Genomic DNA, 57,671 nt, shown 5'->3' with positions numbered 1-57,671 from the left:
GATCGTCGGACAGCGAGAACGTCAGGAAGGTGTGGGCCTGCACGCCGCTGGAGGGGAAGCTCACCACCTGCATGTATGAGTTGCCATGCGGCTGCCCGTCCATGCTGTAGCCGCCCGCCGTGATGTCGTTCTCGGAACAGGTGATGGTGAAGTAGCCCACGCCGCCACAGCCGCCGTACAGCGGCAATTTGGCACCGCCCTTCGTGGCAAACAGCACTTCGCCGCGCGGTGCATCCAGCGCAAACCCGCTCTGCCCCACGCGGCTGATGGCCGTGGCCATGGCCTGGCGCAGCGCGGTCACGGCCGCCACGTTGATCCCGCGCGGGGTATTCAGCGGGTCGGCCGCGTCAAAGGGCACCGAATACAGCCCCGTGGTGGGCACGCGGGTCCAGAACTCGTCCCACAGATGGGAGCCCCGGGACTCCTTGTTCCCGCGGTTGTCCCACGCACGCAGCGTGGCGCAGGCCTGCGTGGCGTCCACCGTGGCACCGTTCACCATCCATTGCGAGGGCGTGCAGATCAGCGTCAGGATCTCGTCCTTGAACCGCTCGGCCGAGAACACGCGGCTGTTCAGCACCATGTCGCGCACGATGGCGGCGCTGGCCTTGTTGCCGGCGTAGCCGTCGGTGCCGGCCAGCCGCTCCAGGGCCATGGTGTGGCCCAGGCGCGTGCGCAACGTCAACGCCGCCGTGCCCGCGGGACCGAAGATGGCCGGGTATCCCGTGATCGGCGCATTCGCGTTGGACAGCCAGTAGCTGTCGTTCATGTTGCCCACATAGTCCTCGCGCAACAGGCTGGGCATGCGCGACGGGCCGATGGCGCCCTTTTGCTTGGAGTCCGCATCGGTCTGCCAGTCGCAGGCGCTGCGCGAGCCGTCGAAGAACGGCACGTTGGGCAGCGCCGCACCCACGGCCGCGCCGAACGGCGTGGTGCACGCGGCCACCTGCTCGGACGACACGTTGGGCACCGCGCCGATGTCCGCGTACCAGACCCGCGCGCTGCCACGCCCTACGGCCACCGTGTTGACCCATGGAATCGCGGACTCTTCCTTCTGGATGGCCATGAACTCCTCCAGCGAACGCGCCTGGTTCCAGCGCATCCAGTTGCGGAAGGTGCGGAAGTTCTCGCCGTTGATGTCACGGATGGCGAAGGCCGTACTCTGGCTCCAGGCCAGAGCGGGGTTGAGCCCCGCCAGGTTGACCAACGGCCCGTACTCGGAGGTGTACAGCGTGCGCGTCACATCGCTCAGCGTGCCGTCGGCATTGCGGCTGGACACGGTGATGCTGCGCGGCGCCATCTTGACCGGCTGGCCGTCACGCAGGTAGGTGGTGGGGTCGCCCGACTGCAGCTGCAGCTGGAAGAAGCCGAAGCGCCGCGCCGTGGAGACCGTGTGGCTCCAGGCGACGTTGTCGTTGAAACCGATCAGCACCAGCGGCACGCCCAGGAATCCGACGCCGCTGACGTTCACCTGATTGTCGATCGTGACCTGGGCCTGGTAGAACCGGTCCGGCCCCTTCCAGTACCAGTGGGGGTTGCCGAACATCAGGCCGCTGGACTCGCCCGTGGCCGCTGGCGCAAAGCCATACATGTTGCTGCCGATGCCCGCGTCACCGCCCACCTGCAGGGCGGGAGGTGTGGTCAGGCGCTGGTCCAGGGACGGGGCGGTCTGCGCGTCTTGCGCCGCGCCGGCCTTGGCTGCGGCAGGGGCGACGGCATTGGCGATGGCCTCCACGAAATTGCTGTACCCACCCGCCAAGTTGGCCGCGTACATGCGGCGCCAGACGTCCTCCTGCGTGATGGGCTGCACCCATGCCTCGCTGCGGCAGGCCGCGTGGGCCGTCCCTTTCTTGGCAACGTCCACGTACTGGTTGTAGCCGGCCACGAAGCCCTCGACCATCTGCCGCAGATTCTCGGGCTGCGCCGCGGCCATCTTCTGCACCACGTCGGCGGAGATCACATGGCGGTGGAAGAAGTCCGAGTCGATGTTGCGCGGGCGTCCGATGGTGCTGTTGTAGACCAGCTGTGCGCTGCCGCCAAAGTAGCGCGAGCGCTCGCCCCGGTAGGTGAGGAAGGCATCCGCCAGCGTGCACAGGTTGTCCTGCGCCTGGACATACCCCATACCGAAGCCCCCGCCGGCCCAGTTGGAGGCCTTGATGTGCGGCACGCCCATCGCGGTGCGGCGGATCTCCGCCTGGTACGCCAGCGGCGCGTCGTCCGCGTCGTCGTTGCCCCCGCAGCCGGCCAGCAGGGCCAGGACCGCCGTCGCCAACAGCGCGCATGGCGCCGCAGCACGAGTCACTCTCTCTTGCATGCGTTGTCTCCTTTGTTGTGGTGCACCCCTGCCGGTCCCCGGCCCGGGCCAACGCAGGATAGACGCAACGCAGCGGAATGCCTAGCACCCGGCTGCGTGCGAGCGACACGCCCCGCGGTGCCTCAGTCGTTCTCCGTGAACTGCTCGAAGCACTCCTTGAGCCGGTGGTGCCATGCGCGCTTGTCGGCTTCGGCGGCAAAGCTGGCCTCGAAGCTGTTCCAGGCCAACTGGTAGGCATGGCGCGCCGTGAGCGCCGGCACCGCCGCGAAGAGCTGCGTGAAGTTGTCGTTGACGTAACCGCCGAAGTACGCGGGATCGTCGGAGTTCACGGTCACCGCCAGCCCCGCCTCCAGCAGCTGCAGCAGGTTGTGATCGGCCAGGCGCGGGAACACGCACAGCTTCAGGTTGGACAAGGGGCACACGGTGAGCGGTATGCGCTCATCGGCCAGTCGGCGCATCAGCGCCGGGTCGTGAACGGCCTGCACGCCGTGGTCGATGCGCTCGGCCTGCAGCACGTCCAGCGCGCTCCAGATATAGGCCGGCGGCCCCTCTTCACCCGCATGGGCCACCACGTGCAGGCCCAGGGCGCGGCAGCGCTCGAACACGCGGGCGAACTTCTCGGGCGGGTGGCCGCGCTCGCTACTGTCCAGCCCCACGCCGACGATGCGGTCCAGCAGCGGCAGGGCCTGCTCCAGCGTGGCGAGGGCATCCTCCTCGCTCAGGTGCCGCAGAAAGCACAGGATGAGCGACGCAGACAGGCCGTGGCTGCTGCGCGCGTCCGCGCAGGCACGGTGCAGCCCGTTGATCACGGTCTCGATGTGCACGCCCCGCGCGGTGTGCGTCTGCGGGTCGAAGAAGATTTCCGCATGCGCTACGTTATCCATAGCTGCTCGCGCAAGATAGGCGCGGGCCATGTCGTAAAAATCCTGCTCATGCAGCAGCACGCTGGCGCCTGCGTAATAGATGTCCAGGAAGCTCTGCAGATCGGTGAAGGCGTAGGCACGGCGCAGTTCTTCCACGCTGGCGTAGGGCAGCGGCACACCGTTGCGTTGCGCCAGCGCGAAGATCATCTCGGGCTCGAGCGAGCCCTCGATGTGGATGTGCAGTTCGGCCTTGGGCATGGCCCTCAGCAGGCCGGGCAGGCGTTCGGCGGGAATGGGCGGGACCTTGAACATCGGCAGGCTCCAAAAAATGAGGCCGCAACCTACGGGACGTCGCGGCGGTAGGCCGATGATGCCTTGTCGGCGCGCATGTGCAACACCTCCCGGCCCGCAACGGCGGGCATGGCCATACCGACAAAAAAGCCACCCCGAAGGGTGGCTCGTTGTACCGGGCGGACGATCTCCGCAAAGAAAGCCGCCTGGTGCGGCAATGGCCGCTTATTTCTTGTCGCCGCCGGGCACCTGGCCCTCCACGCCCTTGACGTAGAAGCTGATGCTGGTGAGGAACTTGTCATCAGCCACTGCGCCCTGGTCGAGGACGGTCTTGCCCGCGTTGTCCACGATGGGGCCCTTCCAGATCACGAAGCTGCCATCCTTCAGGCCGTTCTTGGCCGCATCGACCTTGGCCTTGGCCTCGGCGGGCACGTCCTCGGCGATGGAGACGAGGTCGATCGCGCCTTCCTTCACACCCCACCAGTGCTGACCGGTGGTCCAGGTGCCTTCCAGCACGTCCTTGGTGGCCTTGGTGTAGTACGGAGCCCAGTTGATGATGGCCGACGCCAGGTGGGCCTTGGGGCCGTACGCCGTCATGTCGCTGTCCCAGCCGAAGGCGCGCTTGCCCTTTTCCTGGGCGGTCTTGAGAACGGCGGGCGAGTCGGTGTTCTGGAACAGCACGTCGGCGCCGCCATTGATCAGCGAAGTGGCGGCTTCGGTCTCCTTCGGCGGGCTGAACCACTCGTTGACCCAGACCACCTTGGTCTTGATCTGCGGGTTCACGCTCTGCGCGCCCAGCGTGAAGCTGTTGATGTTGCGGATCACCTCGGGAATCGGCACCGAGCCCACCACGCCCAGCGTATTGGTCTTGGTCATGGCGCCAGCGATGATGCCCGCGAGGTACGCGCCCTCATAGGTGCGGCTGTCGTAGATGCGCGTGTTGTCGCTGGTTTTGTAGCCTGTGGCGTGCTCGAACTTCACGTCCTTGAACTCGGCGCCCAGCTTCTGGATCACGTCCATGTAGCCGAACGTGGTGCCGAAGATCAGCTTGTTGCCCTGCGTGACCATGTCGCGCAGCACGCGCTCGGCGTCTGGGCCTTCGGGCACGCTTTCCACGTACGACGTCTGGATCTTGTCGCCGAACTCGGCCTCCAGCTTCTTGCGCGCCTGGTCATGCGCGTAGGACCAGCCGCCATCGCCCACCGGCCCCACGTAGGCGAAGGCGATCTTCAGCGGGCCGGCCGCAGCCGCTGGTGCCGCAGCCGGCGCGGGGGCCGCCGGAGCCGGCTCCTCCTTCTTGCCGCAGGCCACCAAAGCAGTGGCGGCGACGGCCGTCAGTGCAGCCATCTGGAACAGGGAACGTTTGCGCAGATCAGTCATGGTTTTTCTTTCGTCGGAATGTGAAAGCGGACCCAGGTTTCAAAGCAAAAGGCGCGCCCATCTTGAGGGGCGCGCCCGTGTTTGTCACTTGCCGTCGGTGCCGGGCACCTTGCCCTCCACGCCGGCCACGTAGAAATTGATGCCGGAGAGGAACTTCAGGTCGCCCACCGTGCCGGCGGCCAGCACTTCCTTGCCAGCGTTGTCCTTGATGGGACCGGTCCAGACGGCAAAGCTGCCGTCCTGCATGCCTGCCTTGGCCTTGGCCACGCGGTCCTTGATCTCCTGCGGCACGTCGTCAGCAATCTTCAAGAGGTCGATCGCCCCCTCCTTCACACCCCACCAGTGCGCGCCGCCCTGCCACTTGCCGGCCAGCGTGTCCTCGACCACCTTGGTGTAGTAGGGCGTCCAGTCGATCACGGCCGAGCCCAGGTGCGCCTTGGGCGCATAGGCGCTCATGTCGCCGTCCTTGCCGAAGGCGCGCGCGCCGCGCTCCTCCGCCGCCTTGAGCACTGCCGGCGAGTTGGTGTTCTGGTACATCACGTCCACGCCGCCGTTGAGCAGCGATGCGGCGGCCTCGGCCTCCTTGGGCGGGCTGAACCATTCATTGACCCACACCACCTTGGCCTTGATCGACGGGTCCACGCTCTGCGCGCCCAGCACGAAGCTGTTGATGTTGCGCACCACTTCGGGGATCGGCACCGAGGCCACCACCCCCACGGTCTTGGTCTTGCTCATGCCGCCCGCAACGATGCCCGCGAGGTACGCGCCTTCAAAGGTCTTGGTGTCGTAGGTGGCCACGTTGTCGGCCTGTTTGTAGCCAGTGGCGTGCTCGAACTTCACGTCTTTCAGGTCGGCCGCAACTTTCTGCACGAACTCCTGGTAGCCGAAGCTCGTGGCAAAGATCAGCTTGTTGCCCTGGCCTGCCATGTCGCGCATCACGCGCTCGGCGTCGGCGCTCTCGGGCACGCTCTCGACGAACGAGGTCTCGATGCGGTCGCCGAACTTCTCCTGGATCGCCTTGCGGCCCAGCTCATGCTGGTAGGTCCAGCCGCCATCGCCGATGGGGCTCACGTACATGAAACCGATCTTCAGCTTGTCGGCCGCGGGGGCGGCGGCCGGTGCCGGTGCGGCGGCAGGCGCCTCTTCCTTCTTACCGCAGGCCGCCAGCGTGGCGAGGGCCACAGCCGACAGGGCCACAGCCTTTAAAAGGGATCGTTTGTTCAGTACGTTCATTGCGATGGGTTTTATGGATGGAAAACGGGGTCAGCTGCCCGGATGGAACGGCTTTCCGAGCGCGGCCGGCATGTTCGCACGAATCCAGGCCGGGTTGCGCGAAATGAGGACCAGCACCACGATGGTCGCCACGTAGGGCAGCATGGACAGCAACTGACTGGCCACCTGCACGCCCGTGGCCTGCAGATGGAACTGCAGCATGGTCACGCCGCCGAACAGGTAGGCGCCCAGCAGCACGCGCGCGGGCCGCCAGGTGGCGAAAGTGGTCAGCGCCAGTGCGATCCAGCCGCGCCCGGCCACCATGCCCTCCACCCACAGCGGCGTGTACACGGTGGAGATGTAGGCGCCCGCCAGCCCGCACAGCGCACCGCCCGCCGCCACGGCTCCCAGGCGAATGCCGCGCACGGGATAGCCCAGAGCATGGGCGGATTCGGGCGACTCGCCCACTGAGCGCAGCACCAGGCCGGCGCGCGTGCGGTAAAGGAACCACACCAGGAGCGCCACCAGCACCACGGTCAGATAGACCAGCGGGTGCAACCTGAACAGCGCCTGGCCCACCACCGGCAGATCGCCCAACACCGGCCAGGCGAACTTGGGCGTGTCCGGCAGCTTGGCCTGCACATAGCCGATGCCCACGAAGGCCGAGAAGCCCACGCCAAACAGGCTCAGGGCCAGGCCGGTGGCGTACTGGTTGGTGTTGAACCAGATCACCAGCACGCCGAACAGCGCCGCCAGCACCGCGCCGGCCGCCATGCCCGCGAGCAGCCCCAGCGTGAAGCTGCCCGTGTGCACCACGGTGGCAAACGCGGCGATGGCCGCGCACAGCATCATGCCCTCGGCCCCCAGGTTGACGATGCCAGCCTTCTCGTTGATCAGCAGGCCCAGCGCGGCGATGGCCAGCACCGTGCCGGCGCTCAGCGTGCTGCCCAGCAGCAATGCGTACGATTCCATCACGCGCGCCCTCCCCTGGCACCCACCCACCGCACGCGGTAGGCAATCAAGGTGTCACATGCCAGCAGCGTGAACAGCAGCAGGCCCTGGAACACGCCCGTGAGCGACTTCGGCAATCCCATGCGCGACTGCGCCAGTTCGCCGCCGATGTAGAACATGCTCATCAGCAGCGCCGACAGCACCATGCCCACCGGATGCAGCCGCCCTACGAAGGCCACGATGATGGCCGCAAAACCATAGCCCGCCGGTACATACGGCGTGAGCTGGCCGATGGGTCCGGCCACTTCCAGCGCCCCCGCCAGGCCCGCCAGGCCGCCGGAGATCAGCAGCGCCGTCCACAGCGCGCGCCGCGACGAAAAGCCCGCGTAGCGCGCCGCCGCCGGCGCCAGCCCGCCCACCTGCAGCGCGAAGCCCGCGCGCATGCGGAACAGAAACACCCACAGCAGCGCCGCGCCCAGCAGCGCCAGCGGTAGCCCGATGGTCACACGCGAGCCCGTGAACAGCTTGGGCATCTGCGTGACAGGCTCGAACATCTTGGTCTGCGGGAAGTTGAAGCCCATCGGGTCCTTCCAGGGGCCGTACACCAGATAGCCCAGCACCAGCGTGGCCACGTACACCAGCATCAGGCTGACCAGGATTTCGTTGGCATTGAAGCGGTCGCGCAGCAGCGCCGTGATGCCCGCCCACGCCATGCCCCCCAGCACTCCGGCAACCAGGATGGCCGGCACGATCCACGGACCGGTGGCCTTGTCGGCCAGCAGTGCCACGCCGCCCGCAGCCACGGCGCCGATCACGAACTGCCCCTCCGCGCCAATGTTCCAGACATTGGAGCGAAAACACACTGCCAGTCCCAGCGCGATGAGCAGCAACGGTGTGGCTTTCACGGCCAATTCGCCCAACGCATAGGGCGACTTGATCGGCTCCCAGAAGAACACCTGCAGCCCGCGCACCGGGTCCTTGCCCAGGGCCGCAAACAGCAGTACGCCGATCAGCACCGTGATCGCCAGCGCAAGCAGCGGAGAGCCAAAAACGAACAGGCGCGACGCCTCGGGGCGCGCCTCAAGCTTGAGCATGGCCGGCCTCCTCGGGTGCGCTGGTCGCGCGCAGGTGCGCCTGCACCTCGGCATGCCACAGGCCGCTCATCCATTCGCCGATGCGCTCCACCGTCGCCTCGGCGCGTGGCACGGACGGCGACAGATGCCCCTTGGCCAGCACGTGCAGCCGGTCACAGATTTCGAACAATTCGTCCAACTCCTCGCTGAGCACCAGCACGGCACAGCCCTGGTCGCGCAGTTTCAATATCTCGCCGCGGATCTGCGCGGCAGCGCCCACGTCCACGCCCCAGGTGGGTTGCGAGACGATGAGCAGACGCGGGCCGGCGTCGATCTCGCGCCCCACGATGAATTTCTGCAGGTTGCCGCCCGACAGCGACTTGGCCGCCGCATTCGGCCCGCCCGCCTTGACCTGAAAGCGCGCGATGATGGCGCGCGCCTGCGCCTGCAGTTGCCCCATGCGCAGCCAGCCGAAAGCGCCCACCGCATCGGTGCGGGTCAGCAGGAGGTTGTGCGCCAGCCCCATGCTGGGCACGGCGCCGCGGCCCAGGCGCTCTTCGGGCACGAAGTGCAGGCCCAGCGCGCGGCGCTGGCGCGGGTTCATGCGGCCGACGGGCACCAGCCCCTGCGGCCCCGCCACCTGCACCATGGCGGGCGCGGCGCGCTGGTCCTCGCCCGACAGGGCGTAGAGCAACTCTTTCTGCCCATTGCCCGAGATGCCGGCAATGCCCACCACCTCGCCCGCACGCACCTCCAGGTCGATGTCGATGAGCGGCACGCCGAAGGGGTCGGCCGCCGGCAGGCTCAAGGAACTGGCGCGCAGCACCACCCCGCCCGTGGTCACCTCACGGTGCGCCAGGGCCGGCGGCTCGGCGCCGATCATCATGCGCGACAGCGACGCGTTGGACTCCTGCGAAGGATCGCACACGCCGGTGACCACCCCGCCGCGCATCACCGTGCAGGCCGTGCACAGCGCGCGGATTTCATGCAGCTTGTGGCTGATGTAGAGAATGCTGCAGCCCTCGCTGGCCAATTGCTTGAGTACCACGAAGAGCTTGTCCACCGCCTGCGGCGTGAGCACCGAGGTGGGTTCGTCCAGGATCAGCAGCTTGGGCTGCGTGAGCAGCGCGCGGATGATCTCCACGCGCTGCATCTCGCCCACGGAGAGCGTGTGCACGGGCCGCAGTGGGTCGATACCCAGGCCGTACTCGGAGGCCGTGGCGCGGATGCGGCGCTCCACCTCGGCCAGCGGCACGCTCTTGTCCTGGCCCAGCCAGACGTTCTCGGCCACGGTCAGGGTGTCGAACAGGCTGAAATGCTGGAACACCATGGCAATGCCCAGCTGGCGCGCCTCCTGCGGATTGCGCACCTGCACCGGGCGGCCGTCGAACAGCATCTGGCCCTCGTCGGGCTTCACGGCGCCGTAGATGATCTTCATCAGCGTGGACTTGCCGGCGCCGTTCTCGCCCAGCACCGCATGCACCTCGCCGGGCTGCACCGTGAGCGATACGCCATCGTTGGCCACCACGGCCGGGTATCGCTTGGTGATGCCCGTCAGCTGCAGCCGCGGCGCGCCGTTGGCGGGGGCAGAAGGGGGTGAGGGATTCATCCTGCGATTGTCTCCTAGTTTTTTGGACGGCTGCCTGGAATCAAAACAGCATGCGGCGCCGACCCACCGGGCGCCAGCAGCTACTTTTTTTATAGCAAACCGTCGGCCACCAACCACGCCGGCGGGGTTATGTGTACCGCCCTATGGTCAAGCCGGCGCCTGCGGCATACCCTTGTGCACATGACAACGCCCCGCCCCTTACGCTTCATCCGCCGCGGCCGAGCCGTGCAGCTGCACGGCATCGCGCCCGACCGCACCCTGCTGGAGATTCTGCGCGAGGACCTGGGCGCCACCGGCACCAAGGAGGGCTGCGGCGAAGGCGACTGCGGCGCCTGCACCGTGGTGCTGGGCGAGGCGCGCCAGGGCCGCATGCACTACCAGGCCGTCAACAGCTGCATCCGCCTGGCCCATTCCATCGACGGCATGGCGCTGTGGACGGTGGAGGACCTGGCGCACGACCCGCTGATCCGGCCCGCGTCCGACCCAAAGGGCAGCGCACTGCACCCCGTGCAGGAGGCGCTGGTCCAATGCCACGGCTCGCAGTGCGGGTTTTGCACGCCGGGTTTTGCCATGAGCCTGTTCGGCCTGTACCAGAACGAGGTCTGCCAGAACCGAGGCATCACGCGCACACAGGCGGCCGAGGCGCTGTCGGGCAACCTGTGCCGCTGCACGGGCTACCGCCCCATCCTGGATGCCGCGCAGCAGATGCAGCAACTGCCGCGCGTGCAGGTGGATGAAACCGCATTGCTACAACAATTGGAGCTACTCGCGCTTACCCCGCAAGCGCTAGAGGCCGATTTCTCTTATATCTCGCCCGCCACGCTCCCTGATCTGCTGGCCGCGCGCGCCGCCCACCCCGACGCGCAACTGGTGGCCGGCGCCACCGACCTGGGCCTGTGGATCACCAAGCAGCACCGCCGCTTCCCGCGCCTGTTGGACGTGACGCGCGCCGCGGAACTGACCGGCGTGGCCGAGCACGACGGCCTGCTCACGCTGGGCGCGGCCGTATCGCTCACCGATGCCTTCTCTGCGCTGCAGGCCCGCTGGCCGCAACTGCACCGCTTTGCCGCGCGCTTTGCGGGCCTGCCGGTGCGCAACAGCGGCACGCTGGGGGGCAACGTGGCCAACGGCTCGCCCATTGGCGACTCGATGCCGCTGCTGATCGCGCTGGGGGCGCAGGTGGAGCTGGCCAGCACGCGCGGCAGCCGGCGCATGCCCCTGGAGGATTTCTACACCGGCTACCGGCAGAACCAGTTGGCGGCAGACGAGCTGCTCACCTTCATCCACCTACCTCTGCCCGCGCCGGACCAGCGGCTGGCGGACCAGCGGCGGGCGGACCAGCGGCTGGCGGCCTACAAGGTTTCCAAGCGCTTCGACGACGACATCTCTGCCGTGTGCCTGGCCATCCAGCTGCACCTCGAACGGCAGACCATCACCCAGGCGCGCATCGGCGCGGGCGGCGTGGCCGCCACCCCGGCACGCGCCCGCCAGACCGAGGCTGCGCTGACCGGCCAGCCCTGGACCGCCGCAACGGCGGAGCGCGCCGCCGCCGTGCTGCAGGCGGAGTTCAACCCCATCAGCGACATGCGCGCCAGCGGCGCCTATCGCCGTGAAGTGCTAGGCGCGCTGGTGCGCCGCTTTTGGCGCGAGACCCGCGGCGGTGCGGAGACCCCAGCGCTGGAGCGCCTGCAACCCCTGACGCTGGAGGCCACGCCATGAAGCGCGATGACGACCACGCTCCCACTGCGCGCACGACCTCTGGCCGCGCGGCCGCTGGCAACCCACCGGCCATGACCCAGCCCGCCATGGGCCAGCCCCACGCGCACGAGAGCGCACGCGCACAGGTGGCGGGCAGCGCCCACTACATCGACGACCTGCCCGAGGTAAAGGGCACGCTCTACGCCGCCCCCATCCTCAGCACCGTGGCGCACGGGCGGCTGGAAAGCGTGGACACGCAAGCCGCGCTGCAGCTCGCGGGCGTGCACGGCGTGGTGCTGGCACAGGACATTCCGGGCGATCCGGTACTGGCGGCGTTCGCCCATGATGAGCCGGTGTTCGCGCAGGCTACGGTGCAACACATCGGCCAGGTGATCGGCCTGGTGGTGGCCGAGTCGGTGATGCAGGCGCGGCGCGCGGCGCGGCAGGTGAAGCTGAGCATCACCGCCCTGCCCGCCATCCTCACCGTACAGGACGCCTTGGCCGCCGAGAGCTATGTTCTACCGCCCGTGCACGTGCGCCGGGGCGACGCGGCCCAGGCGCTGGCGCAGGCGCCGCACCGCCTGCAGGGGCATCTGGAAGTCGGCGGGCAGGAGCATTTCTATCTGGAGGGTCAGATCGCCTATGCCCTGCCGCAGGAACAGGGGGAGTGGCTGATCCACTCCAGCACCCAGCACCCCGGCGAGGTGCAGCACTGGGTGGCGCATGCGCTGGGCATCGACAGCCACGCGGTGCGCGTGGAGTGCCGGCGCATGGGCGGCGGCTTTGGCGGCAAGGAAACGCAGGCCGGCCACCTGGCCGTGTGGGCGGCGCTGGCGGCGCACAAGTTCGGCCGGCCCGTCAAGCTGCGCCTGGACCGCGACGACGACTTCATGGTCACCGGCAAGCGCCACCCCTTCGCCTACGAATGGGACGTGGGTTTTGACGACGCCGGGCGCATCACCGGCCTCAAACTGATGATGGCCGCCAACTGCGGCTTCAGCGCCGATCTGTCCGGCCCCGTGGCCGACCGCGCGGTGTTCCACTGCGACAACGCGTACTTCCTGGAACATGTGGAGATCGCCTCGTACCGCTGCAAGACGCACACCCAGAGCCATACCGCGTTCCGCGGCTTTGGCGGGCCGCAGGGGGTGATCGCCATCGAGACCATCCTGGGCGACATCGCCCGCGCCCTGGGCCGGGACGCGCTGGACGTGCGCCTGGCCAACCTCTACGGGCTGCACGAACGCAACGTGACCCACTACCAGATGACCGTGGAGGACAACATCCTGCACGATTTGCTACCGCAATTGGAGCAGTCTGCGCTCTACAGGCAACGGCAGGAGGCCGTTTCGGCATGGAATGCCGCGAACCCCGTGCTCAAGCGCGGCTTGGGCCTGACGCCGGTGAAGTTCGGCATCAGCTTCACGGCCACGCTGTTCAACCAGGCCGGGGCGCTGGTGCATGTGTACACCGACGGCAGCGTGCAGGTGAACCACGGTGGCACCGAGATGGGCCAGGGCCTGCACACCAAGGTGGCGCAGATCGTGGCCGATGAGCTGGGCGTGCCCCTCTCCCGCGTGCTGGTCACCGCAAGCGACACCGCCAAGGTGCCCAACGCCAGCGCCACCGCCGCCAGCAGCGGCACCGACCTGAACGGCCGCGCCGCGCAGTTCGCGGCGCGCCATGTGCGCGACAACCTGGCGGCGTTCGTCTGCGGGCTGGACGGCTGCGGCGCGGGCGCCATCCGCTTCGCGGGTGGGCAGGTCATATCCCCCAAGCGCACGCGGCGCTGGGAGGACGTGGTGAAGGACGCCTACGCCAACCGCATCCAGCTGTGGAGCGACGGCTTTTACCGCACGCCCAAGATCCACTACGACAAGACCACGCTCACCGGCCGGCCCTTCTACTACTTCGCCTATGGTGCCGCCTGCACCGAGGTGGCCATCGACACCCACACCGGCGAGAGCCGCGTGCTGGCCGTGGACATCCTGCACGACGTGGGCCACAGCATCAACCCGGCCATCGACCTCGGCCAGATCGAGGGCGGTTTCGTGCAGGGCATGGGGTGGCTTACCACCGAGCAACTGGTGTGGAACGACGAAGGACGCCTGGCCACGCACGCCCCCAGCACCTACAAGATCCCCGCCACGGGCGACGTGCCCGAGCACCTGCGCGTGCAGCTGTGGCACCAGCCCAACCGCGAGGACAACGTGGGCGGCAGCAAGGCCGTGGGCGAGCCCCCGTTCATGCTGGCCATCAGCGTGTACGAAGCACTGCGCAATGCAGTCGCTGCGGCCCGGGGGGACGGCGGCGCCGATGCGCGCGCACCCGTGCAACTGACCGCGCCCGCCACGGCAGAGAACGTGCTGCGCGCGATCGGGCGGCTGGAGTAACCCGCCGCCGTGTGCGGCCATGCCAGCCGAGCCGTTCAGGCCGGTACCTGCACGCTGCCTACGGCGATGCGGTTGCGCCCAGCGCGCTTGGCCTGGTAGCAGGCCATGTCGGCGGCGTAGAGCAGCGCCGCCACACCGTGCGCACCAGGTGCCAGCGGGACCAGCCCCACGCTCAGGCCCAGGGTGAAGCTGCGCCCGCCATATGCGGGCTCCCACGCCTGCACGGCGGCGCGCAACTGCTCGGCTACGGCCTGCCCGCGCGCCAAGGAGCTGCCCGGCAGCACGATGGCGAACTCGTCGCCGCCCACGCGCGCAGCCCAGCCGTTGTGCCGCACTTCCGATTCGAGCAGACGTGCCAGATGGCGCAGTACGTCATCGCCCGCATCATGGCCGGCAACGTCGTTGACCACGGTGAAATGGTCCAGGTCCATGAACAGCAGCACCCCGCCGTCTTCCTCCGGCACACCCCGCGGGCCCCGCGCAGCACGCGCGTCCAGCAGCATCTGCAGGCGCAACTCAAACTCCGCGCGGTTGAGCAGTTGGGTCAAGGGGTCGTGGGCGCGCTCCCAGGACTGCTGCTGGCGCGCTGCACGCTCCGCAGTGAAGTCTTCCAGCGACCACACCAGGCCGCTAGCCGGCACGCCGGGCTCCACCAGTTGCCCCTGCGCCCGCACCCACAGCGTGCTGCTGTCCTTGCGCAGCAGCGGCAGTTCGCCATCGAAGCTGCCGTGGGCCGCAAACCGCGCACGCACCTGCTGGGCCACATCCGCTGCGCCGGGCAGCGAGGCCAGCAGATCCGTCAGCCGGCGCCCCTGGAGCTGCGCCGGCGCATAGCCCAGCATGCGGCCGGCCTGCTGGCTCACGACCTCCACCTGCTCGTAGCGGCTGACGACGATGCCCAGCGGCACGTGCGCCAGCACCGCACGCAGCTGGCGCGCCGACGCTTCCGACCCGCGCTGTTGCAGCCGCCGGTGTTCCAGCAGCCGGGTGCAGACGCGCACCACATCGTCCACCTCGCCAGGGCTGTGCGGCCATGGGCCGTCATGCCCGGCGGACCCGCTCGCCGGCGCACCAGCGGCCTCTGCGTCCATCAGCGCTCGGGCACGCTGGCGCAGCAGGATCAGCGGGCGCGCGATCCACAGCATGGCGCCCAGCGCCAACAGGGCCACCAGCGCCGTGGCCGTGGCCGCGAGCGCCCAGGCCCGGCGCTGGACGCCCTGCATTGGCGCCAGCACGGCCTGCGAAGCGCTCACCCGGGCCACCACCCATTGCGGCATGGGCACGCTGGCCAAGCTCACCACGTGGTCCGCCTGCACGGTGGTTTGCGCGCGTCCGGCCAGCGGCGCATCGTCCGCGTGGCGCCAGCGCGCATAGGCCTCGCCCAGGCCTGGCTCATCGGCCACCTGGCCCAGCACGCGCTCCATATTGGGGTGCGCCAGGATCACCCCGTCGCGCGTGAACACCACCAGCTGCGAATCGCTGCGTGCGGGCAGCGCCAGGGAATGTGGCAGCAGTCCCTGCGATTGCAGCCGCAGCACGCCCGCCACGGCCCCGATGACGCGGCCCTCCCCCCGCAGCAGCGGCATGGTGAACATCACGCGCGCCTCGGCCGGCGTGGCGCCGATGAGGCCCGACACCAGCGGCTTGCCGTCCAGCAGCGTGCGCACGAGGTAATCGCGCTCGCCCGGGTCCAGACCCGAGGCCTTTTCCAGCTTGCCATAGCGCAGGTTGATGGCGAGGTTGCCGTCCTTGCGCGCAACCTGGATGGCGTCGAAGAAGCGCACGGCCGGCAGACCCTGCTGCAGCAGCCACTCCAGCGACGCGGGAGACTCCAACAGCTCGGGGGTAATGCCCTCGGCCACGGTGGCAAGCACCTTCTGGCTCTGCTCGATCTTGCTGGCCAGCAACCGCGCCACCAGTTCCACCTCGTCGTTCTGCTGGCTGACCAGGCGCTGCATGACCTCCTGGCCCGCGGCGCGCGACAGCACCCACACGGTGAGCATTGCGGAGAGCACGATGGCCAGCGCCGCCACCGCCAGCAGCTTGCCCACCAGCGGACCGGGCAGCCATGCGAAGCCTTCAGGCTCCCGCTCGGGCGCCACGTCTTCCCACGCGGCAACATGCTCGGGCGGTGTCATGGGCGCTCCGCGTTCGAAGCGCCCGAAACGAGAGGATCGAGGAAGGCGCGAACCATGGTCGTAGGGTGACTGCCTCACCAGAGGCTCGAACCAATATACGCAGGCACCCCCGGCTCCAGACTGGGTGGAACCCTGTGACGGCGCGGGAAAAACCCTGACGCCTCAGGCCTTCAGGTAGAGAGTGGTAACAACTGGATGCAAAAGGGCCGCCGCAGCGGCCCCATCGGGCGGAGTGCTCAGCGTGTGCTCAGGCGCCGGCCACCAGCTGCAGCGCGCGGGGCTGCGGCAGGCTCAGCACGTTGCCCGTGCCAGCGATCAGGCCGTGCTCGCGCAGATGGCGCAGCACACGCGAGAGCGTCTCGGGCGCAATGCCCAACTGCGCCGCAATCAGGCGCTTGCGCTGGTGCAGCGTAACGCGCAAGCCGCCGTCTTCACTGTTTTGCGCATGGCGCAGCAGCCACTGGGCGCAGCGGGCTTCTGCGTCCTGGGCCAGGCGGCTCACGGCCAGTTCTGTCTGTTGGCAGTAACCGGTAGCCATGTCGCGCAGCAGCGCCTGTGCGCCCACGGGCAACTCATCAAAGGTGCGCTTGAAGTCCTCCAGCGGTAGCCGGCGCAACTGCACGCGGGTGTCCGCCACCATGTCCACGGCGCAGGGCTGCTCCAGCAGCGCGGTGGCGGCGTCGAGCCAGAACGGCCCTTCGACCACACCAAGCTGGTGGCGCATCACGCCGTCCTCGCGCACGCCCAGCAGCACGCGGCCACTGTCAAGGTAGAGCACGGACGCAGGTTGTTGGTGGCGCTCACGCAGCACCTCGCCCGCGGTGGCCACCTCGATCTGTGCGGACTGGTCGGAGGACGGTAGGGGGAACATGACCGCCACTGTGCCGGCGCACCGCCCGTCCTGCTTTGAGCGAAATCAAAAGTGGACGTGCAACCGCCGGCGTGCCGGGCCGCCTCACGCGCCGTTCCGGCGGGTCCGGGCGCAACAACTTGCGTTCGCAGTGTTGCAAAAACACGAAAAAGGCTGGCGGCATGATGTTTGCTTGACCACAATCGCTGCCTGACACGAAACCGTCATAACAACCCCTGCGCCAGCCGCGCATCCCCGCCCTACAGAGGAGAACCCATGTACCGCCATTTGATCGCCCTTGCCGCCGCCACGCTGTGCGCGGCCACGGCACACGCCCAAACCTCCGTCACGCTTTCGGGTCTGACCGACGTCTACGTCGGCTCCATGAAGATGGCCGGTGACGCCGACCGCCGCTCGGTGGTCAATAGCGGTGGCATGACTACCTCGTGGTTCGGCTTCACCGGATCCGAAGACCTGGGCGGCGGCTTGAAGGCCAACTTCCAGCTCACCTCGTTCATCCAGGTGGATACCGGCACGCAGGGCCGCTTTCCGGGCGACACGTTTTTCTCGCGCGACGCCAACGTGAGCCTGTCGGGCAGTTTTGGCTCCGTGCTGCTGGGCCGCTGGATGGCACCCAACTTCCTGCCGTCCGTGGTGGGCAACCCGCTGGGCGACTCGTTCACGTTCTCGCCGCTGATCCTGCACAAGAACGTGCCGCTGTTCAACGCCTCCGGCTGGCAGGCCACCACCCCGTCCGACACAGGCTGGAGCAACCAGATCGCCTACAGCACGCCCGACATCGGCGGCTTCAAGGCCAACCTGCAGTACCAATTCGGCGAACTGCCGGGCGATAACGGCAAGAAGAACGTCGGCGCTAATTTCTTCTACTTCGGCGGCCCGCTGACGCTGACTGGCTACTACGAGCGCGACCAGATCAGCAACCCCGGCCAGGGCACCTACCTGGGCACGACCAAGAAGGACTGGATGCTGGCCGCGGCCTACGATTTCAACGTTGTGAAGCCCTACCTGAGCTACGGCCAGACCAAGGCCGACAACAGCCCGGGTAAGGCCAAGACGATGCAGGTCGGCGCATCGGCCCCGCTGGGCGGCGGCAGCCTGTTGGCTTCCTGGGTCAAGACCGAGCTGACGGACTCGGACCTGGACCGCAAGACCTTCACGCTGGGCTATGACTACAACCTGTCCAAGCGCACGGACGTGTACGCGATGTACATGAACGACAAGATCACCAACCAGTCCACGGGCAACAGCTTCGGCGTGGGTATCCGCCACCGGTTCTGACGAAGCAGGCCCTGTCGGCCACTGCACGGCACGCGGCGCCATGCGCCGCGTGCTTTTTTTCGCCTGCAAATACCAATGAAAAGTAGCCCTGATGCTTACGGACAAAGCGCCAGCAGCTATCAACTCAATACCAGCCATCGCCCTTGCCAGGCGCATGCGCGTCACGGGCCTGTCACCCGGAAGGCCTACGCTCCCCTTTTAACAGTTACCAATTGCTACCGATGCCTGATGCTCCGCGGCTGTCTCTGCGCGCACTGCTGCCTTCGCTGTCACCCAGGGTGCGGCGGGGCGAAGGGCCGCTGGCGCGGCTGCTGCGCGCGGGTGGGCTGCACTGCGTATTCCAGCCCCTGGCCGACCTGCGCGAGGGGAACATCTATTCACACGAGGCCCTGATCCGCGGCCCGGAAAACTCGCCGCTGCAGTCGCCCGACGCCTTGCTGGCCCAGGCACGCGCCGAAGACCTGCTGCACGACTTCGAACTGCTGTGCGTCGCGCAGGCACTCACCCAATGGGGCCAGCAGGCCACGCCGGGCCGGCTGTTCGTGAACATCAGCGCCGACGCGCTGGTCTGGGGCGTCGGGCTGTGCGGCGCGGAGCCTCTGGCCCACGTGGTCCGCCGGCTGGGCGTGTCCCCGCACATGGTGGTGCTGGAGATCACCGAGCACGAGCGCGTGCACGACCTGGTGCCGCTGCGCGACGCACTGCGCCAGGTGCACGCCAGTGGCATGCGCCTGGCGCTGGACGACTTCGGCGACGGCCATTCCAGCCTGCGCCTGTGGTCGGAGGTGCGCCCCGACTTCGTGAAGATCGACAAGTACTTCACGCGCGACATCGGCCAGCACCCCGAGAAGCTGCAGATGCTGCAGGCGATCCGCGGCATTGCCGAAGTGTTCGGCACCACGCTGGTGGCCGAAGGCATCGAGACCAGCGACGAGCTGCGCGCGCTGCGCGACCTCGATATTTCCTACGGCCAGGGCTACCTGCTGGGCCGGCCCGCGCATACCGCTCGCCTGGCGATCGAGCCGCCCGCGCTGGCCGTGCTGCGGGACCGCCGCGTGGCCGTGCTGCCGCACGGCGGCCAGCCCATGCGCCCGGGCATCCTGCGCAACCTGCTTATGGCGCAGGCGCCCACCGTCACGCCCTGCACCAGCAACGACGCGGTGGCCGAGCTGTTTCGCACGCATGGCGATCTGCACGCCATTGCGGTGCTGGAGGGCGAACGCCCCGTGGCGCTCATCAACCGCCAGGAGTTCATGAACCACTACGCCACGCTGTACTTTCGCGAGGTGCACGGCCGCAAGCCCTGCATGGCGTTCGCCAGTACGTCGCCGCGCGTGGTGGAGATGGACTGCGACGTGGAGCATCTGGTGGGCATCCTCACCTCGCAGGATCAGCGCTACCTCAACGACGGCTTCATCGTCACCGACAACGGGCGCTACGCGGGCCTGGGCACCGGCGAGCAACTGGTGCGCGGCGTGACCGAAGCGCGCATCGAGGCCGCGCGCCACGCCAACCCCCTCACTTTCCTGCCCGGCAACATCCCCATCAGCCTGCACATGCAGCGCCTGCTGGACCACCGCGCGGCCTTCGTCGCCTGCTACGCCGACCTGAACCACTTCAAGCCCTTCAACGACCACTACGGCTATTGGCGCGGCGACCAGATGATCCGCTTGGTGGCGCGGCTGGCGCTGACGCACTGCGACCCGCGGGCCGACTTCGTGGGCCATGTGGGCGGTGACGACTTCATGCTGCTGTTCCAGAGCAGCGACTGGCTGGCGCGCTGCCAGCGCATCGTGGACTCGTTCGCGCGCGAGGCCATCGCCCTGTTCGATGAATCTGCGCGCCAGGAAGGCGGCATCTGGGCCGAGGACCGGCATGGCGTGAACCGGTTCTTTCGCTGCACCACGCTGTCGATCGGCGCGGTGCGCGTGCCGCCGGGCAGCATGGAGCATGCCGAAGAGGTGGCCAACCTCGCGGCGCTGGCCAAGCGCGATGCCAAGCAGTCGCACGCGGGCATCGCCTGGCGCGACGCCGGCCCAGGCGGGCTGGTCTGCCTGCAATCGCCCTTGACGACCATCGATGCGGCGCGCGCCGCGCCGCGGGCCCGGGCCGGCGCGCACTAGGTCCTTACACTCCAGCGCGACAGGGTCGCCGCATCCCCATCCGCGGCCAACCTGGATATTCCAACCTACAGGAGAGACCGCCCGTGCCCATGTTCGTTGACACCTCGCCGCCCGGCCAATGCATCTTCTGCCGGCTGGTGGCCGGCGAGATCCCCAGTGCCAAGGTCTATGAGGACGCGCTCACGATCGCCTTCATGGACATCGGCCAGGTCACGCCGGGCCATGTCCTCGTCGCGACCAAACGGCATGCGGCCACCTTGCTCGACACGACCCCCGAAGAGGCCGCGGCGCTGATGCAGACCGCGCGCCGCGTCGCGCTGGCGGTGCGCACCGCCTTCGACCCGCCCGGGCTCACGCTGCTGCAGGCCAATGGCGCGCTGGGCGGGCAGACCGTGGCGCATGTGCACCTGCACGTGGTGCCGCGCCATGAGGACGACGGCATCACCTTCACCTGGCCACGCCAGGAGCCGCCAGCCGCCGTGCTGGCCGGTTATGCCGAGCGCCTGCGCGCGGCGCTGTAGTCCGCGGTCAGATCGGCGAGACCACGCCGCGGCCCGCAAAGTGGCCCTCGGCGTTGGCCAGGAAGCGGTCCACGCTGGCCTGCACGGCCTCGGGCGACCAGCCGGCCACGTGCGGGGTGAGCAGCACGTTGTCCAGGCCCACCAGCTCCTGCGGCGGCGCGGGCTCGCTCTCGTACACATCCAGCCCCGCGCCGGCAATGCGGCGCTCGCGCAGCGCAGCCGCCAGGGCCTGCGTGTCCACCACGCTGCCGCGCGCGATGTTCACCAGGTAGCCCTGCGGGCCCAGCGCCTGCAGCACCTCGGCATTGACGCGGTGGCGCGTGGACGCCCCGCCCGGCGTGGCGCACACCAGCACGTCGCACCAGGCGGCCAGCTCCTGCAGGCTGGGGAAGTAGCGGTGCGGCACCTCCGCGCGCGGGCTGCGGTTGTGGTAGCCGATCTCCATGTCAAAGCCTGCCGCGCGGCGCGCGATCTTGTGGCCGATGGTGCCCAGCCCGAAGATGCCCAGCCGCTTGCGCGAGACATTGGGCGGCAGGCCGATCGCATCGCGCCACACGCCGGCGCGGCACTGCTGGTCCAGGGTGCGCATGCCGCGCACGATGGCAATCAGCAGCCCGAACGCATGGTCGGCTACGCAGTCGTCGTTGGTGCCTGCGCCGTTGGCCAGCGCAATGCCGCGCGCGCGGGCGGCGTCCAGCGCCACGTTCTCGTAGCCCGCGCCCAGGGCACATACCAGCTCCAGCGCGGGCATGGCGGCGATCTCCTGCGCCGTGAGACCGACGGCGCCGATGGTCAGCACCACCCTGAAGCGCGCGCCCTGCTGTGCGATGGCCTGGGCGCGCGCGTCGGGCGTGGGGGCATAGCAGACGTCAAAACGCTGGCCGATCTGGTCCAGGTGCTGCGGCGTCATGCCGTTGAGGATAAGCAAGGGAATGCGGGTGGTGGAGGTCACGGCGTTGCTCGAAGCTGAATGCGTGCAGTGGACTATGTTTTTCATAGCTGCTCGCGCTTGTCTATAGGGCGGTACAGGCCATTTTCGTCCAAATGCGTTGGGCCTGCCCTGCGCACCGCTCCAAGCCCCGGCGGGGGTGCGGGGCCTTGGGTCTGCCGCGCCATCGACTCTGCTACCCTCGCGCGCATCATGTCCGTCCCGTCCGCCGCCATCGGCCCGCAGCAGGCGCCTCCGGTACCCGTGCCTGTGCCTCCCGGCCTGGCCATCCTGGTGCTGGCCCTGCTGCTGAGCATCCAGCCCGTCACCACCGATCTGTACCTGCCCGCCCTGCCCGCGCTCACGCGCAGCCTGAACGCACCCGTGGCCGCAGGCCAACTCACGCTGTCCGCGCTGCTGCTGGCCTTTGGCTGCTCGCAACTGGCATGGGGGCCGCTGTCCGACCGATTCGGCCGCCGGCCGGTGCTGCTCACCGGGCTGGCGATGTACACGCTGGCGGCGGTGGGCGCGGCGCTGGCGCCGTCCATGGCGGTGCTCATCGCCTGGCGCACGGCCCAGGGCGTCGCCATGGGCGCCGTGGTGATGTGCGCGCGCGCCATCGTGCGCGACCTGTACACGCCGCTGGCGGGCGCACGCGCCATGTCCAAGGCGCTGACCGGCTTGGGGCTCGTGGCCTGCCTGTGCGCGCCACTGGGCGGGCTGCTGACCGAATGGTTCAACTGGCGCGCGGCACTGCTGGCGCTCACCGCGTACGCCATGGGCACGTTGGCGCTGGTGGCGCTGCGCATGCCCGAGACGCTGCACCAGCGCAACCCGCACGCCCTGCGCCCCGCCATGCTGGCAGGCACGGCGGCGCAGATATTGCGCACGTCCGCGTTCTGGGCGTTCTCGCTGCTCACCACGGCCAGCTATGGCGGGCTGTTCACCTTCCTGGCTGCTTCGTCCTTCGTCTACCTCGACGTGCTGGGCATTTCGCGCACGCAGTACGGGTTGGCGCTGCTGTCCACGGCCGTGGCGTACCTGCTGGGCACGCTGCTGTGCCGGCGGCTGCTGGCGCGCCAGGGCCTCAAGCGCACGGTCGCCATCGCCGGCGCGCTGTCGGCCAGCGGCGGCCTGCTGATGTTGCTGGCCGCCGCGCTGGGCTGGCACAGCGTGGCCGCGCTGCTGCCGCCGTTCTACCTCTACATGGTGGGCCACGGCATCCACCAGCCCTGCGGGCAGTCGGGCGCGGTGGGACCGTTCCCGCAGGCGGCGGGCATGGCCTCGGCGCTCAATGGTTTCATGATGATGCTGGCGGGCTTCGCCATCGGCCAGTGGCTGGGCGGGGCGCTGGGCGGCAGCGTGTGGCCGCTGGTGCAAGGCGTGGCCCTGTGGTCGCTGCTGCTGGCGGCCATTGCCTGGACGCTGGTGCAGCGCCATGCCCCGCAGGAGGTTGCCCATGCCCGCTGACCACATTCCCGCGCTCGCACTGGCTGGGCCCACGGCCTCGGGCAAGACGGCGGCGGCGTTTGCCATTGCCGACGCGCTCGCGCCCCGCCTGCCGGTGGAGATCATCAGCGTGGACTCGGCACTGGTGTACCGCGGCATGGACATCGGCACCGCCAAGCCCACGCCCGCCGAGCAGGCCCGCGTGCCGCACCACCTGATCGACATCCGCGACCCGCTGCAGGCCTACAGCGCGGCCGAGTTCGTGCAGGACGCCACGCGCCTGATCGGCGAGATCCGCGCGCGCGGCGCGCTACCGCTGCTGGTGGGCGGCACCATGCTGTACTTCAAGGCGCTGTTTGACGGCATCGACGACATGCCGCCCGCCGACGCCGCCGTGCGCGCGCACCTGGAGGCCCAGGCGGCCGCCATCGGCTGGAGCGGCATGCATGCCGAACTGGCGCGCGTGGACCCGCCGACCGCCGCGCGTCTGGCACCCGGCGACAGCCAGCGCATCCAGCGCGCGCTGGAGGTGTGGCACGTCTCGGGCCGGCCGCTGTCGAGCTTTCACACGACCAAAACCGTAGCTGCCAGCGGCCGCCCGATGAGCGCTGCAAGCCTTTTTTCCTTGGAGCCACACGACCGCGCCTGGCTGCATGGGCGCATTGCCGAGCGCTTTCACGCCATGCTGGCCGCCGGCTTTCTGGACGAAGTCCTGCGCCTGCGCGCGCGCGGCGACCTGCACGCCGAGCTGCCCAGCATGCGCTGCGTGGGCTACCGCCAGGCGTGGGAGTCACTGGACGGCCTCTACCCGATGAGCAGCCTGCCGGAGCGGGGCATTGCCGCCACGCGCCAGTTGGCCAAGCGCCAGATCACCTGGCTGCGCAGCATGCCCGAGCGCCATTCGATCGCCTGCGACGCGCCCGACGCCACTGCGCAACTGGTGCAGGCCGTGCGCGCGCGCGTGTGGGGTGGCGGCGCATGAGCCCCCAACCCACGACCCTGCTGCAGGTGCGCGGCCTTGCCAAGCGCTACGGCGGGCAGGCGGTGTTCGAGGGCGTGGATCTGCAGGTGCAGCGCGGAGAGTTCGTCGCCATCGTTGGCGACTCGGGCGTGGGCAAGTCCACGCTGCTCAACTGCCTGGCGGGGCTGGACCATTGGGATGCCGGTCAGGTGCTGCACGAGGGCGTGGATCTGGGGCAGTTGGACGACACGCAGCGCGCCCTGTGGCGCCGCGCCCATGTGGGCTTCGTGTTCCAGGCCTTCCATGTGCTGCCGCATCTGGACGTGGCACAGAACGTGGGCCTGCCGCTGATGCTGCTCAACCGCTCCGATGCGCGGCGCGTGCAGCAGATGCTGGCCGCCGTGGGCCTGGAAGGCCTGGGCGAGCGGCTACCGCAGCAGCTCAGCGGGGGGCAGTTGCAGCGCGTGGCCATTGCCCGCGCGCTGGTGCACCGCCCCGCCCTGCTCCTGGCCGACGAGCCCACGGGCAATCTGGACCCCACCACGGCGGCGCTGGTCATGGATCTGCTCATCGCCCAGACCCGCGAGCACGGCGCCGCGCTGGTGCTGGTGACCCATTCGCAGGCCGCCGCGGCGCGGGCGGACCGGGTGCTGCGCCTCACGGCGCAGGGTATCCGCCCGGCGCAAGCGATTTAGTCGATCGTCAGGCGCTGAGTCTTGTTGCCCTGCTTCTTGGCCAGCGTGAGCGTGAGCACGCCGTTGTCGTACTTGGCCTTGCACTGGGCGGCGTCCACATCCACGGGCAGTTGGAAGCTGCGCGCCACCGAGCCAAAGTAGCGCTCGCTGCGCAGCACCTTCTCGCCTTCTTTCTTCTCGTCGTGCTGGCGCACCTCGGCGCGCAGGCTGACCACGTTGCCATCAATGGAGATATGGATGTCCTCCTTGGGCACGCCGGGCACCTCGGCATGCACGGTGTAGGCGGCGTCGTCCTCCTTCACGTCGATCTTGATCTGCGACGGCGTGGGCAGCCCATCGCCGTGCAACGGGCGGACATAGAAGCCCGGCGCAAAGTCCTTGAAGAAATCGTCAAACAAGCTGCCACGGGTGACCAGTGAATTCATGATGAAACTCCTTCTTTCGAGAACAAGGTGAAGCGGCCCGCACGGGCCATCCGTCCGGCGAGGTCAGCCCCCGCCGTCTTCAGGCTATATAGGCGCTGTCGCGCCGCGGTTCAAGAACCCCCGCACGTTTGAATTTGATGCAGCGCAACTCCACGCGCCGCGGGCCGCACAATCGCGGCATGCTGACCGCCCTGCTGCGCACCTTCTCCTGGCGTGCGCTGCGCCACCACCCCTGGCGCAGCGCGGCCGCCGTGGCCGCCGTCATGCTGGGCGTGGCGCTGGGGTTCGCAGTGCATGTGATCAATGCGTCGGCGCTGGACGAATTCGCCCAGGCCGTGCGCGCGGTGAACGGCCAGCCCGACCTGGAACTGCGCGCCACACGCGGCGCGCTGCCCGAATCGCTCTATGGCGAGGTTGCCCGCCAGCCGCAAGTGCGCCTGGCCAGCCCGTGGCTGGAAGTGCCGGTACGGGCGTCCGCGACCCGCGGCCAGACACCCGTGGCGCTGCGCGTGCTGGGCGCCGATGCGCTGCTGCTGCCCGCCATGGCGCCGGCCCTGGCGCCGCGTGCCTACGACGGCGCCGACCGCCTGGCCATGCTGGCGCCCGCCAGCGTGTTCCTCAACCCTGCGGCGCAACAGGCGCTGGGCCTGGGCACCATCGACGCACAGACCCCCGCCATCACACTGCAGGCAGGCCTGGCGGCGCACCCCGTGCGCGTGGCGGGCACGGTGGCCGCGGGCGGCGCGCCCCTGGCGGTGATGGACATCGGCGCCGCGCAGGATCTGTTCGGCCGCGCGGGGCAGCTCACCCGCATCGACCTGCGACTGCAGCCCGGCAGCACGCCCGCCAGCGTGCAGCAGGAGCTGGCCGCCCTGCCCGGCTGGCCGGCGGGCGTGCAGTTCGCCGCGCCGCGGGACGATGTGCAGCGGGTGGACAGCCTCTCGCGGGCGTACCGCGTCAACCTCACGGTGCTGGCGCTGGTGGCGCTGTTCACCGGGGGCTTCCTGGTGTATTCGGTGCTGGCGCTCAGCGTGGCGCAGCGCGCGCCGCAGTTCGCGCTGCTGGCCGTGCTGGGCACCACGCCGCGTGAGCGCCAGGCGCTGGTGCTGCTGGAATCCTGCGCGCTGGGCCTCATCGGCAGCATGGCCGGCATCGCCCTGGGCACGGCGCTGGCGGCGCTGGCGCTCACCCTGCTGGGTGGCGACCTGGGCGGCGGCTACTTCACCGGCGCACAGCCTGCGCTGCAGTGGAGTACACCGGCGGCGCTCCTCTACGGCCTGCTGGGCGTAGCGGCCGCGCTGATCGGGGGTTGGTGGCCCGCGCGCCATGCACAGCACTTGCCGCCAGCGCAGACCCTCAAGGGCCTGGGTGCGCAGGCCGGGCGCGGCGCGCGCGCCTGGATCGGTCTTGTTTTGATAGCTACTAGCGCTTTACTGGCAAAGCTTCCGCCCATTTTTGGCATACCGCTGGCGGCCTACGTGGCGGTGGGCCTGCTGCTGATCGGCGGCATTGCCCTGCTGCCCTGGCTGGTGCAGGCGCTGCTGGCGCGGCTGCAGCCGCTGGCGGCGGGCCATGCCCTGGCCCTGCTGGCGCTGGAGCGCGCCCGCCGCATGCGCGCCAGCGCCGCCGTGGCCGTGGGCGGCGTGGTGGCGGCGCTGAGCCTGGCCGTGGCGCTGACGGTGATGGTGGGCAGCTTTCGCGGCTCGGTCAGCCAGTGGCTGGACAGCGTGCTGCCCGCGCCGCTGTACCTGCGCGCGGCCGGCGGCGCCAGCGGCGACGAGGCCGCGGTATTCCCCCCGGATTTCGTCCATGCCGTGGCGCGCCTGCCCGCCGTGGCGCGCGTGCAGGCGCTGCGCACCAGCAGCCTGCAACTGGCACCCGACCGCGCCCCCGTCGCGCTGCTGGCCCGGCCGCTGGAGGGCGACCCGGCCCGCGCTCTGCCACTGGTGGACCCTGCGCGCCCCGTGCCGCCAGGGCGCGTCGGCGTGTACGTGAGCGAGGCGGTGGTGGACCTGTACGGCGCACGCCCAGGCGCGGGCTGGCCGCGGCTTTCAGAGGTTTTCAGGCCTCCAGTGCAGTCTGGAAAAGCGCCAGCAGCTACATTTTTCGTAGCTGGTGTGTGGCGCGACTATGTGCGCCAGCACGGCGCCATCGCGCTGGACCTGCAGGACTTCGCGCGCCTGACGGGTGACGCGCGCGCCAGCGACCTGGCGCTGTGGCCTGCGCCGGGCCGCGAGGCCGGCGCGCTGCGCAGCGAGGTGCTGGAGCAGGCCCGCGAGAGTCTGGGCGCCTCGGCGGCGGATGCACTGGAATTCACCTCGGCCGATGCGATCCGCGCACGGTCGCTTGCGATCTTCGACCGCAGCTTCGCCGTCACCTACTGGCTGCAGGCGGTGGCCATCGGCATCGGGCTGTTCGGCGTGGCGGCCAGCTTCAGCGCGCAGGTGCTGGCGCGGCGCAAGGAGTTCGGGCTGCTGGCCCACCTGGGGCTCACGCGGCGGCAGATCCTGGCGGTGGTCGCCGGCGAGGGCGCGGCCTGGACGGCCGTGGGCGCGGTGGCCGGCACGTTGCTGGGCCTGGCCGTGGCGACGGTGCTGGTGCATGTGGTGAACCCGCAGAGCTTTCACTGGACCATGGACCTGGCCGTGCCGTGGCCGCGACTGGGCGCGTTGGCCCTGGCCGTGGTGGCGGTAGGCACGCTGACCGCCTGGCTGGCAGGCCGCCTGGCCGCGGGGCGCGACGCGGTGATGGCGGTCAAGGAAGACTGGTAGTCGCCGACAATGCGGGCCATGTTGTCCCCCTCCTCTCTTTCCGCCCCGGCGGCCGGCAGCGGCTGGCTGCACGAGGCCATCGCTCGCATCGAGGCCGACTACCAGCGCAGCGCCGACACCCACCTGATCCCGCTGCCGCTGCCCGCGTTCGCCAGCGCCGGCATCGACCTGTATTTGAAGGACGAATCCACCCACCCCACGGGCAGCCTCAAGCACCGGTTGGCGCGCTCGCTGTTCCTGTATGCGCTATGCAATGGCTGGGTGCGCGAGGGCTCCACCATCGTGGAGGCATCGAGCGGCTCCACCGCCGTGAGCGAGGCGTATTTCGCGCGGCTGCTGGGGCTGCCCTTCGTGGCGGTGATGCCGCGCAGCACCTCGGCCGAGAAGATCGCGCTGATCGAGTTCTACGGCGGACGCTGCCACTTCGTAGAGCGTGCGGGCGACGTGTACGACGCGGCGCGCGCCATCGCCGCCGACACCGGCGGCCACTACATGGACCAGTTCACCTACGCCGAGCGCGCCACCGACTGGCGCGGCAACAACAACATCGCCGAGAGCATGTTCACCCAGATGCAGCGCGAGCGCCACCCGGTGCCGCGCTGGATCGTGGTGGGTGCGGGCACGGGCGGCACCAGCGCCACCATCGGCCGCTACGTGCGCTACCAGCGGCATGCCACGCAGGTCTGCGTGGCCGACCCGGCGGGCTCGGTATTCAGCGCCTACCACCGCACGGGCGATGCCACGCTCACCGCGCCGGGCTCGCGCATCGAAGGCATTGGCCGCCCGCGCGTGGAGCCGAGCTTCATCCGCACGCTGGTGGACCGCATGGAAGAAGTGGCCGACGACGACTCCGTCGCCGCCATGCGCGCGCTGTCCACCCTGCTGGGGCGGCGCGTCGGCCCGTCCACGGGCACCAACTTCGTCGCCATGCTGCGGCTGGCGCAGGAGATGCGTACGCAGGGGCAGCAGGGGTCGATCCTCTCGCTGCTGTGCGACGCGGGCGAGCGCTACCTGCCGACCTACCACGACGACGCCTGGGTGCAGCGCTGCCTGGGCGACTGCGCGGCCGCGCACGAGCGGCTGCAGGCGCTGCTGGCCTGATGATCGGGCGCCGCGCGCTGCTGGTGCTCGCAGCCCAGAGCACCCTGGGCTGGAGTGCCACCGGCTGGGGCTCTCCTGCATGGGCCCTGGCGCCGCGCACGCTGGCCTTCCCGCGCGACCACGGCAGCCACCCCGATCTGCGCACCGAGTGGTGGTACATCACTGGCCATGCGCAGGCCGACGAGCGGCTGTGGGGCTTTCAGATCACCTTCTTTCGCACGCGCGTGGAGGCCACGCAGGGCATGCAGTCGGCATTCGCCGCGCGCCAGCTCGTGTTTGCGCACGCGGCGTTGACCGACGTGCAAGGCCGTCGCCAATTGCACGACCAGCGCATTGCCCGCGCGGGCTTCGGCATTGTCGAGGCGCTGGAGGGCGACACGCAGGTGCGCCTGCGCGACTGGTCGCTCACGCGCCATGCCAGCAGCGCGCCGGGCGGCAGCCGCTACGAGGTGCGCGCGCAGGCAGAAGGATTTGCGCTGGAGCTGGACTGCGCCAGCACCCAGCCCGTGCTGCTGCAGGGCCAGGCCGGCCTGTCGCGCAAGGGGCCCGACGCGGCGCAGGCCAGCTACTACTACAGCCAGCCCCAGTTGGCCGTGACGGGCGCTATCACCCTCGCGGGCCGGCGCATGCCGGTGCAACCACTGGCCGCGCCCGCCAACCGCGCCTGGATGGACCATGAGTGGAGCGAGGCGCTGATGCACCCCGAGGCCGTGGGCTGGGACTGGATCGGCATGAACCTGCACGACGGCGCCGCACTCACCGCGTTCCGCCTGCGGCGCGCCGACGGCAGCACGCTCTGGACCGGGGGTTCCTGGCGGCCCGCAGGAGCGGACGCCGCGCAGGTGTTCGCGTCCGAGGCCGTGGTGTTCACCCCGCTGCGCCACTGGCACAGCCCGGCCAGCGGCGCGCGCTACCCGGTGCAGTGGCGCGTGGACACGCCCGCGGGCGGCTTCATCGTGCGTGCGCTGCTGGACGCGCAGGAGCTGGACAGCCGCGGCTCCACCGGCGCGATCTACTGGGAAGGGCTGTGCACGCTGCATGCAGCACGGGCGCGGGGCGATGCGGGCGAACCGGCCGGCCCCGAGGTGGGGCGCGGCTATCTGGAAATGACGGGCTATGCGCAGCGCCTGCGGCTGGGCTGACGGCGCGGCCTGTCGCTATGCATGTGATAGCTGCCAGCGCTTTGCTTTTGGGCATTTCCACCCGGTTTGTCTCTAAAACCTAGACACCACAATCGCCGCCAGCTATCAAAAACAAAGCGGCCATGCAGGGCGGTTGCCGCGCATGGCCGAGGGTGCCGCCGGCCTGGGCCTTAGCCCAGCCGGCATGCGGTGACGAGGGCGTCAGTGGCTGCCGCTGCCCCCTGTGCGGCGGCGCTCCAGCCAGGCGATGATCTCGCCCATGATGCCGCGGCGGAAGGCCAGCACGCAGACCACGAAGATCAGGCCCGTGACGATGGTCACCGACTCGCCCAGGGTGTTGAACCAGTCGATGGTCGTGAGCTGCGCGAGCAGCGTGCCCAGCTCGCCGATCTTGTTCTCCAGCAGCACCACCACGGCCGAGCCCACCAGCGGGCCGCTCAGCGTGCCCAGGCCGCCCACCAGCGTCATCAGAACCACGTGGCCGGAGGCGCTCCAGTGCACGTCGGACAGCGTGGCGAAGCCCAGCACCAGGGTCTTGAGCGCGCCGGCCAGGCCCGCAATGGCGGCCGAGATCACGAAGGCCAGCAGCTTGAAGCGGTTGGTGTCGTAGCCCAGCGAGATGGCGCGCGGCTCGTTTTCCTTGATGCCCTTGAGCACCTGCCCGAACGGCGAATGGATGGTGCGCACGATCAGCAGGAAGGCCACCACCACCACGATCAGGCACACGTAGTACATGGTCAGGTCGCTGGACAGGTCGAGCACGCCGAACAGCTTGCCGCGCGGCACGCCCTGCAGGCCGTCCTCGCCGCCCGTGAAGGGCGCCTGCAATGCCGCGAAGAACAGCATCTGCGCCAGCGCCAGCGTGATCATGGTGGCGTAGATGCCCTGGCGGCGAATGGCGAAGAAGCCCATCACCAACCCCAGCAGCGCACCGGCCAGCAGGCCGGCCAGCAGGCCGAGCTCGGGCGTGGCGCCCCACACCTTCACGGCATGGCCCGTCACGTAGGCCGCGCCGCCCAGGAAGGCCGCGTGGCCGAAGGACAGCAGGCCCGTGTAGCCCAGCAGCAGGTTGAAGGCCGAGGCGAACAGCGCGAAGCACAGCAGCTTCATCACGAACACCGGGTAGGCGCCAAGGAAGGGCGCGACGATCAGGCCGAGCAGCAGCAGGCCGTAGCCAATGGGAGCGAATTTATTGACGTTCATGTGGTTCACCCCGTTGGCTTACTTCTCTTTGCCGAACAGGCCGGCGGGGCGGATGAGCAGGACGATGGCCATGATGACGAACACGACGGTGGACGAGGCTTCGGGGTAGAACACCTTGGTGAAGCCCTCGATCACGCCCAGGCCGAGGCCGGTGAGGATGGAGCCCATGATGGAGCCCATGCCGCCGATCACCACCACCGCGAACACGACGATGATGAGGTTCTGGCCCATCAGCGGCGTGACCTGGTACACGGGCGCCGCCAGCACGCCGGCGAAGGCCGCGAGCGCCGCGCCGAAGGCGTAGGTCAGCGTCACCATGACGGGCACGTTGACGCCGAAGGCTTCCACCAGGCGGGGGTTCTCGGTACCGGCGCGCAGGTAGGCGCCCAGCTTGGTCTTCTCGATCACGTACCAGGTGGCGATGCACACCACGATCGAGGCCACCACCACCCAGGCGCGGTAGTTGGGCAGGATCATGAAGCCCAGGTTGGTCGCGCCCTCCAGCAGCTCAGGCGTGTCGTAGCCCAGGCCGGAGACGCCGTAGATCGAGCGGAACACGCCCTCGATCATCAGCGTGAGGCCCAGCGTGAGCAGCAGGCCGTACAGGTGGTCGAGCTTGTAGATCCAGCGCAGCAGGAGCCGCTCGATCACCACACCGATCACCCCTACGATCAGCGGAGCACAGATCAGCATCACCCAGTAGTTGACGCCGAAATAGTTCATGGCCATCCAGGTGATCAGCGCCCCCAGCATGAACAGCGCACCGTGCGCGAAGTTGATCACGTTGAGCAGGCCGAAGATGACGGCCAGCCCCAAACTGAGGATCGCGTAGAACGAACCATTGACCAGCCCCAGGAGGAGCTGACTCAGCATGGCCGGCAATGAAACACCAAAAATTTCCATGGGAACTGAACGCTGATGTAGGGGAGTCGGATCAGGAGAGCAGCGCGATCACTTCCAGAGGGCGCACTTGCTCTCGGCCTTGGTGGTGAACACCTGTTCACCCGGCAGTTTCTTGATGAGCTTGTAGTAGTCCCAGGTGCCCTTGGACTCGGACGGCGACTTCACCTGCATGAGGTACATGTCGTGCACGTAGCGGCCGTCGGCACGCAGGTAGCCGGAACCGAAGAAGTCGTTCATCTTCATGGCGCGCCAGGCCTCCATCACCTTGTCGGCGTCGGTGGTCTTCGCGGCCTCGACGGCCTTCAGGTAGTTCATCGTGGCCGAGTAGTCGGCAGCCTGGATCTCGGTGGGGCGGCGCTTGGTCTTGGCCATGAACTTGTCGGCGAACTTGCGCGTCTCGTCGTTCAGGTCCCAGTACCAGCTGGTGGTGAACTGCAGGCCTTCGGTGTTGCGCAGGCCCAGGCTGTGCACGTCGCTGAAGAAGATCAGCAGGCCGGCCAGCTTCATGCTGTTGCCGATGCCGAATTCCTTGGCCGCCTTGATCGAGTTGATGGTGTCGCCGCCGGCATTGGCCAGGCCCAGGATCTGCGCCTTGGAGTTCTGCGCCTGCAGCAGGAAGGACGAGAAGTCGGACGCATTCAGCGGGTGGCGCACCGCGCCCACCACCGTGCCGCCCTTGTCCTTCACGACCTTGGAGGTGTCGGCTTCCAGCGCATGGCCGAAGGCATAGTCCGCCGTCAGAAAGAACCAGCTCTTGCCGCCGCCATCGACGATGGCACCGCCCGTGCCCTTGGCCAAGGCCACGGTGTCGTAGGCGTAGTGCACGGTATAGGGCGTGCACTGGTCGTTGGTCAGCGCAGAGGACGCCGCGCCATTGTTGATCATCACGCGCTTTTTCTCTTCGGCGATCTTGGCCAGCGCCAGCGCAGTGCCGGAGTTGGTGCCGCTGAAGATCATGGTCAGGCCCTGCGTGTCGATCCACTCGCGCGCCTTGCTGGCGGCGATGTCAGCCTTGTTCTGGTGGTCGGCCGTCAGCAGCTCGATGGGTTTGCCCAGCACCTTGCCGCCGAAGTCGTCGATGGCCATCTGGATGGCCACGCCACCGTTCTTGCCTTCCACGTCGGCGTAGAGGCTGGACATATCGGTGATGAAGCCGATCTTGACCTTGTCCTGCGCGTGCGCGGTCGACGCCATGAGCCCTGCGGCCCCGAGCACGAACGCCAATGTCGTGAGCTTCGCTTTCATGTGGTGTCTCCTTTGTCTTTCATGCTTTGGTTTGCAACGTCGACGCGCGCGGTCCCGGGCAGTGCCCGGGGCCGTGGCTCAACTCACTTCCACAGGGCGCACTTGCTCTCGGCCTTGGTGGTGAACACCTGGTCGCCGGGCAGCTTGGCCACGACCTTGTAGTAGTCCCAGGGTTCCTTGGATTCGGAGGGCGACTTCACCTGCATGAGGTACATGTCGTGCACGAAGCGACCGTCGGCGCGGATCGTGCCCTTGGCGTAGAAGTCGTCGATCGGCGTGGACTTGAGCTTCTCCATGACCTTGTCGGCATCGGTGGTGCCGGCGGCCTGCACGGCCTTCAGGTAGTTCATGGTGGCGGAGTAGTCGGCCGCGTGGATGTCCGTGGGCATGCGCTTGGTCTTGGCGAAGAACTTCTTGCCGAACTCGCGCGTCTTGTCGTTCAGGTTCCAGTCCCAGCTGGTGGTCAGCAGCAGGCCTTCGGTGTTGCGCAGGCCCAGGCTGTGGATGTCGGTCAGGAACACCAGCAGGCCGGCCAGCTTCATGTTCTTGTTGATGCCGAATTCCTTGGCCGCCTTGATGGCGTTGATGGTGTCGCCGCCGGCATTGGCCAGGCCCAGGATCTGCGCCTTGGAGTTTTGTGCCTGCAGCAGGAAGGAGGAGAAGTCGGACGCGTTCAGCGGGTGCTTCACGTTGCCTACCACGCGGCCGCCGTTTTCCTTGACCACCTTGGCGGTGTCGTTCTCCAGCGCCTGGCCGAAGGCGTAGTCGGCCGTCAGGAAGAACCAGTCCTTGCCGCCCTGCTTCACCACGGCGCCGCCCGTGCCCTTGGCCAGGGCCACGGTGTCGTAGGCGTAGTGCACGGTGTAGGGCGTGCACTGGTCGTTGGTCAGCGCGGAGGAACCGGCGCCGCTGTTGAAGTACACGCGCTTCTTCTCTTCGGCCACCTTGGCCATGGCCAGGGCAGTGCCGGAGTTGGTGCCACCGAACAGCATCGTCAGGTTCTGCGTGTCGATCCACTCGCGTGCCTTGCTGGCAGCGATGTCGGCCTTGTTCTGGTGGTCGGCGGAGAGCAGTTCGATGGGTTTGCCCAGCACCTTGCCGCCGAAGTCGTCGATGGCCATCTGGATGGCCAGAGCACCGTTTTTGCCTTCCACGTCGGCGTAGAGGCTGGACATGTCGGTGATGAAGCCGATCTTCACCTTGTCCTGCGCATGGGCCTGCATGGCGGATACCGCCAGGCCGGCGGCCCCCATCACTGCGACCAGTGTCTTGAGTGTCTTTTGCATTGTTGTCTCCTTGGTGGGTGCGAAACGAATGGGAAAGGGGTCGGTCAGACGCCCAGCAACTGGTTGAGCACGGGCATCTTGGCCTCCAGCTCGTCGGCGCCAAACTGCAGGGCGATCTGGCCGTGCTCCATGACGTAGAAGCGGTCGGCCAGCGGCGCGGCGAAGCGGAAGTTCTGCTCCACCATCACCACCGTGTAGCCCTTCTCGCGCAGCGTGATGATCATGCGTGCCAGCGCCTGCACGATCACGGGCGCCAGGCCTTCGGAAATTTCGTCCAGCAGCAGCAGCTTGGCGCCGGTGCGCAGGATGCGGGCCACGGCCAGCATCTGCTGCTCACCACCCGACAGGCGCGTGCCCTGGCTGTTCTTGCGCTCGGCCAGGTTGGGGAACATGGCGTAGATCTCGTCGATCGACATGCCCTGCGAGCCCGTCTTGAGCACGGGCGGCAGCATCAGGTTCTCCTCGCACGACAGGCTGGAGAAGATGCCGCGCTCTTCGGGGCAGTAGCCCAGGCCCAGGTGCGCGATGCGGTGCGTGGGCAGGTGGATGGTCTCCACGCCGTGGATCTTCACCGAGCCCTTGCGTGCGCCGGTCAGGCCCATGATGGCGCGCATGGTGGAGGTGCGGCCCGCGCCGTTGCGTCCCAGCAGCGTGACCACTTCGCCGGGCTGCACGACCATGTCCACGCCGTGCAGCACGTGCGACTCGCCGTACCAGGCTTCGAGATTGCGGATTTCCAGTGCGGGGGTGCCGGCCATGTCAGTGCGCCCCCTGCAGTTGGCCGTCGGTCGTGCCCATGTACGCTTCCATGACTTGCGGATTCTTTGAGACTTCTTCGTAGGGCCCTTCGGCCAGGACGGCGCCGCGCTGCAGCACCGTGATGCGGTCGGCGATGGTCGAGATGACCTTCATGTTGTGCTCCACCATGAGGATGGTGCGGCCCGCGGACACCTTCTTGATGAGCTGCGTGACGCGGTCCACGTCCTCGTGGCCCATGCCCTGCGTGGGCTCGTCCAGCAGCATCAGTTCGGGCTCCATGGCCAGCGTGGTGGCGATCTCCAGCGCACGCTTGCGGCCATAGGGCAGGTTCACCGTGACCTCGTCGGCCAGCTCCTGCAGGCCGACCTCGGTCAGCAGTTGCACCGCACGGTCGTTGAGCTGGCTGAGGCTGCGCTCGCTGCGCCAGAAGTGATAGCTCGTGCCCAGCTTGCGCTGCAGGCCCAGGCGCACGTTCTCCATCAGCGTGAGGTGAGGGAACACCGCCGAGATCTGGAACGAGCGAATCACGCCGCGCCGCGCGATCTGCGCCGGCTGCTCACGCGTGATGTCGTGGCCGTTGAAATGGATGGTGCCCGATGTGGGCTCCAGGAACTTGGTCAGCAGGTTGAAGCAGGTGGTCTTGCCTGCGCCGTTGGGGCCGATCAATGCGTGGATGGACCCGCGGCGCACGCTCAGATTCACATCGCTGACCGCGGTGAAGCCCTTGAATTCCTTGGTGAGGCGGGATGTTTGCAGTATGACGTCGCTCATTGTCATCAGGCACGCGCCGCGCGGGGTGCGCGACACAGACCGTCTCCATGTTTATGTTGCACCGCATCCTAAAGTGCCACCCCGTGCGCCATAACTGGGAGAAATGCCTATGTATAAACGCCTACGTAGGAACGCTTCATGCCCCCGGCCAACACGGGGCCTTGCGGGTCATTCATGCGCTCTCGGCGGCGATCACGATGGCCGACTCCTCGGCCACCATGACGACACGCGAGCGCACGCGCAGCCCCGATCCCGCGGCAGCGAATCCCACCATCTGCATACCCGCCTCCAACTGCGCCGCGACCTCGTCCCCCAACTCGCCGCGCGACACGCGCGCGGCCCGCGCGGCCCAGTGATTGGCGGCACCCGGCGCAGGCGCGCGTGCCGCAGCCAGCACACGCACGGCCGTGGCCTTGCACAGCGCCTGCACGGGCACGCCCGGGCGCAGGCCCAGCAGCTCGGCGCTCTCGCGCGTGATGCGCGAAAACACCTGCAGCTGCACCGCGTCGCCCGCCCCACGCAGATGCACGCGCACGATCTGCCCACACGCCTGCATGCCTTGCACGATGCAGGGCCATTGGTTGCGCATGCTGGTGCGCACCGCCAGCCGCGCGGCGACCGCCTGTGCGCCGCCGCCCTCGCCCACCCCGGCCAGCACGGTGGCGCGCACCTGCCGCATTGCATCGGCCGCCTCCAGCAACTGCCGCCCCGCGGGCGTGAGGCGCGCGCCGCCGCCGCCCACGCCGCCCACCACGCGCTCCACCAACGGTGCGCCGGCCAGGTTGGTCAGCGTATCCAGCGCCTGCCACGCGGCCTTGTAACTGACGCCCACGGCACGCGCAGCCTGGGAGATGGAGCCGCCCTGCCCGATCTGGCGCAGGATGTCGATGCGCTTGTCGGCCATGCCATGGCCAAGGGCGTCGAGGAACGATACGGAATGCTGCATGGGCGCGATCATGCCGCCTTGCGCGCACGGGCGACAAGGCGCTTGGGGCGCACGCGGCATGTTGCAAACGGCAAACGGCAAACGGCATGCGCGGGTGGGTAGCTATACTTCTCGCTATTCACAAATGGAATAACGAGATCCTCTCATGTCCGGTTTCCCTGTCCGCTCCATCCTGTGGTCCGCTCTGGCTGCCGCTGCCCTGCTGCCGGCAGCGCACGCGGGTGAGGTATCGGTGGCCGTGGCCGCCAACTTCACCGCGCCCATGCAACGGATCGCCGCGCAGTTCGAGCAGGACACTGGCCACAAGGCCGTGCTGTCTTTTGGCGCCACGGGCAAGTTCTACGCGCAGATCGCCAACGGCGCACCGTTCGGGGTGCTGCTGGCGGCCGACGACGCCACGCCGCAGAAGATCGCCCGCGAGGGCCTGGGTAACGGCGCCACGCGCTTTACCTACGCCATCGGCCGGCTGGTGCTGTGGAGCAAGCAGCCCGGCTATGTGGATGCCCAAGGCCAGGTGCTGCGCACCGGCGACTGGAAGCACATCGCCATCGCCAACCCCAAGCTGGCGCCCTACGGCCTGGCCGCGATGCAGACGCTGGACAAGCTGGGCCTTGCGGCGCAGGTGCAGCCACGCGTGGTCACGGGCGAGAACATCGGCCAGACCTACCAGTTCGCCGCATCGGGCAACGCGCCACTGGGCTTCGTGGCGCTCTCGCAGGTGATGGAGAACGGCCAGTTGCGCGAAGGCTCGGCCTGGGTCGTGCCCGCCACCATGCACGCACCGATCCGCCAGGACGCCATCGTGCTCCAGCGGGGCGAGGGCAACCCCGCGGCCGACGCGCTCATGCAGTACCTGCGCGGCGAGAAAGCGCGCGCCGTCATCCGTGCCTACGGCTATGATTTTTGAAGCGCCTTGCGCATGATGGCGGGGCGTTTCCCAGCCAATCCGACTGACAAACCAGATAAATCAAGCGCCAACAGCTCTTGTTTTCATAGCATTGAACACACCCCTGATCGGCCCTGACGACTGGGCCGCCATCTGGCTCACGCTGCAGCTGGCCAGCGTCACCACCGTGCTGCTGCTGGTGCTGTGCACACCGCTGGCCTGGTGGCTGGCCCACACGCGCTCGCGCTGGCGCGGCCCCGTGGGGGCCGTGGTGGCGCTGCCGCTGGTACTGCCGCCCACGGTGATCGGCTTCTATCTGCTGGTGAGCATGGGGCCAGGCGGCGCCATCGGGCAGCTGACCGAGGCGCTGGGCCTGGGACGGCTGCCGTTCACCTTCCCGGGGCTGGTCGTCGGCTCCCTCGTGTATTCGCTGCCGTTCGCCGTGCAGCCGCTGCAGCGCGCCTTCGAAGCGCTGGGCCGCCGGCCGCTGGAGGTGGCGGCCACGCTGGGCGCCAGCCCGCTGGACCGGTTCTTCAGTGTCGCCCTGCCCTTGGCGCGCCCCGGTTTCGTGACGGCCGCCATCCTGAGCTTTGCGCACACGGTGGGCGAGTTCGGCGTGGTACTCATGCTGGGCGGCAACATCCCCGGGGTGACGCGCGTGGTGTCGGTGCAGATCTACGACCATGTGGAAGCCCTGGAGTACGCCCAGGCGCACTGGCTCGCCGGCGGCATGGTGGCGTTCTCGTTCATCGTGCTCATGCTGCTGCACTGGCTGCAGCCCAGGGGGGGGCGATGACGGGCGCAATGAACGGCATTCACGCCCGGCTGTCCTTGGTGCGGCCGGACTTCACGCTGGACGTGCAGCTGGCGCTGCCGGGCCATGGCGTGACGGCGCTGTTCGGCCCCTCGGGCTGCGGCAAGACCACCTGCCTGCGCGCGCTGGCGGGGCTGGAGCGCGCGCGCGGCAGCGTACAGGTCAACGGCGAAGTCTGGCAGGACGACGCCACCGGCCAGTGGCGCCCCACGCACCAGCGCGCGCTGGGCTATGTGTTCCAGGAGGCCAGCCTGTTCGCGCACCTGGACGTGCGCCGCAACATGGAATACGGCCTGCGCCGCCAGCCGCCCGCACGCCGCCACGTGTCGCTGGAGCAGGCGGTGGAACTGCTGGGCCTAGGCGCCCTGCTGCCCCGCATGCCCCACACCCTCTCGGGCGGCGAGCGCCAGCGCGTGGCGATTGCGCGGGCCCTCGCCACCAGCCCGCGCGTGCTGCTGATGGACGAGCCCCTGGCTGCACTGGACGCCGCGCGCAAGGCCGAGGTCATGCCCTACCTAGAGCGCCTACAGCGCAGCCTGGACATTCCCGTGCTCTACGTGAGCCACTCGAGCGACGAGGTGGCCCGGCTGGCCTCCCACCTGGTGCTGCTGCAGGCCGGCCGCGTCACGGCTCAGGGCCCCACGGCCGAGCTGATGGCGCGGCTGGACCTGCCCCTGGCGCACGGCGACGCCGCCGCCGCGCTGGTGCAGGGCCGCGTGCTGGCGCACGATGCGCACGACCAGTTGCTGACCGTGGCCATCGACGGCGGGCAGATTCAGTTGGCCAGCGGCCGCCCGCGCGCCGTGGGCGAGAGCGTGCGTCTGCGCGTGCTGGCGCGCGACGTGAGCCTGGCGCGCACACGCGCGGCGGACAGCAGCATCCTGAACCTGCTGCCCGCGCGCATCACGCAGTTGGCCGACGACGGCCCCGGCCAGGTGCTGGTGGCGCTGGACGTGGCGGGCACCACGCTGCTGGCGCGCATCACGCTGCGCTCTTGCCGCACGCTGGCGCTGGCCGTGGGCGATGAGGTGTTTGCGCAGGTCAAGGGCGTCGCGCTGGTGGACTGAGGCGATCACTCCTGCGGACGCACGGCGCTACACGTCATCTGGGCCAAAAATGCCGCGGCACGCAGGTGCGCCCACCCATCGCCAAGTTCAACGCCCGCGATGGTGAAGCCGTGCCGCCCGCCGCTCAGGGCGCGGCAAATCCCAGGCGCCGCAGCACGCGCTGCGCGGGCTCGGCCATCAGGGTCTGGGCAAAGTCCAGCGCGGCCTGGGGCGCACCGCGACGCACCGTAAGCCCATAAGCCGCAGCCACCTGCAGCTCTGGCGGCACCTGCACCACCTGCAGCGCCGGCACTTCGCGCTGGGCAGAAACGGCGTTGGTGCAGTAGGTCAGAAACACGTCCGCCCGCCCCTCGGCCATGACCCAGGCATAGGTGCCGCGACCGGGTGGCGCCTTGGGCGAGGTGGGCCCGCCGGTCAGTTGCAGCGCCTTGGCCTCCAGCCGCGCAAAGGCGCCGGGGCGTACCTGCTCCGCCCGGCGAAACAGCTCCCAGGCATAGTCGCCCGACGGGTCCGCCTGGGGTGTGGAAGTGCCCAGCCGCATGTCGGCGCGCAGCAGCGTGTCCAGCAGGTTGGCCGTGGTCACCGGCACGCCGGGCGCAGCCAGTGCACACAGGGCATTGCGGGTGAACACCTGCGGCGCGCCCCAATCGCCCGCGCGCGCCAGGCGCTGCGGGTGCTCGGTATCGGCCGAGGCAAATACCATGGCCGGCTCGCCGGACTCGATGCGCTCGCGCAGCAGGCCGGACGCTCCGAAGGTCAATGCCACCTTCTGGCCCGTGCGCACCTCGTGCTCACGCGCAATCTCGGTGAAGGCCTCGCGCAGGCTGCCGGCGGCATAGACGGTCACGTTCGTGGCCGCGCCCATGCCCGCGGACGGCGTGCTTGCACCCATTGCCGTGCCGCCAGGCTGGGCACAACCGCTCAACACGGCAGCCATTGCGGCCACGCCGGCCACGCAGAGCAAGGAACGGCGGTCCATGGCATGGCCTTACGGGTTGGCGTTGGGGAAGAACAGCTGCTCGCCGTTGATCTTGTAGCCGGCGATGGCGCTCTGGCCCGCGGGCGAGACCACCCAGTCCACGAACTTCTGCGCCTCGGCCTGCTTCACATGCGGGTGCTTGGCGGGGTTCACCACCATCACGCCATACTGGTTGAACAGGCGCTTGTCGCCTTCCACCAGCACCGCGAGGTTGTCGCGGTTCTTGAAGTTGAGCCAGGTGCCGCGGTCCGTCAGCGCGTACGCACCGCTGGAGGCCGCGATGTTCAGCGCCGGGCCCATGCCGCACCCGCATTCCTTGTAGCCGCTGCCCTTCACGCCCTCGGTGGCGATCTTCCAGTAGCGCAGCTCGGCTGCATGGGTGCCGCTCTTGTCACCGCGCGAGATGAACTCCGCGTTGGCCGCGGCGATCTTCTTGAGTGCGGCGGCGATGTCGTTGCCCTTGGTGCCGGCAGCATCCGCCTTGCCACCCACGAGGATGAAGTCGTTGTACATGACCGGGTAGCGCTTCACGCCCCAGCCGTCGGCCACGAACTTCTCCTCGGCCACCTGGTCGTGCACGAACAGCACGTCGGCGTCGCCGCGGCGCGCCATGTCCAGCGCCTGGCCGGTGCCCACCGCCACCACCTTCACGTCGATACCGGTGGCCTGCTTGAAGGCCGGCAGCAGGTGGGTGAACAGGCCCGACTGCTCGGTCGAGGTGGTCGACGCCATCGTGATGGCCTGTGCCGCAGCGCTGCCATAAGCTACCAAAGCAATAGCTGCTACCGCAGTCTGGGTAAGCGCCAGGGGCCAAAAACGCTTGTAACTCTTCATGCCATTTCTCCTTTGACGAACAGACGGGCGGCCTCGGGCAGGGGGCCGTTGAAAAAATCGTGCACGGGCAGGTCCGCCAGCACGCGCCCGTGCTCCAGGTAGAGCACACGGCTGGCCAGGCGCTTGACCTGTCCCAGGTTGTGGCTGCTGAACAGCATGGTCACCGGCTGATCGGGGCCAGCGCTGCCGTGGCTGGCGGCGAAGTCGGCCATCAGCGATTCGATCTCGCGCTTGGCATGCGGGTCCAGGCTGGCGGTGGGCTCGTCCAGCAGCAGCACGTCGGGCCGCAGGGCCCAGGCGCGCGCAAATGCCAGCCGCTGCTGCTGCCCGCCGGACAAGGTGCGCGCGTTCTGCCGCGCGATGTCCTGCAGCCCCACGCGGTGCAGCGCCACGGCGGCCTGGGCGCAGGCCTCCTGCCAGCGCACCCGGCGCAGCCACAATCCCAGCGCCACGTTGTTCAGCGCGCTGGTGCGCAACACGAAAGGCCGCTGGAACACCATGGCCACGCGCGGCGCGCCGTCGCGACGCAGCTGTCCCGCGCTGGGCCGCACCAGGCCGTGCAATGCGCGCAGCAGCGTGCTCTTGCCACTGCCGTTGGCACCCACCAGAGCCACGCGCTCGCCGGGCATCACACGCAGATTAATGCCGGCCAGCGCCTGCACCGCGCCGTAGCGCACGGACAGCTCGCGCAGTGCAAACAACGGCGGCTCGATGGTGCAAACGTCGCCCGTGCTCTCCCCCCCGGGGAAGACGGGTGACGGCAGCGCGCTCATGCCCCCACCCCGGCCAGGCCGCCCACGGCGGCACCATCCACGCGTTCACGCCAGCGACGCAGCAGCGCAATGCCCACGTTGAGCAACAACACGACGCCCAGCAGCACGAGGCCCAGCGCCAGCGCCAGCGGCAGGTCGCCCTTGCTGGTCTCCAGCGCGATGGCGGTGGTCATGACGCGCGTGAAGCCGTCGATGTTGCCGCCCACGATCATCACCGCGCCCACCTCCGAGATGGCGCGGCCGAATGCGGCGATCAGCACCGTGAGCAGCGCATAGCGCTCGTCCCAGGCCACCAACAGGGCACGCAACAGGGTGCCGGCGCCCAGCGAGCGCAACTGCTCTCCATGCAGGCGGTCCACGTCCTCGACCACCTGGCGCGTAAGCGCGGTGACCACGGGCAACACCAGCAGCGCCTGCGCCAGCACCATCGCCTTGAAAGAAAACAGCCAGCCCAGGCTGCCCAGCGGGCCGGTGCGCGACAGCAGCAGGTACACGCCCAGGCCCACCACCACCGAGGGCACGGCCAGCAGGGTATTGAGCACCGCGAGCACCGCGTCGCGCCCGGCAAAGCGCGCCACGCCCAGCCATGCCCCCAGCACCACGCCCGCGCCGCAGGCGAGCAGGCAGGCCGTGGCACTCACGGCGAGCGAACGCACGACGATGGTCCACAAGGCGGCATCGGCGGAGGTGATGAGGTGCAGCGCCGTGGCGACGCTCTGGGTCATTGTGGACATGGGTTGGGCTATCGTATGCAGCAATCCAATACCCGGCGATATGAAAACTTGTGCATAGGATCCAACTCCACTACACGCTCGACCGCGACGCGGACGACGCGCTGATCCGCAATCCCCTGCTCGACATGCTGCAGGCCGTGGCGCAGCAGGGCTCCATCTCGGGCGCGGCACGTGCGCTGGACCTGTCGTACCGCCACGTGTGGGGCGCACTCAAGCGCTGGGAAGAACAACTGGGCAGCGAGCTCATCATCTGGGGCAAGGGCCAGTCCGCCCAGCTCAGCGAATTCGGCACCAAGCTGCTGTGGGCCGAGCGCCAGGCACAGGCGCGGCTGGCGCCGCAGATCGAGGCGCTGCGCGCCGATCTGGAGCGCGCGTTTGCCGTGGCGTTCGACGAGCATGCCCATGTGCTTACGCTGTATGCCAGCCACGACGATGCGCTGTCCGTGCTGCGTGCGTTCGCCACCGCGCCCGCCCACGCGGGCCAGGGCGGCGCGCTGCATCTGGACATCCGCTTCACCGGCAGCGTGGACGCGATCCGCGCACTCAACGAAGGGCGGTGCACCATCGCCGGCTTTCACACGCTGGAAGAGCCGGGCATGGATACCCTGGCCGCGCAGACCTACCGCCCCCTGCTGCAGCCGGGGTTGCACAAGGTGATCGGCTTCGCGCGCCGCGCGCAGGGCCTGATCGTGGCGCGCGGCAACCCGCTGGGCCTGACCTCGCTGGCGGACGTGGCGCGCACGGGCGCGCGCTTCGTCAACCGCCCGCTGGGCACGGGCACGCGGGTGCTGCTGACCGACCTGCTCGCGCAGGCGGGCCTGGAACCCGCAGAGATCGAGGGCTACGACCGCGATGAGCCCTCGCACGCCGCGCTGGCGCAGGCCATCGCCGCCGGCAGTGCCGACGTGGGCATGGGCATCGAGCTGGCGGCGCGTGCGCGCGGGCTGGACTTCGTGCCGCTGGTGTACGAGCGCTACCACCTGGCCTGCCTGAAGTCCTCACTGGAGCAGCCGGCCACGCGCGCGCTGCGCGAACTGCTGCAGACCCCTGCCTGGCAACGGCGCATGGCTGCCATGCCCGGCTATGCGCCCATGCACTGCGGCGAAGTGCTGGCCATGAGCCGCGTGCTGCCGTGGTGGAACTTCACGCGCCGCAGGGCCGCGGCGCGTTGACGCCATGAGGCGGGGACCGCAGTCCCCGGCCCGGCATCACTTGTAGAGCAGTTGCGGCAGCCACAAACCGATCTGCGGCCACACATACAGCAGCACGATCGCCAGCACCTGGATGCCCATGAACGGCAGCATGCCCAGGAAGATCTGGTTGAGCGTCACATGCGGCGGCGCCACGCCCTTCAGGTAGAACGCCGACATGGCCACGGGCGGCGACAGGAAGGCCGTCTGCAGGTTCAGCGCCACCAGCAGGCCGAAGAACAGCGGGTCCACGCCGAAGTGGCTCAGCAGCGGAATGAAGATGGGCATGAAGATCACGATGATCTCCGTCCACTCCAGCGGCCAGCCCAACAGGAAGATCACCACCTGCGACAGCACCATGAACTCGATCTTGCTCAGGTTCATGGAGAGCACCCACTTCTCGATGAGCTCCTGCCCACCCAACAGCGCGAAGGCCGCGGAGAAGATGGCCGAGCCCACGAACAGCCAGCACACCATGGCCGAGGTCTTGGCCGTGAGGTACACCGACTCGCGCACCACATCCATGCTCAGGCGCTTGTAGGCCGCGGCCAGCACGAAGCCGCCGAACGCCCCCATGGCCGCCGCCTCGGTCGGCGTCGCCAGGCCGAACACGATGGAGCCCAGCACGGCCATGATCAGTGTCAGCAGCGGGAAGAACGAGCCCAGCAGCATCTTGAAGATTTCCAGCCGCGCGAAGCTCAGGAACAGATAGAAGAGCGCGGTGGCCGCACCCAGCACGCCGAACATCACCCACCACCAGGTGGGCGCGGGTTGCATGGCGGCCTGGGGCGTGGCACCTGCGGCGGGCCCGGGCGGCTCCCCCACTGCGGATTGGGCGGATGGGGCGGACTGCGCGGGCTCGGCGCCGGGGGGCTCGGCCAGCGCACCACTGTCCGCGCCCGGAGGCTCCTGCAGGCCCGTGGATTCCTGCGGCGGTTCTTGCAGGCCGCCCTCCACCGGCGGCTCCTGCAAGCCAAACTCCGACGCCACCCGGGGCGAGTTGTCGTTGAAGCCGATGGGTTGGATGCCGTACGCCTCCTCCACCGACACCGTGGTGACCGCACGCCAGCTGCTGGTGGCCAGCAGTACGAACAGCAGCCCCGGCATCACCACCAGTGCCAGTTGCCGCAGCACATAGGCCGTGGGTACCTGCGCATTGCGCTTGCCCTTGAGGGCATCCAGCAAGCGCACGGGGGCATATTGCTGCGTCTCTGCGGGCAGCGCGGCGGTCATGGCCGGCAGCACCACCTGCCGTTCCTCGGCCGACAGCGGCGGCGCCCAGGCCGGCTTGAGCTTGGCCATCAGAATCACGTACATCACATACAGGCCCGCCAGCATGATGCCGGGGAAGAAGGCGCCCGCGTACAACTGCACCACCGATACGCCCGCCGTCGCGCCATACAGGATCAGCAGCACCGACGGCGGAATCAGGATGCCCAGGCAGCCACCCGCCGTGATCGCGCCGGCCGACATGGGCGTGCTATAGCCCGCGCGCAGCATGGCCGGCAGCGCCAGCAGGCCCATCAGCGTGACCACCGCGCCCACGATGCCCGTGGCGGTGGCGAAGATGGCGCAGGTGATCAGCGTGGCCACGGCCAGCGAACCCGGCACGCGCGCCATGGCCAGGTGCAGGCTCTTGAAAAGCTTTTCGATCAGGTTGGCCCGCTCGACCAGGTAGCCCATGAACACGAACAACGGGATGGCGATGAGCACGTCGTTGGCCATGCTCTTGTAAGCCGCCTGCACCATCAGGTCCAGCGTGCGAGTGATGTCGCGGTCGTACGCCAGCCAGGTGAAGATCATGCCCATGCCCATGAGCGTGAACGCGGTGGGAAAACCCAGCATGATGGCCACCACCACCAGCGACAGCATCAGCAAGCCCAGGTGGCCGCGCGTGACGGTCTCCACGCCCAGCAGCATCCCGACGGCGCCGGCCACCACCAGCGCCATGATGGAAAAGCCGAACCACAGTTCCTTGCGCATCTTCATGGCTTGCCCCCCTGCGCGGCGGATGCGGGAGCCGGCACCTGCAGGTCGCTGTCGTTCACGTGCACCATCTCCTTGAGCTTCTCGACGTCCACCTCTTCCACGTCCTCGCCGCGCCGGGGCCACGCGCCCTGGCGCAGGCAGATCACGCAGCGCGCGATCTCCGCCAGCCCCTGCAGCAGCAGCACGGCGCCCGCCAGGGGAATCACGAACTTGAAGGGGTACAGCGGCAGCGGCGTGGCGGAGAACGTCTGCTCGCGGATGGCCAGCGATTCCTGCGCATAGGTCCAGCCGGCCCAGGTCATGGCCAGCACGCCCGGCAGGAAGAACAGGATGTAGAGCAGCAGGTCCAGCCCGGCCTGCACGCGCGGGCTGAAGAAGCCGTACAGCACGTCGCCGCGCACGTGGCCGTTCTTGGCCAGGGTGTAGGCGCCGGCCAGCATGAACATGGTGCCGTACAGCATGATCTGTGCGTCCAGCACCCAGGCATGGGGGTTGTTCAGCGCGTAGCGCGAGAAGACCTCCCAGCAGATCAGGGCCGTCAGGCCCACGACGGCCCAGGCCGCCGCCTTGCCGATGAAGGTGGACACGGCATCGATGCCGAGTAAGAGTTTTTGCATGGCTGGAAGAGAACGCTGCGGCCCCGCGGGGCAATAAACGGATACACGCTGGCCCGGGCGGCACCGCCTGCGCGTGCCCCCGGCCCTCGTCAGAATGAAAGGCAGGCCCGCCGGGCCTGCCGCGGCATCAGCTCTTGCGCTGCGCGAAATAGTGGTTCCAGGCCATCTTGAAGTCGACGTCGGTGTCGTTCTTCCAGCGGCCGCTCCTCTGCGCAAAGGTGCGCATGGAGTCCATCACCTTCTTGAACATGGCGTTCTCTTCGGCTTTCTTGGTCGTGACCTTGTCCCAGGCGGCCAACTGCGCGCGCAGGATGGCGTCCGGCGTCTTGTAGAACTTCACCCCCTGCTTGGACTGCATCTCGGCATAGTCCTTGGCGTAGCGGTCGGCGGCCTTCCAGCTCATGTCGGCGCTGGCGGCCTGCACGGCGTAGTCGATGACCGCCTTCAGCTCCGACGACAGCGCGTCGTACTTGCTCTTGTTGAACAGCACTTCGAACTGCTCGCTGGACTGGTGGAAGCTGTGCAGCATGCAGTTCTTGGCCACGTCGGGAAAGCCCAGCACGCGGTCGCTGGAGGCGTTGTTGAACTCGGCTGCATCCAGAAGGCCGCGGTCCAGCGCGGGCACGATCTCGCCGCCGGGCAGCGGGTTCACGGCCACACCCATCTCCGTGAACACGTCCACGGCCAACCCCACGGTACGGAACTTCAGGCCCTTGAGGTCTTCCACGCGTGCCACCGGCTTCTTGAACCAGCCCAGCGGCTGCGTGGGCATGGGGCCGTAGAGCTTGGAGACCACGTCCAGGTTCAGGCTCTTATAGATCTCGTCGAGCAGTTCCTTACCGCCGCCGTAGTAATGCCACGCGAGCACGCCGTTGGCATCCAGGCCAAAGGCCGGGCCCGAGCCCCACAGCGCCACGGCTTGGTTCTTGCCGTACCAGTAGGCCACCACGCCGTGGCCACCGTCCAGCGTGCCCTTGGCCACGGCATCCAGCAACTGGAAGGCCGGCACCACGGCACCCGCGGGCAACACCTCGATCTTCAGGCGGCTGCCCGCCATGTCGTTGATCTTCTTGGCCAGGTCTCCCGCGAACTCGTGAAAGATATCCTTGGCGGGCCAGGTGCTCTGGAATCGGAACACCGTGGTCTGGGCCGTGCTGATCATGGGCACGGACATGGCTCCCGCGGCAACCGCAGCACCCTTGAGTAGGTTTCGGCGGCCTGGGGTCTTGGTCTGCTCTGTCATCTACTTCACTCCTTGATTGGGATGCCTGGACAATCCAGACCCGCATCTTTGGCGGGTTGCAAACGCACGCCAAAGAGGGTTTACGCGAAGCATCGCGCACCCCACCACGGCGTTCCGCCGCTTTTTGCGCAGTGCACACCTGCGCAGCTCCAGCGCACCGCACGTGTGCAATGCCGTGCATATCTGGCGCAGGGCGCTACGAATTGCGAAGCATGGTGGTGGGGTATGGCCCTGCAATTACTGCGGCGCAGCACGCAGGACCCACTCGGCATTTAGCGGCATGCGCACCACACGCGCCCCAGCGGGGCGGATCATGCGAAGATTGAAGCAAAAACACCGTTAACCCCATAGTGGGAGAGCGCGAGAAGCTATGCTTTTGGAAGCAAAGCGCCCCTGCACACCACTTACGCGCCCCACACAGGAGACCTCTGCATGCCCCTTTCTCACACCGCCAGCGGCGACGTCCAGCACGTGCCCTTCGATGACCTGCGCGGCACGCTCGCGCGCATCTTCGAGCGGCATGGCACCAGCGCCGAAGTGGCCGCCGTGCTGGCCCACAACTGCGCCAGCGCCGAACGCGACGGCGCGCACAGCCATGGCGTGTTCCGCATCCCCGGCTACCTGTCGACATTGGCCAGCGGCTGGGTGGACGGCCGCGCCGTGCCGCGTGTGGAGGATGTGGCACCCGGTTACCTGGCGGTGGATGCCGGCAATGGCTTCGCCCAACCCGCCTACCGGGCCGCCTATTCGGCGCTGGTGGCCAAGGCGCGCGCGAACGGAGTGGCGCTGCTGGCAATCCGCAACTCGCACCACTTTGCGGCGCTGTGGCCCGACGTGGAGCCGCTGGCTGGCGACGGGCTGGTGGCGCTGGCGCTCGTCAACAGCATGGCCTGCGTGGTGCCCAGTGGCGGCACCAAGGCGCTCTTCGGCACCAACCCCATCGCCTTCGCCGCGCCCCGCGCGGGCCATGAGCCGCTGGTGTTCGACCTGGCCACCAGCGCCATCGCCCACGGCGACGTACAGATCGCCGCGCGCGAGGGCCGCCTGCTGCCCGACGGCCACGGCGTGGACCGCCACGGCCAGCCCACGAACGACCCACGCGCCATCCTGGACGGCGGCGCGCTGCTGCCTTTCGGCGGCGTGCACAGCAGCTACAAGGGCTCGGCCCTGTCGATGATGGTGGAGCTGCTCGCGGCCGCGCTCACGGGCGGCAACTTCTCGTTCGAGTTCGATTGGAGCGCCCACCCCGGCGCACAGACGCCCTGGACGGGCGAGCTGATCATCGCCATCGACCCGGCCAAGAGCGCGGGCCGCAGCTTTGCGCAGCGTTGCGAAGACCTGGTGCAGGCCATGGCGGCCGCGGGCCAGACGCGCCAGCCCGGCGAGCGCCGCTACCGCCAGCGCGCGCGGTCGCTGAAGGACGGCGTACCGCTGCCTGCCACCACCTGGGCCGAGCTGCAGCGCCTCGCCGACGGGCCGATTTAGAAAATTGAGTCAAATGGGCCTGCAGCGCCCAATCAACGCGCGCCAACAGCTATTAAAACAATAGCATGCAGGGTTTACTCCGGGAACCGCGCGTCTACTCGCCGCGCACCCGCTCGCCGCGCGCCCGTTTCTCGCGCCGCAGCGCGAACTGCAGACACCCCTGCCCCACCAGCGCCGCACCCAGCAGCACGCAGGACGAGGCCAGCGCCGGGTTGGAGCCCCAGCCCACCAGCAGGGTGAACAGCGCGCCCAGCGCCATCTGCGCAAAACCGTACAACCCGGCAGCCGCGCCGACGTGGCGCGCATCCACCGTCAGCACCTTGGACAGCGCCGCCGGGCTGGCCATGCCGGCACCCAGCACGAACAGCAGCATCAGCCCCACGGTGGCTTCCAGCGTCAGGTGGCCCAGCAGCTCCAGCGCCAGAAAGACCAGCGCGCAGGCCACACTCACCGCGTTGCCCCACACCAGCAGCCGGCCCAGCCGCATGCTCAGTGCCAGGCGCCGCGTGAGCGCATTGCCGATCGCCATGCCCACCATCACCACGCCCAGGGCAATGCCCACGTCGCGCAGCGGGTGCCCCAACTGCTCGGTGATGATGAACGGCGCCGCCGCGATGAAGGCATACACCGCCGTGGTCGCGCAACCACCGCCCACCGCATAGGCCACGAAGGTGGGCGAGCGCAAGAGCGCGGCGTAGGCGCGTGCCAGCCGACCCGGGCTCACACGGCCCGTGGGCGTACCCGTTTCGGGCACCTTGTGCCAGGAAAGCAGCAGCGTCGCCACACCGGCCAAGGCCAGTGCCACGAACACCGCCCGCCAGCCGCCCAGCGCCACCAGGCCCGAACCCACCAGCGGCGCCATGCCGGGGCCGACCATCATCATCAAGTTGAGCAGTGCCAGGGCGCGCACGGCCTCCACCGGGCCATTGGTGTCGCGCACCATGGCGCGCCCCAGCGCCAGCCCGGCGCAGCCGCCCAGCGCCTGGATGAACCGCGCAGCGATCAGGGCCGGTGCGGTCGGCGCCAGCATGGCGGCGATGCTGCCCGCCGCGTACAGCGCCAGCCCGCCCAGCAGCAGGGGACGCCGTCCCAACGCATCGGACAAGGGGCCATAGACCAGTTGCCCGAGCGCCAGCCCAACGATGTAGATGCTGATCGTGGCTTGGACCGCCGCGGGCCCCACGCCGAGCGAGCGCGCCGCGTCGGGCAACGCGGGCACGAACATGTGCATGGCCAGGGTGCCGCTCAGGGTGATGAGCACCAGCAGCCACAGCGGGGGTGCGCCGGCAGAAGGCGAAGGGGACGCGCGCATCGCGGAAGATTAGCAGCCAGGCCGTGGCGCTGGCCGCCGCCGCCGACCCTCGGCGGACGTCAGACGTCGATGGCCGCGGCCGATCCCGCCTGCTTGCGCAGTTCGAACTTCTGGATCTTGCCGGTGCTGGTCTTGGGCAGTTCGCCAAACACCACGGCACGCGGCACCTTGAAGCCGGCCAGGTGCTTCTTGCAGTGCGCCACGATGTCCTCGGGCGTGGCCTGCGCGCCCGCCTTCAGCTCCACGAAGGCGCAGGGCGTCTCACCCCACTTGGGGTCGGGCTTGGCGACCACGGCGGCGGCCAGCACGTCGGGGTGGCGGTAGAGCACGTCCTCCACTTCAATGGAGGAGATGTTCTCGCCGCCCGAGATGATGATGTCCTTGCTGCGGTCCTTGATCTTGATGTAGCCGTCGGGGTACTGCACCGCCAGGTCACCACTGTGGAACCAGCCGCCACGGAAGGCCTCCTCGGTGGCCTTGGGGTTCTTCAAGTAGCCCTTCATGGCGATGTTGCCGCGGAACATGATCTCGCCCATGGTCTCGCCGTCGTGCGGCACGGGCTCCATGGTGTCTGGGTTGAGCACCATGGCCGCGCGTTGCAGGTGGTAGCGCACGCCCTGGCGGGCATTGAGGCGCGCACGCTCGCCGATGTCCAGCGCGTCCCAGGCCGCGTGCTTGGCGCAGACGGTGGCCGGGCCATACACCTCCGTGAGGCCGTACACATGGGTCAGGTCGAACCCCATCTGCTCCATGCCCTCGATCATCGAGGCCGGCGGCGCTGCCCCGGCCACCATGGCCTTCACGCCCGCGGGAACGCCCTCCTTCATCGCCGCAGGCGCGTTGACCAGCAGGCCATGCACGATGGGCGCGCCGCAGTAGTGTGTGACGCCGTGGTTGCGGATGGCGTCGAAGATGGCCTGCGCCTCGACCCGGCGCAGGCACACATTGACGCCCGCGCGCGCCGCCACCGTCCAGGGAAAGCACCAGCCGTTGCAGTGGAACATGGGCAGCGTCCAGAGGTAGACGGCATGCTTGGGCATGTCCCACTCCAGCACGTTGCTGACGGCATTGGTGTGCGCGCCGCGGTGGTGGTAGACCACGCCCTTGGGGTTGCCCGTGGTGCCCGAGGTGTAGTTAAGTGCGATGGCGTCCCACTCGTCGCCGGGCAGTTCCCAGGCGAACTGCGCGTCACCCTGGGCCAGGAAGTCCTCGTACGTCAGCGTGCCCAGGCGCTGCGCGGCCGGGCCGTACACGGCGTCTTCCACGTCGATGCGCAGCAGCGGCGCCTGCGACTGGCGCAGCGCCAGCGCCTTGGCCATCACGGGGGCGAATTCGGGGTCCACGATCACCGCCTTGGCCTCGCCGTGGTCCAGCATGAAGGCGATGGTCTCCGGGTCCAGCCGGGTATTCAGCGCATTGAGCACCGCACCCGCCATGGGCACGCCGAAATGCGCCTCCACCATCGGCGGGGTGTTGGGCAGCATCACGGCCACGGTGTCGTTCTTGCCGATGCCCGCGCGGCGCAGGCTGCTGGCCAGGCGGCGGCAGCGCGCGTAGGTCTGCCCCCAGGTCTGGCGCAGCTCGCCATGCACGATAGCCAGGCGGTCGGGGTAAACCTCGGCCGTGCGTTCGATGAAGGACAGGGGCGACAGCGGCGCATGGTTGGCTTCGGTGCGCGGCAGATTCTGGTCGTACATGCTGGTCACGTGCGGGGCTCCTTTGTTTCTTGTTCAGGCCGGGAATGCAAGACCGTTCATTAGAGCAAAGCCAGCTGACGGCGGGCTGATGGAAAATACCCCGGTGTCCATCCCCCAGTCGTTCATCCAGGAGTTGCTTGCGCGCGTTGACGTCGTCGATGTGGTCGGCCGCTATGTGCAGCTCAAGAAGAGCGGCGCCAACTTCATGGGCCTGTGCCCCTTCCACGGGGAAAAATCGCCCTCATTCAGCGTCAGCCCGTCCAAGCAGTTCTTCCACTGCTTTGGCTGTGGCAAGAACGGCAATGCGATCGGGTTTCTCATGGACCACGCGGGCATGGGCTTTCGCGAGGCCGTGCAGGACCTGGCCCAGCAGATCGGTATGCAGGTGCCCGACGACGAGAACACCTCGCCCCAGGACCGCGAACGCGCCGCCGCCCAGCGCCAGAAGCAGGCCACGCTGACCGACGTGCTGGAGAAGGCCGGCGACGCCTGGCGACGCCACCTGCGCGAGTCGCCGCGCGCCGTCCAGTATTTCAAGAGCCGGGGCGTATCAGGCCAGGTGGCCAAGCGCTACGGCCTGGGCTACGCGCCGGAGGGCTGGCGGGGCTTGGCCAGCGTGTTCCCCGAGTACGACAGCCCGCTGCTGGAGGAAAGCGGCCTGGTGATCGTGAACGAGGAAGACGGCAAGCGCTACGACCGCTTCCGCGACCGCGTGATGTTCCCCATTCGCAACGTCAAGGGCGAGTGCATCGGCTTTGGCGGGCGCGTGCTGGGCGACGACAAGCCCAAGTACCTCAACTCCCCCGAAACCCCGGTGTTCCACAAGGGCCGCGAGCTCTACGGCCTGTACGAGGCGCGCAATGCCATCCGCGAACACGGCTACGCCCTGGTCACCGAAGGCTACATGGACGTGGTGGCGCTGGCGCAACTGGGCTTTCCCAATGCCGTGGCCACGCTGGGCACGGCATGTACGCCCGAGCATGTGCACAAGCTGTTTCGCTTCACCGACACGGTGGTGTTCAGCTTCGACGGCGACGCCGCCGGGCGGCGCGCGGCGCGCAAGGCGCTGGACGGCGCCCTGCCTTACGCCAGCGACACGCGCAGCGTGAAGTTCCTCTTCCTGCCGGCCGAGCACGACCCCGACAGCTTCGTGCGCGCCTATGGACCGGAGGCGTTCGCGCGCCATGTGGGCGACGCCGTGCCGCTGTCGCGCTTCCTGCTGGAGGCTGCGCGCGAGGGCTGCGACCTGGGAACGGCCGAGGGCCGCGCCCACATGCTGAGCAACGCGCGCCCGCTGTGGGCAGCGCTACCCGACGGCGCGCTCAAGCGCCAGTTGCTGACCGAGCTGGGTGAACTGGGCCAGTTGCCCGCGCCGGATCTGGCCCAGCTCTGGGCGCAGGACAGCCCGCGCCCCGGCTCCGCCGCGCACCCGCCCGCGCACGACGGCGCCCCCTTCGGCGACGAGCCGCCCTGGGGGCAGGAACCGCCGGGCATGGAATACGGCAGCCCCGCCGGTGGCGAGCCCGCACGCCGCTGGCGCAAGGGCGGCGAATGGAAGGGCGGGCGCTGGCGCCGCGAAGAGCAGCGCCCCCCACAGCCGCCGCTGCCGCGCCGCCCCCTCACGGGGCGCGCCGACCATGCCGCGCGCCTGCTGCTGTCGCACATGGAGTTCCTCGAAGAGCTGTCGCACGAAGATCACACGCTGCTGTGCGACCAGCCCGCGCCGCACGGCGCGCTGTTCGTCTGGCTGGAAGGGCAATTGCACGAGCACGGCCCCCAGTCCTGGGCGGTGCTGCGCGAGGCCTTGGCAGGCCATGACTGCCAGGCCCTGGCCGAGCGGGTGATGACTGGCTCCCACGCCCAGACCGAGGGTGACGAGACCGAGTTGCGCGCCGAACTGCGTGGACTGCTCAACCGCATGCTCATCGAAGCCATCAAGCTGCAGCAGAACGCCCTGATCGCCGCGGCCTCACAGGACCCGGCGGCCATCGAGCGCTACCGGCAATTGCAGGAGCGCCGCCGCGCGCTGGAAGAGGGGCTTACAAAAATGACCTCGGGGGCTTGACAAAGCCCCTTGAATTTTGCTGCGCCGGTATAATGTACGGTTTGTCGGCAAGAGCGACAGCAGCACCTCCGGACCAGGCGACCGTGACAAACGCGCACAACCGCCCTCCCCCACCGCAAGGACTGCACACCAAATGTTCGCCCAGACATCTTGCCCCTGAGGGTTTTCCCCTCAAACCGCGAAGGCCCTTGCCGTCGCCGTGCCTGCCCGCGCCGGGTTCCTTGGCGCTTGTGTTTTCTTTGTGTGTCCGTTTTTGACCTTGAGGTTGTCCATGCCCGTTCAAAAGTCCGCGAAGTCGCCCAAGTCTGCCTCTGGCACCCCCGCGAAGGCCGCTTCCAAAGCCGCAACCACTGTGAAAGCCGCCGCCAAGGCGCCCGCGAAAGCCGCCCCTGTCAAGGCCGCTGCCGCCGCGCCCAAGGCTGCGCCGAAAGTCAAGACTGTGTCCACGCCGAAAACTGCTGCCGAGCTGAAAAAAGCCGCTGATGAACTGTTGAAGAAGAAGCCCGCGCGCGCCAAGGCGGCTGCTGCCGAGCCCGAAGTCGCCGAAGAGGCGCCCAAGAAGAAGCCCGGCCGCCCCGCCAAGGCCGCCGGCACCACCGCTGCCGCCAAGGCCCCTGCCAAGCGCGGCCGCAAGCCCAAGGCCAAGGAAGAAGGCCTGGAGGACGATGCCGACCTGTCCGACATCGAGTCCGACCTCGAAGGCGAGCCCGAAGCCGAGGTGGTTGAGGCCGCCGAAGCCGCCCCGGTCGAGAAGGCCAAGCCCCTGCGCATGAAGATCAGCAAGGCCAAGGAACGCGCCTTGATGAAGGAGTTCGGCCTGGACGAGACCGTGCTGTCCGAAGAGGACATGGCCAAGCGCCGCTCGCAGCTCAAGAAGCTGATCACGCTGGGCAAGACGCGCGGCTACCTCACGCAGGTGGAAATCTCCGACCACCTGCCCGACAAGCTGGTGGACGCCGAAACCATGGAAGTCGTGGTCGCCATGCTGGGCGACATGGGCGTGGCCGTGTACGAGCAAACGCCCGACGCGGAAACCCTGTTCCAGAACAACGTGACCCCCACGGCCACCACCGTGGAGGAGGCCGAGGAAGAAGCCGAGGCCGCCCTGTCCACCGTGGACTCGGAATTCGGCCGCACCACCGACCCCGTGCGCATGTACATGCGCGAGATGGGTACGGTGGAGCTGCTCACGCGCGAAGGCGAGATCGAGATCGCCAAGCGCATCGAGGGCGGCCTGATGGACATGATGGAGGCCATCAGCGCCTCGCCCGCCACCATCGCCGAGATCCTCAACATGGGTGAGGAAATCCGCGAGGGCAAGGTCGTCATCTCCACCGTGGTGGACGGCTTCTCCAATCCCAACGAGGCCGACGACTACGTGGCCGAGGAAGACTTCGACGAGTTCGACGAGGAAGACGACGACGACGGCAAGGGCGGCTCCAAGGCGCTGACCAAGAAACTGGAAGAGCTCAAGAACGAGGCCCTGCGCCGCTTCGACACGCTGCGCGCGCTGTTCGAGAAGATGCACAAGATCTACGACAAGGACGGCTACGGCGGTCCCGCGTACATGAAGGTGCAGCACGAGATCTCGGCTGAGCTGATGACCATCCGTTTCACGGCCAAGACCATCGAGAAGCTGTGCGACATGGTGCGCGCCCAGGTGGACGACGTGCGCAAGAAAGAGCGCGAGCTGCGCCGCATCATCGTGGACAAGTGCGGTATGCCCCAGGAGACCTTCATCAAGGACTTCCCGGCCAACCTGCTGAACCTGCAGTGGGTCGAGAAGCAGGCCGCCGCCGGCAAGCCCTGGAGCGCCGTGATGCAGCGCAACATCCCGCCGATCCAGGAACTGCAGCAAAAGCTGATGGACCTGCAGGCGCGCGTGGTGGTGCCGCTGTCCGAGCTCAAGGAGATCAACAAGCGCATGAACGCGGGTGAAGCCAGCTCGCGCGACGCCAAGAAGGAGATGATCGAGGCCAACCTGCGCCTGGTGATCTCCATCGCCAAGAAGTACACCAACCGCGGCCTGCAGTTCCTCGATCTGATCCAGGAAGGCAACATCGGCCTGATGAAGGCGGTGGACAAGTTCGAATACCGCCGCGGCTACAAGTTCTCGACCTACGCCACGTGGTGGATCCGCCAGGCGATCACACGATCCATCGCGGATCAAGCTCGAACCATCCGCATCCCGGTGCACATGATCGAGACCATCAACAAGATGAACCGCATCAGCCGCCAGCACCTGCAGGAGTTCGGCTTCGAGCCCGATGCGTCCATCCTGGCCGCGAAGATGGAGATCCCCGAGGACAAGATCCGCAAGATCATGAAGATCGCCAAGGAGCCGATCTCGATGGAAACCCCCATCGGCGACGACGACGACAGCCACCTGGGCGACTTCATCGAGGACAGCAACAACACCGCACCCGTGGACGCCGCCATGCAGGCCGGCCTGCGCGACGTGGTGAAGGACATCCTCGACGGCCTGACCCCGCGCGAAGCCAAGGTGCTGCGCATGCGCTTCGGCATCGAAATGTCCACCGACCACACGCTGGAAGAAGTGGGCAAGCAGTTCGACGTGACGCGCGAGCGCATCCGCCAGATCGAGGCCAAGGCGCTGCGCAAGCTCAAGCACCCGAGCCGCTCGGACAAGCTGCGCAGCTTCATCGACTCGCTGTAAGCCACGCATCTT

45 protein-coding genes (1 of these 45 running past the window's edge) are annotated in these 57,671 nt (G+C 68.5%); 18 read left to right on the top strand and 27 right to left on the bottom strand.

All coding sequences use genetic code 11. From position 1 onward, the window contains the following. From AC1PPL_RS05325 to AC1PPL_RS05295, 7 genes are all read right to left on the bottom strand, one after another. Positions 1–2,311, bottom strand: partial view of a penicillin acylase family protein gene (locus tag AC1PPL_RS05325; RefSeq protein ID WP_479972840.1) — the 5' portion only. Its footprint begins 134 nt before the window's first position; the window shows 2,311 of its 2,445 coding nt (coding positions 1–2,311); the start codon lies at positions 2,309–2,311; the stop codon falls past the left edge of the window. 122 nt (positions 2,312–2,433) lie between these two features. Continuing rightward, positions 2,434–3,486, bottom strand: a complete 1,053-nt coding sequence (locus AC1PPL_RS05320) for an adenosine deaminase (RefSeq protein ID WP_015913824.1) — start codon at positions 3,484–3,486, stop codon at positions 2,434–2,436. A gap of 204 nt (positions 3,487–3,690) precedes the next feature. Continuing rightward, complete coding sequence (locus AC1PPL_RS05315) at positions 3,691–4,845, bottom strand: BMP family ABC transporter substrate-binding protein (protein WP_047351071.1); 1,155 nt, start codon at positions 4,843–4,845, stop codon at positions 3,691–3,693. 84 nt (positions 4,846–4,929) lie between these two features. Beyond that, positions 4,930–6,078 (bottom strand): BMP family ABC transporter substrate-binding protein, encoded by a 1,149-nt coding sequence (locus tag AC1PPL_RS05310; protein WP_015913826.1) that lies wholly within the window; start codon positions 6,076–6,078, stop codon positions 4,930–4,932. A 30-nt stretch (positions 6,079–6,108) separates the two neighbouring features. Further along, positions 6,109–7,029, bottom strand: a complete 921-nt coding sequence (locus AC1PPL_RS05305) for an ABC transporter permease (protein ID WP_172207694.1) — start codon at positions 7,027–7,029, stop codon at positions 6,109–6,111. Next, a complete protein-coding gene (locus AC1PPL_RS05300; protein ID WP_088886347.1) occupies positions 7,029–8,102 on the bottom strand; it encodes an ABC transporter permease in 1,074 nt (357 codons plus the stop codon). The genes AC1PPL_RS05305 and AC1PPL_RS05300 overlap by 1 nt, the downstream gene beginning before the upstream one ends. Next, the gene (locus tag AC1PPL_RS05295) at positions 8,089–9,690 is read right to left on the bottom strand and encodes an ABC transporter ATP-binding protein (RefSeq protein WP_312791584.1); all 1,602 of its coding nucleotides are present in this window, start codon (positions 9,688–9,690) and stop codon (positions 8,089–8,091) included. Before AC1PPL_RS05295 ends, AC1PPL_RS05300 begins: the two co-directional genes overlap by 14 nt. A gap of 180 nt (positions 9,691–9,870) precedes the next feature. On the opposite strand from AC1PPL_RS05295, the gene xdhA reads away from it, so the two are divergent. Together xdhA and xdhB are read left to right on the top strand one after the other, a co-directional pair. After that, positions 9,871–11,409 carry a xanthine dehydrogenase small subunit gene (xdhA, locus tag AC1PPL_RS05290; RefSeq protein ID WP_479972839.1) on the top strand — a complete coding sequence of 513 codons (1,539 nt, stop codon included), beginning with the start codon at positions 9,871–9,873 and terminating at the stop codon, positions 11,407–11,409. Then, positions 11,406–13,781, top strand: coding sequence for a xanthine dehydrogenase molybdopterin binding subunit (gene xdhB / locus AC1PPL_RS05285; RefSeq protein ID WP_479972838.1), 2,376 nt, complete (start codon positions 11,406–11,408; stop codon positions 13,779–13,781). The genes xdhA and xdhB overlap by 4 nt, the downstream gene beginning before the upstream one ends. Positions 13,782–13,816: 35 nt before the next feature. On the opposite strand, the gene AC1PPL_RS05280 is transcribed toward xdhB, so the two are convergent. Beyond that, a complete protein-coding gene (locus AC1PPL_RS05280) occupies positions 13,817–15,919 on the bottom strand; it encodes a sensor domain-containing diguanylate cyclase (RefSeq protein ID WP_479972837.1) in 2,103 nt (700 codons plus the stop codon). Between the two features lie 247 nt (positions 15,920–16,166). Beyond that, positions 16,167–16,790 (bottom strand): Crp/Fnr family transcriptional regulator, encoded by a 624-nt coding sequence (locus AC1PPL_RS05275; RefSeq protein ID WP_011806230.1) that lies wholly within the window; start codon positions 16,788–16,790, stop codon positions 16,167–16,169. A gap of 255 nt (positions 16,791–17,045) precedes the next feature. Here AC1PPL_RS05275 and AC1PPL_RS05270 point away from each other — a divergent pair, with 255 nt between their 5' ends. The 3 genes from AC1PPL_RS05270 to AC1PPL_RS05260 all read left to right on the top strand — a co-directional run bounded on the left by AC1PPL_RS05270 (position 17,046) and on the right by AC1PPL_RS05260 (position 20,712). Further along, positions 17,046–18,068: a porin gene (locus tag AC1PPL_RS05270; RefSeq protein WP_479972836.1), complete on the top strand. Its 1,023-nt coding sequence runs from the start codon at positions 17,046–17,048 to the stop codon at positions 18,066–18,068. A 221-nt stretch (positions 18,069–18,289) separates the two neighbouring features. Beyond that, entirely contained in the window at positions 18,290–20,191 is a 1,902-nt protein-coding gene (locus AC1PPL_RS05265; RefSeq protein WP_479972835.1) for an EAL domain-containing protein, read from the top strand. Between the two features lie 83 nt (positions 20,192–20,274). Then, positions 20,275–20,712, top strand: a complete 438-nt coding sequence (locus AC1PPL_RS05260) for an HIT family protein (protein ID WP_015913835.1) — start codon at positions 20,275–20,277, stop codon at positions 20,710–20,712. A gap of 7 nt (positions 20,713–20,719) precedes the next feature. On the opposite strand, the gene AC1PPL_RS05255 is transcribed toward AC1PPL_RS05260, so the two are convergent. Beyond that, positions 20,720–21,709 (bottom strand): 2-hydroxyacid dehydrogenase, encoded by a 990-nt coding sequence (locus AC1PPL_RS05255; protein ID WP_479972834.1) that lies wholly within the window; start codon positions 21,707–21,709, stop codon positions 20,720–20,722. Between the two features lie 144 nt (positions 21,710–21,853). Here AC1PPL_RS05255 and AC1PPL_RS05250 point away from each other — a divergent pair, with 144 nt between their 5' ends. Genes AC1PPL_RS05250 through AC1PPL_RS05240 form a run of 3 tightly spaced genes read left to right on the top strand, consistent with a single transcriptional unit; the run spans position 21,854 to position 24,745 of the window. Then, entirely contained in the window at positions 21,854–23,110 is a 1,257-nt protein-coding gene (locus AC1PPL_RS05250; protein WP_479972833.1) for a multidrug effflux MFS transporter, read from the top strand. Further along, positions 23,100–24,071 (top strand): tRNA (adenosine(37)-N6)-dimethylallyltransferase MiaA, encoded by a 972-nt coding sequence (gene miaA / locus AC1PPL_RS05245; protein ID WP_479972832.1) that lies wholly within the window; start codon positions 23,100–23,102, stop codon positions 24,069–24,071. Before AC1PPL_RS05250 ends, miaA begins: the two co-directional genes overlap by 11 nt. Beyond that, complete coding sequence (locus AC1PPL_RS05240) at positions 24,068–24,745, top strand: ABC transporter ATP-binding protein (RefSeq protein ID WP_015913839.1); 678 nt, start codon at positions 24,068–24,070, stop codon at positions 24,743–24,745. The genes miaA and AC1PPL_RS05240 overlap by 4 nt, the downstream gene beginning before the upstream one ends. On the opposite strand, the gene AC1PPL_RS05235 is transcribed toward AC1PPL_RS05240, so the two are convergent. Next, complete coding sequence (locus AC1PPL_RS05235) at positions 24,742–25,170, bottom strand: Hsp20/alpha crystallin family protein (RefSeq protein ID WP_015913840.1); 429 nt, start codon at positions 25,168–25,170, stop codon at positions 24,742–24,744. The genes AC1PPL_RS05240 and AC1PPL_RS05235 overlap by 4 nt on opposite strands. Positions 25,171–25,307: 137 nt before the next feature. Here AC1PPL_RS05235 and AC1PPL_RS05230 point away from each other — a divergent pair, with 137 nt between their 5' ends. Genes AC1PPL_RS05230 through AC1PPL_RS05220 form a run of 3 tightly spaced genes read left to right on the top strand, consistent with a single transcriptional unit; the run spans position 25,308 to position 30,184 of the window. After that, positions 25,308–27,941, top strand: coding sequence for an ABC transporter permease (locus AC1PPL_RS05230; protein WP_479972902.1), 2,634 nt, complete (start codon positions 25,308–25,310; stop codon positions 27,939–27,941). 9 nt (positions 27,942–27,950) lie between these two features. Continuing rightward, positions 27,951–29,042: a PLP-dependent cysteine synthase family protein gene (locus AC1PPL_RS05225; RefSeq protein ID WP_479972831.1), complete on the top strand. Its 1,092-nt coding sequence runs from the start codon at positions 27,951–27,953 to the stop codon at positions 29,040–29,042. Continuing rightward, on the top strand, positions 29,042–30,184 hold the full coding sequence (locus AC1PPL_RS05220; protein WP_479972830.1) for a lipocalin-like domain-containing protein: 1,143 nt from the start codon (positions 29,042–29,044) through the stop codon (positions 30,182–30,184). Before AC1PPL_RS05225 ends, AC1PPL_RS05220 begins: the two co-directional genes overlap by 1 nt. A 201-nt stretch (positions 30,185–30,385) precedes the next feature. On the opposite strand, the gene AC1PPL_RS05215 is transcribed toward AC1PPL_RS05220, so the two are convergent. From AC1PPL_RS05215 to AC1PPL_RS05185, 7 genes are all read right to left on the bottom strand, one after another. Continuing rightward, positions 30,386–31,387: a branched-chain amino acid ABC transporter permease gene (locus tag AC1PPL_RS05215; RefSeq protein WP_088886334.1), complete on the bottom strand. Its 1,002-nt coding sequence runs from the start codon at positions 31,385–31,387 to the stop codon at positions 30,386–30,388. Between the two features lie 18 nt (positions 31,388–31,405). Next, positions 31,406–32,290: a branched-chain amino acid ABC transporter permease gene (locus AC1PPL_RS05210; protein ID WP_088886333.1), complete on the bottom strand. Its 885-nt coding sequence runs from the start codon at positions 32,288–32,290 to the stop codon at positions 31,406–31,408. A 48-nt stretch (positions 32,291–32,338) separates the two neighbouring features. Next, positions 32,339–33,535, bottom strand: a complete 1,197-nt coding sequence (locus AC1PPL_RS05205; RefSeq protein ID WP_123675978.1) for an ABC transporter substrate-binding protein — start codon at positions 33,533–33,535, stop codon at positions 32,339–32,341. Between the two features lie 83 nt (positions 33,536–33,618). After that, positions 33,619–34,821, bottom strand: coding sequence for an ABC transporter substrate-binding protein (locus tag AC1PPL_RS05200; protein ID WP_015913847.1), 1,203 nt, complete (start codon positions 34,819–34,821; stop codon positions 33,619–33,621). Between the two features lie 44 nt (positions 34,822–34,865). Beyond that, complete coding sequence (locus AC1PPL_RS05195; RefSeq protein WP_123675977.1) at positions 34,866–35,579, bottom strand: ABC transporter ATP-binding protein; 714 nt, start codon at positions 35,577–35,579, stop codon at positions 34,866–34,868. A gap of 1 nt (position 35,580) precedes the next feature. After that, on the bottom strand, positions 35,581–36,351 hold the full coding sequence (locus tag AC1PPL_RS05190) for an ABC transporter ATP-binding protein (RefSeq protein WP_015913849.1): 771 nt from the start codon (positions 36,349–36,351) through the stop codon (positions 35,581–35,583). Between the two features lie 172 nt (positions 36,352–36,523). Further along, positions 36,524–37,309 (bottom strand): TOBE domain-containing protein, encoded by a 786-nt coding sequence (locus AC1PPL_RS05185; RefSeq protein WP_479972829.1) that lies wholly within the window; start codon positions 37,307–37,309, stop codon positions 36,524–36,526. Between the two features lie 133 nt (positions 37,310–37,442). Here AC1PPL_RS05185 and modA point away from each other — a divergent pair, with 133 nt between their 5' ends. The 3 genes from modA to modC all read left to right on the top strand — a co-directional run bounded on the left by modA (position 37,443) and on the right by modC (position 40,064). Then, positions 37,443–38,204, top strand: a complete 762-nt coding sequence (gene modA / locus AC1PPL_RS05180; protein ID WP_312130634.1) for a molybdate ABC transporter substrate-binding protein — start codon at positions 37,443–37,445, stop codon at positions 38,202–38,204. A 91-nt stretch (positions 38,205–38,295) separates the two neighbouring features. Beyond that, positions 38,296–38,979, top strand: a complete 684-nt coding sequence (gene modB, locus AC1PPL_RS05175) for a molybdate ABC transporter permease subunit (protein WP_047349501.1) — start codon at positions 38,296–38,298, stop codon at positions 38,977–38,979. A gap of 8 nt (positions 38,980–38,987) precedes the next feature. Beyond that, positions 38,988–40,064, top strand: a complete 1,077-nt coding sequence (gene modC, locus AC1PPL_RS05170) for a molybdenum ABC transporter ATP-binding protein (RefSeq protein WP_479972828.1) — start codon at positions 38,988–38,990, stop codon at positions 40,062–40,064. Between the two features lie 124 nt (positions 40,065–40,188). On the opposite strand, the gene AC1PPL_RS05165 is transcribed toward modC, so the two are convergent. From AC1PPL_RS05165 to AC1PPL_RS05150, 4 genes are read right to left on the bottom strand one after another with little or no spacing between them, the layout of a single operon-like run. Further along, positions 40,189–41,043: a molybdate ABC transporter substrate-binding protein gene (locus tag AC1PPL_RS05165; RefSeq protein WP_312790786.1), complete on the bottom strand. Its 855-nt coding sequence runs from the start codon at positions 41,041–41,043 to the stop codon at positions 40,189–40,191. A 9-nt stretch (positions 41,044–41,052) separates the two neighbouring features. Then, on the bottom strand, positions 41,053–41,877 hold the full coding sequence (locus tag AC1PPL_RS05160) for an ABC transporter substrate-binding protein (protein WP_088886327.1): 825 nt from the start codon (positions 41,875–41,877) through the stop codon (positions 41,053–41,055). Then, positions 41,874–42,650: an ABC transporter ATP-binding protein gene (locus AC1PPL_RS05155; protein ID WP_088886326.1), complete on the bottom strand. Its 777-nt coding sequence runs from the start codon at positions 42,648–42,650 to the stop codon at positions 41,874–41,876. The genes AC1PPL_RS05160 and AC1PPL_RS05155 overlap by 4 nt, the downstream gene beginning before the upstream one ends. Continuing rightward, on the bottom strand, positions 42,647–43,384 hold the full coding sequence (locus AC1PPL_RS05150) for an ABC transporter permease (protein WP_011806253.1): 738 nt from the start codon (positions 43,382–43,384) through the stop codon (positions 42,647–42,649). Before AC1PPL_RS05150 ends, AC1PPL_RS05155 begins: the two co-directional genes overlap by 4 nt. A 50-nt stretch (positions 43,385–43,434) precedes the next feature. Here AC1PPL_RS05150 and AC1PPL_RS05145 point away from each other — a divergent pair, with 50 nt between their 5' ends. Continuing rightward, a complete protein-coding gene (locus AC1PPL_RS05145) occupies positions 43,435–44,556 on the top strand; it encodes a substrate-binding domain-containing protein (protein WP_011806254.1) in 1,122 nt (373 codons plus the stop codon). A gap of 36 nt (positions 44,557–44,592) precedes the next feature. Here the strand turns inward: AC1PPL_RS05145 and AC1PPL_RS05140 are convergent, their stop codons facing one another. From AC1PPL_RS05140 to AC1PPL_RS05130, 3 genes are all read right to left on the bottom strand, one after another. Beyond that, positions 44,593–46,563: a TRAP transporter large permease gene (locus tag AC1PPL_RS05140; RefSeq protein WP_479972827.1), complete on the bottom strand. Its 1,971-nt coding sequence runs from the start codon at positions 46,561–46,563 to the stop codon at positions 44,593–44,595. Further along, on the bottom strand, positions 46,560–47,180 hold the full coding sequence (locus AC1PPL_RS05135) for a TRAP transporter small permease subunit (protein ID WP_011806256.1): 621 nt from the start codon (positions 47,178–47,180) through the stop codon (positions 46,560–46,562). Before AC1PPL_RS05135 ends, AC1PPL_RS05140 begins: the two co-directional genes overlap by 4 nt. A 127-nt stretch (positions 47,181–47,307) precedes the next feature. Further along, the gene (locus tag AC1PPL_RS05130; protein WP_123675969.1) at positions 47,308–48,423 is read right to left on the bottom strand and encodes a TRAP transporter substrate-binding protein; all 1,116 of its coding nucleotides are present in this window, start codon (positions 48,421–48,423) and stop codon (positions 47,308–47,310) included. Positions 48,424–48,855: 432 nt separating this feature from the next. Here AC1PPL_RS05130 and AC1PPL_RS05125 point away from each other — a divergent pair, with 432 nt between their 5' ends. Next, a complete protein-coding gene (locus tag AC1PPL_RS05125; RefSeq protein WP_479972826.1) occupies positions 48,856–49,908 on the top strand; it encodes an Ldh family oxidoreductase in 1,053 nt (350 codons plus the stop codon). A 94-nt stretch (positions 49,909–50,002) separates the two neighbouring features. Here AC1PPL_RS05125 and AC1PPL_RS05120 read toward each other — a convergent pair whose 3' ends face one another. Further along, complete coding sequence (locus AC1PPL_RS05120) at positions 50,003–51,220, bottom strand: multidrug effflux MFS transporter (protein ID WP_479972825.1); 1,218 nt, start codon at positions 51,218–51,220, stop codon at positions 50,003–50,005. 59 nt (positions 51,221–51,279) lie between these two features. Continuing rightward, entirely contained in the window at positions 51,280–52,926 is a 1,647-nt protein-coding gene (locus tag AC1PPL_RS05115) for an acyl-CoA synthetase (RefSeq protein ID WP_287806623.1), read from the bottom strand. A 79-nt stretch (positions 52,927–53,005) separates the two neighbouring features. On the opposite strand from AC1PPL_RS05115, the gene dnaG reads away from it, so the two are divergent. Further along, positions 53,006–54,982, top strand: coding sequence for a DNA primase (dnaG, locus tag AC1PPL_RS05110; RefSeq protein WP_479972824.1), 1,977 nt, complete (start codon positions 53,006–53,008; stop codon positions 54,980–54,982). Positions 54,983–55,253: 271 nt separating this feature from the next. Continuing rightward, positions 55,254–57,659, top strand: a complete 2,406-nt coding sequence (gene rpoD / locus AC1PPL_RS05105; RefSeq protein WP_088886321.1) for an RNA polymerase sigma factor RpoD — start codon at positions 55,254–55,256, stop codon at positions 57,657–57,659. The last annotated feature ends 12 nt before the right edge of the window (positions 57,660–57,671 follow it).

The sequence above is a fragment of the Diaphorobacter sp. B2A2W2 genome, assembly GCF_056730635.1.
This window is presented reverse-complemented; position numbering and strand designations above follow the sequence as displayed.

Excerpts from the sequence above, each read along its gene's own strand:
- AC1PPL_RS05320 (WP_015913824.1), bottom strand. The coding sequence starts at position 3,486 with ATGTTCAAGGTCCCGCCCATTCCCGCCGAACGCCTGCCCGGCCTGCTG.
- AC1PPL_RS05315 (WP_047351071.1), bottom strand. The coding sequence starts at position 4,845 with ATGACTGATCTGCGCAAACGTTCCCTGTTCCAGATGGCTGCACTGACG.
- AC1PPL_RS05310 (WP_015913826.1), bottom strand. The coding sequence starts at position 6,078 with ATGAACGTACTGAACAAACGATCCCTTTTAAAGGCTGTGGCCCTGTCG.
- AC1PPL_RS05305 (WP_172207694.1), bottom strand. The coding sequence starts at position 7,029 with ATGGAATCGTACGCATTGCTGCTGGGCAGCACGCTGAGCGCCGGCACG.
- AC1PPL_RS05300 (WP_088886347.1), bottom strand. The coding sequence starts at position 8,102 with ATGCTCAAGCTTGAGGCGCGCCCCGAGGCGTCGCGCCTGTTCGTTTTT.
- AC1PPL_RS05295 (WP_312791584.1), bottom strand. The coding sequence starts at position 9,690 with ATGAATCCCTCACCCCCTTCTGCCCCCGCCAACGGCGCGCCGCGGCTG.
- xdhA (WP_479972839.1), top strand. The coding sequence starts at position 9,871 with ATGACAACGCCCCGCCCCTTACGCTTCATCCGCCGCGGCCGAGCCGTG.
- xdhB (WP_479972838.1), top strand. The coding sequence starts at position 11,406 with ATGAAGCGCGATGACGACCACGCTCCCACTGCGCGCACGACCTCTGGC.
- AC1PPL_RS05280 (WP_479972837.1), bottom strand. The coding sequence starts at position 15,919 with ATGACACCGCCCGAGCATGTTGCCGCGTGGGAAGACGTGGCGCCCGAG.
- AC1PPL_RS05275 (WP_011806230.1), bottom strand. The coding sequence starts at position 16,790 with ATGTTCCCCCTACCGTCCTCCGACCAGTCCGCACAGATCGAGGTGGCC.
- AC1PPL_RS05270 (WP_479972836.1), top strand. The coding sequence starts at position 17,046 with ATGTACCGCCATTTGATCGCCCTTGCCGCCGCCACGCTGTGCGCGGCC.
- AC1PPL_RS05265 (WP_479972835.1), top strand. The coding sequence starts at position 18,290 with ATGCCTGATGCTCCGCGGCTGTCTCTGCGCGCACTGCTGCCTTCGCTG.
- AC1PPL_RS05255 (WP_479972834.1), bottom strand. The coding sequence starts at position 21,709 with ATGAAAAACATAGTCCACTGCACGCATTCAGCTTCGAGCAACGCCGTG.
- AC1PPL_RS05250 (WP_479972833.1), top strand. The coding sequence starts at position 21,854 with ATGTCCGTCCCGTCCGCCGCCATCGGCCCGCAGCAGGCGCCTCCGGTA.
- miaA (WP_479972832.1), top strand. The coding sequence starts at position 23,100 with ATGCCCGCTGACCACATTCCCGCGCTCGCACTGGCTGGGCCCACGGCC.
- AC1PPL_RS05240 (WP_015913839.1), top strand. The coding sequence starts at position 24,068 with ATGAGCCCCCAACCCACGACCCTGCTGCAGGTGCGCGGCCTTGCCAAG.
- AC1PPL_RS05235 (WP_015913840.1), bottom strand. The coding sequence starts at position 25,170 with ATGAATTCACTGGTCACCCGTGGCAGCTTGTTTGACGATTTCTTCAAG.
- AC1PPL_RS05230 (WP_479972902.1), top strand. The coding sequence starts at position 25,308 with ATGCAGCGCAACTCCACGCGCCGCGGGCCGCACAATCGCGGCATGCTG.
- AC1PPL_RS05225 (WP_479972831.1), top strand. The coding sequence starts at position 27,951 with ATGCGGGCCATGTTGTCCCCCTCCTCTCTTTCCGCCCCGGCGGCCGGC.
- AC1PPL_RS05220 (WP_479972830.1), top strand. The coding sequence starts at position 29,042 with ATGATCGGGCGCCGCGCGCTGCTGGTGCTCGCAGCCCAGAGCACCCTG.
- AC1PPL_RS05215 (WP_088886334.1), bottom strand. The coding sequence starts at position 31,387 with ATGAACGTCAATAAATTCGCTCCCATTGGCTACGGCCTGCTGCTGCTC.
- AC1PPL_RS05210 (WP_088886333.1), bottom strand. The coding sequence starts at position 32,290 with ATGGAAATTTTTGGTGTTTCATTGCCGGCCATGCTGAGTCAGCTCCTC.
- AC1PPL_RS05205 (WP_123675978.1), bottom strand. The coding sequence starts at position 33,535 with ATGAAAGCGAAGCTCACGACATTGGCGTTCGTGCTCGGGGCCGCAGGG.
- AC1PPL_RS05200 (WP_015913847.1), bottom strand. The coding sequence starts at position 34,821 with ATGCAAAAGACACTCAAGACACTGGTCGCAGTGATGGGGGCCGCCGGC.
- AC1PPL_RS05195 (WP_123675977.1), bottom strand. The coding sequence starts at position 35,579 with ATGGCCGGCACCCCCGCACTGGAAATCCGCAATCTCGAAGCCTGGTAC.
- AC1PPL_RS05190 (WP_015913849.1), bottom strand. The coding sequence starts at position 36,351 with ATGAGCGACGTCATACTGCAAACATCCCGCCTCACCAAGGAATTCAAG.
- AC1PPL_RS05185 (WP_479972829.1), bottom strand. The coding sequence starts at position 37,309 with ATGATCGCGCCCATGCAGCATTCCGTATCGTTCCTCGACGCCCTTGGC.
- modA (WP_312130634.1), top strand. The coding sequence starts at position 37,443 with ATGTCCGGTTTCCCTGTCCGCTCCATCCTGTGGTCCGCTCTGGCTGCC.
- modC (WP_479972828.1), top strand. The coding sequence starts at position 38,988 with ATGAACGGCATTCACGCCCGGCTGTCCTTGGTGCGGCCGGACTTCACG.
- AC1PPL_RS05165 (WP_312790786.1), bottom strand. The coding sequence starts at position 41,043 with ATGGACCGCCGTTCCTTGCTCTGCGTGGCCGGCGTGGCCGCAATGGCT.
- AC1PPL_RS05160 (WP_088886327.1), bottom strand. The coding sequence starts at position 41,877 with ATGAAGAGTTACAAGCGTTTTTGGCCCCTGGCGCTTACCCAGACTGCG.
- AC1PPL_RS05155 (WP_088886326.1), bottom strand. The coding sequence starts at position 42,650 with ATGAGCGCGCTGCCGTCACCCGTCTTCCCCGGGGGGGAGAGCACGGGC.
- AC1PPL_RS05150 (WP_011806253.1), bottom strand. The coding sequence starts at position 43,384 with ATGTCCACAATGACCCAGAGCGTCGCCACGGCGCTGCACCTCATCACC.
- AC1PPL_RS05140 (WP_479972827.1), bottom strand. The coding sequence starts at position 46,563 with ATGAAGATGCGCAAGGAACTGTGGTTCGGCTTTTCCATCATGGCGCTG.
- AC1PPL_RS05135 (WP_011806256.1), bottom strand. The coding sequence starts at position 47,180 with ATGCAAAAACTCTTACTCGGCATCGATGCCGTGTCCACCTTCATCGGC.
- AC1PPL_RS05130 (WP_123675969.1), bottom strand. The coding sequence starts at position 48,423 with ATGACAGAGCAGACCAAGACCCCAGGCCGCCGAAACCTACTCAAGGGT.
- AC1PPL_RS05125 (WP_479972826.1), top strand. The coding sequence starts at position 48,856 with ATGCCCCTTTCTCACACCGCCAGCGGCGACGTCCAGCACGTGCCCTTC.
- AC1PPL_RS05120 (WP_479972825.1), bottom strand. The coding sequence starts at position 51,220 with ATGCGCGCGTCCCCTTCGCCTTCTGCCGGCGCACCCCCGCTGTGGCTG.
- dnaG (WP_479972824.1), top strand. The coding sequence starts at position 53,006 with ATGGAAAATACCCCGGTGTCCATCCCCCAGTCGTTCATCCAGGAGTTG.
- rpoD (WP_088886321.1), top strand. The coding sequence starts at position 55,254 with ATGCCCGTTCAAAAGTCCGCGAAGTCGCCCAAGTCTGCCTCTGGCACC.